The sequence below is a fragment of the Bordetella genomosp. 13 genome (assembly GCF_007679965.1).
Taxonomy (GTDB): domain Bacteria; phylum Pseudomonadota; class Gammaproteobacteria; order Burkholderiales; family Burkholderiaceae_B; genus Bordetella.
In genome coordinates this window covers 1,078,295-1,133,587 of record NZ_VEHL01000001.1, presented here as the reverse complement: position 1 = coordinate 1,133,587, position 55,293 = coordinate 1,078,295, and the positions used below count along the sequence as shown (strand labels likewise).

General features: G+C 69.0%; 57 protein-coding genes (2 of these 57 only partly in view). 21 read left to right on the top strand and 36 right to left on the bottom strand.

What is annotated here, in order from left to right:
* From gspD to FS845_RS05175, 11 genes are all read right to left on the bottom strand, one after another.
* Window positions 1-2,744 carry the 5' portion of a type II secretion system secretin GspD gene (gene gspD, locus FS845_RS05225; RefSeq protein WP_260986158.1) on the bottom strand. Its footprint begins 40 nt before the window's first position, so only the first 2,744 of its 2,784 coding nucleotides appear in the window; the start codon lies at window positions 2,742-2,744; its stop codon lies beyond the left edge, outside the window.
* A gap of 92 nt (window positions 2,745-2,836) precedes the next feature.
* A complete protein-coding gene (gene gspM, locus FS845_RS05220) occupies window positions 2,837-3,415 on the bottom strand; it encodes a type II secretion system protein GspM (RefSeq protein WP_144631027.1) in 579 nt (192 codons plus the stop codon).
* Entirely contained in the window at window positions 3,412-4,686 is a 1,275-nt protein-coding gene (gspL, locus tag FS845_RS05215) for a type II secretion system protein GspL (protein ID WP_144631026.1), read from the bottom strand. Before gspL ends, gspM begins: the two co-directional genes overlap by 4 nt.
* A complete protein-coding gene (gene gspK, locus FS845_RS05210; protein WP_260986157.1) occupies window positions 4,683-5,741 on the bottom strand; it encodes a type II secretion system minor pseudopilin GspK in 1,059 nt (352 codons plus the stop codon). Before gspK ends, gspL begins: the two co-directional genes overlap by 4 nt.
* On the bottom strand, window positions 5,707-6,153 hold the full coding sequence (gene gspG, locus FS845_RS05205) for a type II secretion system major pseudopilin GspG (RefSeq protein WP_144631024.1): 447 nt from the start codon (window positions 6,151-6,153) through the stop codon (window positions 5,707-5,709). The genes gspK and gspG overlap by 35 nt, the downstream gene beginning before the upstream one ends.
* A gap of 93 nt (window positions 6,154-6,246) precedes the next feature.
* Window positions 6,247-6,759, bottom strand: coding sequence for a transposase (locus tag FS845_RS05200; RefSeq protein ID WP_144631023.1), 513 nt, complete (start codon window positions 6,757-6,759; stop codon window positions 6,247-6,249).
* A gap of 112 nt (window positions 6,760-6,871) precedes the next feature.
* Window positions 6,872-7,486 carry a transposase gene (locus FS845_RS05195; RefSeq protein WP_144631022.1) on the bottom strand — a complete coding sequence of 205 codons (615 nt, stop codon included), beginning with the start codon at window positions 7,484-7,486 and terminating at the stop codon, window positions 6,872-6,874.
* Window positions 7,487-7,581: 95 nt separating this feature from the next.
* Entirely contained in the window at window positions 7,582-8,574 is a 993-nt protein-coding gene (locus FS845_RS05190; RefSeq protein ID WP_144631021.1) for a FecR family protein, read from the bottom strand.
* A gap of 150 nt (window positions 8,575-8,724) precedes the next feature.
* The gene (locus tag FS845_RS05185; protein WP_144631020.1) at window positions 8,725-9,240 is read right to left on the bottom strand and encodes an RNA polymerase sigma factor; all 516 of its coding nucleotides are present in this window, start codon (window positions 9,238-9,240) and stop codon (window positions 8,725-8,727) included.
* A gap of 30 nt (window positions 9,241-9,270) precedes the next feature.
* Window positions 9,271-9,963 carry a TonB C-terminal domain-containing protein gene (locus tag FS845_RS05180; RefSeq protein WP_260986156.1) on the bottom strand — a complete coding sequence of 231 codons (693 nt, stop codon included), beginning with the start codon at window positions 9,961-9,963 and terminating at the stop codon, window positions 9,271-9,273.
* 244 nt (window positions 9,964-10,207) lie between these two features.
* Complete coding sequence (locus FS845_RS05175; RefSeq protein ID WP_144631019.1) at window positions 10,208-10,999, bottom strand: RNA polymerase sigma factor; 792 nt, start codon at window positions 10,997-10,999, stop codon at window positions 10,208-10,210.
* Between FS845_RS05175 and FS845_RS05170 the strand changes: the two genes are divergently transcribed.
* Window positions 10,990-11,256, top strand: a complete 267-nt coding sequence (locus FS845_RS05170; protein ID WP_144631018.1) for a hypothetical protein — start codon at window positions 10,990-10,992, stop codon at window positions 11,254-11,256. The genes FS845_RS05175 and FS845_RS05170 overlap by 10 nt on opposite strands.
* Here FS845_RS05170 and FS845_RS05165 read toward each other — a convergent pair.
* Complete coding sequence (locus FS845_RS05165) at window positions 11,251-11,955, bottom strand: nitroreductase (protein ID WP_144631017.1); 705 nt, start codon at window positions 11,953-11,955, stop codon at window positions 11,251-11,253. The two genes, FS845_RS05170 and FS845_RS05165, sit on opposite strands and share 6 nt — an antisense overlap.
* 164 nt (window positions 11,956-12,119) lie before the next feature.
* Here FS845_RS05165 and FS845_RS05160 point away from each other — a divergent pair, with 164 nt between their 5' ends.
* The gene (locus FS845_RS05160) at window positions 12,120-12,950 is read left to right on the top strand and encodes a GntR family transcriptional regulator (protein WP_144631016.1); all 831 of its coding nucleotides are present in this window, start codon (window positions 12,120-12,122) and stop codon (window positions 12,948-12,950) included.
* Window positions 12,951-12,994: 44 nt separating this feature from the next.
* On the opposite strand, the gene FS845_RS05155 is transcribed toward FS845_RS05160, so the two are convergent.
* Complete coding sequence (locus tag FS845_RS05155; protein ID WP_144631015.1) at window positions 12,995-13,372, bottom strand: DUF427 domain-containing protein; 378 nt, start codon at window positions 13,370-13,372, stop codon at window positions 12,995-12,997.
* A gap of 201 nt (window positions 13,373-13,573) precedes the next feature.
* Between FS845_RS05155 and FS845_RS05150 the strand changes: the two genes are divergently transcribed.
* From FS845_RS05150 to FS845_RS05125, 5 genes are all read left to right on the top strand, one after another.
* Window positions 13,574-14,164 carry a DUF2946 family protein gene (locus tag FS845_RS05150; RefSeq protein WP_144631333.1) on the top strand — a complete coding sequence of 197 codons (591 nt, stop codon included), beginning with the start codon at window positions 13,574-13,576 and terminating at the stop codon, window positions 14,162-14,164.
* Window positions 14,165-14,415: 251 nt separating this feature from the next.
* A complete protein-coding gene (locus FS845_RS05140; RefSeq protein ID WP_144631013.1) occupies window positions 14,416-14,997 on the top strand; it encodes an NUDIX hydrolase in 582 nt (193 codons plus the stop codon).
* Between the two features lie 4 nt (window positions 14,998-15,001).
* Window positions 15,002-15,763, top strand: a complete 762-nt coding sequence (gene aat, locus FS845_RS05135) for a leucyl/phenylalanyl-tRNA--protein transferase (protein WP_144631012.1) — start codon at window positions 15,002-15,004, stop codon at window positions 15,761-15,763.
* Between the two features lie 115 nt (window positions 15,764-15,878).
* Window positions 15,879-16,604, top strand: a complete 726-nt coding sequence (locus FS845_RS05130) for an arginyltransferase (protein WP_144631011.1) — start codon at window positions 15,879-15,881, stop codon at window positions 16,602-16,604.
* Window positions 16,605-16,712: 108 nt separating this feature from the next.
* Window positions 16,713-17,759, top strand: coding sequence for a quinone-dependent dihydroorotate dehydrogenase (locus tag FS845_RS05125; RefSeq protein ID WP_144631010.1), 1,047 nt, complete (start codon window positions 16,713-16,715; stop codon window positions 17,757-17,759).
* A 178-nt stretch (window positions 17,760-17,937) separates the two neighbouring features.
* Here FS845_RS05125 and phaP read toward each other — a convergent pair whose 3' ends face one another.
* Window positions 17,938-18,525 carry a TIGR01841 family phasin gene (phaP, locus tag FS845_RS05120; RefSeq protein ID WP_144631009.1) on the bottom strand — a complete coding sequence of 196 codons (588 nt, stop codon included), beginning with the start codon at window positions 18,523-18,525 and terminating at the stop codon, window positions 17,938-17,940.
* Window positions 18,526-18,884: 359 nt separating this feature from the next.
* On the opposite strand from phaP, the gene FS845_RS05115 reads away from it, so the two are divergent.
* A complete protein-coding gene (locus FS845_RS05115; protein WP_144631008.1) occupies window positions 18,885-19,862 on the top strand; it encodes a tripartite tricarboxylate transporter substrate-binding protein in 978 nt (325 codons plus the stop codon).
* Between the two features lie 219 nt (window positions 19,863-20,081).
* Here FS845_RS05115 and FS845_RS05110 read toward each other — a convergent pair whose 3' ends face one another.
* From FS845_RS05110 to FS845_RS05095, 4 genes are all read right to left on the bottom strand, one after another.
* Window positions 20,082-21,158 carry an AbrB family transcriptional regulator gene (locus FS845_RS05110; RefSeq protein WP_144631007.1) on the bottom strand — a complete coding sequence of 359 codons (1,077 nt, stop codon included), beginning with the start codon at window positions 21,156-21,158 and terminating at the stop codon, window positions 20,082-20,084.
* Window positions 21,151-22,038 (bottom strand): IclR family transcriptional regulator, encoded by an 888-nt coding sequence (locus tag FS845_RS05105; RefSeq protein ID WP_260986155.1) that lies wholly within the window; start codon window positions 22,036-22,038, stop codon window positions 21,151-21,153. Before FS845_RS05105 ends, FS845_RS05110 begins: the two co-directional genes overlap by 8 nt.
* A 108-nt stretch (window positions 22,039-22,146) precedes the next feature.
* The gene (locus FS845_RS05100; RefSeq protein ID WP_144631006.1) at window positions 22,147-22,959 is read right to left on the bottom strand and encodes a competence/damage-inducible protein A; all 813 of its coding nucleotides are present in this window, start codon (window positions 22,957-22,959) and stop codon (window positions 22,147-22,149) included.
* An 18-nt stretch (window positions 22,960-22,977) separates the two neighbouring features.
* Window positions 22,978-23,790, bottom strand: a complete 813-nt coding sequence (locus tag FS845_RS05095) for an EI24 domain-containing protein (RefSeq protein WP_260986154.1) — start codon at window positions 23,788-23,790, stop codon at window positions 22,978-22,980.
* A 61-nt stretch (window positions 23,791-23,851) separates the two neighbouring features.
* Here FS845_RS05095 and FS845_RS05090 point away from each other — a divergent pair, with 61 nt between their 5' ends.
* On the top strand, window positions 23,852-24,241 hold the full coding sequence (locus FS845_RS05090; RefSeq protein WP_144631004.1) for a thioredoxin family protein: 390 nt from the start codon (window positions 23,852-23,854) through the stop codon (window positions 24,239-24,241).
* 252 nt (window positions 24,242-24,493) lie between these two features.
* On the opposite strand, the gene FS845_RS05085 is transcribed toward FS845_RS05090, so the two are convergent.
* From FS845_RS05085 to FS845_RS05075, 3 genes are all read right to left on the bottom strand, one after another.
* Window positions 24,494-25,981, bottom strand: a complete 1,488-nt coding sequence (locus FS845_RS05085; protein ID WP_144631003.1) for a DEAD/DEAH box helicase — start codon at window positions 25,979-25,981, stop codon at window positions 24,494-24,496.
* Between the two features lie 164 nt (window positions 25,982-26,145).
* Window positions 26,146-26,475 carry an AzlD domain-containing protein gene (locus FS845_RS05080; RefSeq protein ID WP_144631002.1) on the bottom strand — a complete coding sequence of 110 codons (330 nt, stop codon included), beginning with the start codon at window positions 26,473-26,475 and terminating at the stop codon, window positions 26,146-26,148.
* Window positions 26,472-27,155 (bottom strand): AzlC family ABC transporter permease, encoded by a 684-nt coding sequence (locus FS845_RS05075; RefSeq protein WP_144631329.1) that lies wholly within the window; start codon window positions 27,153-27,155, stop codon window positions 26,472-26,474. The genes FS845_RS05080 and FS845_RS05075 overlap by 4 nt, the downstream gene beginning before the upstream one ends.
* Window positions 27,156-27,373: 218 nt before the next feature.
* On the opposite strand from FS845_RS05075, the gene FS845_RS05070 reads away from it, so the two are divergent.
* Genes FS845_RS05070 through FS845_RS05060 form a run of 3 tightly spaced genes read left to right on the top strand, consistent with a single transcriptional unit; the run spans window position 27,374 to window position 29,174 of the window.
* Entirely contained in the window at window positions 27,374-27,589 is a 216-nt protein-coding gene (locus tag FS845_RS05070) for a zinc-finger domain-containing protein (RefSeq protein ID WP_144631001.1), read from the top strand.
* Between the two features lie 40 nt (window positions 27,590-27,629).
* Window positions 27,630-28,052, top strand: a complete 423-nt coding sequence (locus FS845_RS05065) for a YybH family protein (protein WP_144631000.1) — start codon at window positions 27,630-27,632, stop codon at window positions 28,050-28,052.
* A gap of 21 nt (window positions 28,053-28,073) precedes the next feature.
* Window positions 28,074-29,174, top strand: coding sequence for a YheT family hydrolase (locus FS845_RS05060; protein ID WP_144630999.1), 1,101 nt, complete (start codon window positions 28,074-28,076; stop codon window positions 29,172-29,174).
* A 156-nt stretch (window positions 29,175-29,330) separates the two neighbouring features.
* Here the strand turns inward: FS845_RS05060 and FS845_RS05055 are convergent, their stop codons facing one another.
* Window positions 29,331-30,845 carry a M48 family metalloprotease gene (locus FS845_RS05055; protein ID WP_409929253.1) on the bottom strand — a complete coding sequence of 505 codons (1,515 nt, stop codon included), beginning with the start codon at window positions 30,843-30,845 and terminating at the stop codon, window positions 29,331-29,333.
* Between the two features lie 66 nt (window positions 30,846-30,911).
* Between FS845_RS05055 and galU the strand changes: the two genes are divergently transcribed.
* Entirely contained in the window at window positions 30,912-31,751 is an 840-nt protein-coding gene (gene galU, locus FS845_RS05050; RefSeq protein WP_144630998.1) for a UTP--glucose-1-phosphate uridylyltransferase GalU, read from the top strand.
* A 4-nt stretch (window positions 31,752-31,755) separates the two neighbouring features.
* Here galU and FS845_RS05045 read toward each other — a convergent pair whose 3' ends face one another.
* From FS845_RS05045 to FS845_RS05015, 7 genes are all read right to left on the bottom strand, one after another.
* The gene (locus tag FS845_RS05045; protein WP_144630997.1) at window positions 31,756-32,622 is read right to left on the bottom strand and encodes a cytochrome c oxidase assembly protein; all 867 of its coding nucleotides are present in this window, start codon (window positions 32,620-32,622) and stop codon (window positions 31,756-31,758) included.
* Window positions 32,623-32,702: 80 nt separating this feature from the next.
* On the bottom strand, window positions 32,703-33,830 hold the full coding sequence (locus FS845_RS05040) for a porin (RefSeq protein WP_144630996.1): 1,128 nt from the start codon (window positions 33,828-33,830) through the stop codon (window positions 32,703-32,705).
* Window positions 33,827-36,571: a magnesium-translocating P-type ATPase gene (gene mgtA, locus FS845_RS05035; RefSeq protein ID WP_144630995.1), complete on the bottom strand. Its 2,745-nt coding sequence runs from the start codon at window positions 36,569-36,571 to the stop codon at window positions 33,827-33,829. Before mgtA ends, FS845_RS05040 begins: the two co-directional genes overlap by 4 nt.
* A 374-nt stretch (window positions 36,572-36,945) precedes the next feature.
* Window positions 36,946-37,323: a hypothetical protein gene (locus tag FS845_RS05030; protein ID WP_144630994.1), complete on the bottom strand. Its 378-nt coding sequence runs from the start codon at window positions 37,321-37,323 to the stop codon at window positions 36,946-36,948.
* 392 nt (window positions 37,324-37,715) lie between these two features.
* On the bottom strand, window positions 37,716-38,723 hold the full coding sequence (locus FS845_RS05025) for a sodium:calcium antiporter (RefSeq protein WP_144630993.1): 1,008 nt from the start codon (window positions 38,721-38,723) through the stop codon (window positions 37,716-37,718).
* Between the two features lie 301 nt (window positions 38,724-39,024).
* Entirely contained in the window at window positions 39,025-39,927 is a 903-nt protein-coding gene (locus FS845_RS05020) for a LysR family transcriptional regulator (RefSeq protein WP_144630992.1), read from the bottom strand.
* 2 nt (window positions 39,928-39,929) lie between these two features.
* A complete protein-coding gene (locus tag FS845_RS05015; RefSeq protein ID WP_144630991.1) occupies window positions 39,930-40,874 on the bottom strand; it encodes a DMT family transporter in 945 nt (314 codons plus the stop codon).
* Window positions 40,875-41,310: 436 nt separating this feature from the next.
* On the opposite strand from FS845_RS05015, the gene FS845_RS05010 reads away from it, so the two are divergent.
* Window positions 41,311-42,651: an aminopeptidase P N-terminal domain-containing protein gene (locus FS845_RS05010; RefSeq protein ID WP_144630990.1), complete on the top strand. Its 1,341-nt coding sequence runs from the start codon at window positions 41,311-41,313 to the stop codon at window positions 42,649-42,651.
* 69 nt (window positions 42,652-42,720) lie between these two features.
* On the opposite strand, the gene FS845_RS05005 is transcribed toward FS845_RS05010, so the two are convergent.
* On the bottom strand, window positions 42,721-43,182 hold the full coding sequence (locus FS845_RS05005) for a TM2 domain-containing protein (protein WP_144630989.1): 462 nt from the start codon (window positions 43,180-43,182) through the stop codon (window positions 42,721-42,723).
* A 122-nt stretch (window positions 43,183-43,304) separates the two neighbouring features.
* Here FS845_RS05005 and FS845_RS05000 point away from each other — a divergent pair, with 122 nt between their 5' ends.
* From FS845_RS05000 to ruvC, 5 genes are all read left to right on the top strand, one after another.
* Window positions 43,305-44,471 (top strand): UbiH/UbiF/VisC/COQ6 family ubiquinone biosynthesis hydroxylase, encoded by a 1,167-nt coding sequence (locus FS845_RS05000; protein ID WP_409929260.1) that lies wholly within the window; start codon window positions 43,305-43,307, stop codon window positions 44,469-44,471.
* 118 nt (window positions 44,472-44,589) lie between these two features.
* Window positions 44,590-45,633 (top strand): tRNA dihydrouridine synthase DusB, encoded by a 1,044-nt coding sequence (dusB, locus tag FS845_RS04995; RefSeq protein WP_144630987.1) that lies wholly within the window; start codon window positions 44,590-44,592, stop codon window positions 45,631-45,633.
* A gap of 54 nt (window positions 45,634-45,687) precedes the next feature.
* Window positions 45,688-45,927 carry a helix-turn-helix domain-containing protein gene (locus tag FS845_RS04990; protein ID WP_066127022.1) on the top strand — a complete coding sequence of 80 codons (240 nt, stop codon included), beginning with the start codon at window positions 45,688-45,690 and terminating at the stop codon, window positions 45,925-45,927.
* A 15-nt stretch (window positions 45,928-45,942) separates the two neighbouring features.
* Window positions 45,943-47,532: a bifunctional phosphoribosylaminoimidazolecarboxamide formyltransferase/IMP cyclohydrolase gene (gene purH, locus FS845_RS04985; protein ID WP_144630986.1), complete on the top strand. Its 1,590-nt coding sequence runs from the start codon at window positions 45,943-45,945 to the stop codon at window positions 47,530-47,532.
* Window positions 47,533-47,536: 4 nt separating this feature from the next.
* Window positions 47,537-48,088 (top strand): crossover junction endodeoxyribonuclease RuvC, encoded by a 552-nt coding sequence (ruvC, locus tag FS845_RS04980; protein WP_144630985.1) that lies wholly within the window; start codon window positions 47,537-47,539, stop codon window positions 48,086-48,088.
* 23 nt (window positions 48,089-48,111) lie between these two features.
* Here the strand turns inward: ruvC and FS845_RS04975 are convergent, their stop codons facing one another.
* Together FS845_RS04975 and FS845_RS04970 are read right to left on the bottom strand one after the other, a co-directional pair.
* Window positions 48,112-49,161, bottom strand: coding sequence for a hypothetical protein (locus tag FS845_RS04975; RefSeq protein ID WP_144630984.1), 1,050 nt, complete (start codon window positions 49,159-49,161; stop codon window positions 48,112-48,114).
* A gap of 152 nt (window positions 49,162-49,313) precedes the next feature.
* Complete coding sequence (locus FS845_RS04970; RefSeq protein WP_144630983.1) at window positions 49,314-50,915, bottom strand: inorganic phosphate transporter; 1,602 nt, start codon at window positions 50,913-50,915, stop codon at window positions 49,314-49,316.
* A 300-nt stretch (window positions 50,916-51,215) separates the two neighbouring features.
* On the opposite strand from FS845_RS04970, the gene ruvA reads away from it, so the two are divergent.
* Window positions 51,216-51,788: a Holliday junction branch migration protein RuvA gene (gene ruvA, locus FS845_RS04965; protein ID WP_144630982.1), complete on the top strand. Its 573-nt coding sequence runs from the start codon at window positions 51,216-51,218 to the stop codon at window positions 51,786-51,788.
* Between the two features lie 97 nt (window positions 51,789-51,885).
* On the opposite strand, the gene FS845_RS04960 is transcribed toward ruvA, so the two are convergent.
* From FS845_RS04960 to FS845_RS04945, 4 genes are all read right to left on the bottom strand, one after another.
* Window positions 51,886-52,827 carry a complex I NDUFA9 subunit family protein gene (locus tag FS845_RS04960; protein ID WP_144630981.1) on the bottom strand — a complete coding sequence of 314 codons (942 nt, stop codon included), beginning with the start codon at window positions 52,825-52,827 and terminating at the stop codon, window positions 51,886-51,888.
* Window positions 52,828-52,984: 157 nt separating this feature from the next.
* On the bottom strand, window positions 52,985-53,587 hold the full coding sequence (locus tag FS845_RS04955) for a Fic/DOC family protein (protein ID WP_144630980.1): 603 nt from the start codon (window positions 53,585-53,587) through the stop codon (window positions 52,985-52,987).
* A complete protein-coding gene (locus FS845_RS04950) occupies window positions 53,584-53,772 on the bottom strand; it encodes an antitoxin VbhA family protein (RefSeq protein ID WP_144630979.1) in 189 nt (62 codons plus the stop codon). The genes FS845_RS04955 and FS845_RS04950 overlap by 4 nt, the downstream gene beginning before the upstream one ends.
* A 126-nt stretch (window positions 53,773-53,898) precedes the next feature.
* Window positions 53,899-54,867: a threo-3-hydroxy-L-aspartate ammonia-lyase gene (locus tag FS845_RS04945; protein WP_144630978.1), complete on the bottom strand. Its 969-nt coding sequence runs from the start codon at window positions 54,865-54,867 to the stop codon at window positions 53,899-53,901.
* Window positions 54,868-55,065: 198 nt separating this feature from the next.
* On the opposite strand from FS845_RS04945, the gene ruvB reads away from it, so the two are divergent.
* Window positions 55,066-55,293 carry the start of a Holliday junction branch migration DNA helicase RuvB gene (gene ruvB / locus FS845_RS04940; RefSeq protein WP_144631325.1) on the top strand. Its footprint extends 846 nt past the window's final position, so the window shows 228 of its 1,074 coding nt (coding positions 1-228); it begins with the start codon at window positions 55,066-55,068; its stop codon lies off the right edge, out of view.

Here is a 55,293-nt window from a genome sequence, read left to right as displayed (position 1 = left end):
CGCAGCACGGCGACCGCGTTGTCGACGGCGCGGGGATCGCGCGGCACGTCCGCGCGCACCACGTAGCCCATGCCGCCCGGGCCCGTCATCGCGTAGCTTTTCAGGCCGCTGATGCGGGCGCGCTGCATGATGCGCTGCGCCTCCTGGTCGGTGGGTACGTCGGCGAACTGAAGCACGCTGCGCGTCTCCTCGGTCTGGCCGTACATGGCGCCGGGGTCGGTGGAGATGGTCAGGCCGGCGGGCAGGTTGGCGTGCACGCGGGCGGGACGGTCCGACTGTTCGGGATCGGACGGACGCTGGCGTACTTCAGTGGACGACTCGACCGGGGGACCTTCGCGCTTGAGCGTATCGGCCTGGGCCTGGGGACGCAGGTCGTAGGTGTTCTCGCCGGCGGTGGGCACGCCGGACGGCGGCAGGATGGGCGCGCCCATGTCGGGCAGCACCAGGTGGTTGCCGGGCTGCGACACGCCCTGCGCGCGCCGCATGAAGTCGTAGCGGGTCTGCGTCAGGCCGCGGCTGTCGCTGGCGTCGCGCACCACGTAGGGCCGCAGGAACACCATCAGGTTGGTCTTGGCGCGCTGGCGGGTGTCGTAGCGGAACAGCGCCCCCAGCACGGGGATGTTGCCCAGCACCGGCACGGATTCGCGGCCGGTGGTGACGGTGTCTTCCAGCAGTCCGCCCAGCACCATGATCTGGCCGTCTTCCAGCAGCACGCTGGTATCCAGCGCGCGCTTGTTGGTGACGATGCCGGCGGTCGAGGACAGCGTTTCGTCGATGCTGGAGACTTCCTGGTAGATGTCCAGCTTGACCGTGCCGCCCTCGGAAATCTGCGGCCGCACGTTCAGCTTCAGGCCGACGTCCTCGCGTTCGACGGTCTGGAAGGGATTGTCGCTGCCGCTGCCCGAGGTGACGTACTGGCCGCTGACGAAGGGCACGGTCTTGCCCACCATGATGGACGCGGGCTCGTTGTCCAGCGTCAGCAGATTGGGCGTGGACAGGATGTTGGTGCCGCCCTGCGTCTGCAGCGCGGTGGCCAGCAGCTTCAGGTTGATGATCTCGCCGATGCCCGGCAGCGACACGTTGCCGTTGATGACGCCGATGTTCAGCCCGCCCGGCAGCGCGTCGATGGTGGTGCCGGCGTTGGCGTTCAGGCCGCCCGCGCTGGGGAATCGCGTGCCGCCGAACCCGCGCGTGGGATTGCCGGCCATCCACTGGATGCCCAGCTGCGCGGCGTTGGTCTCGGTGACCTCGACGATGAGGCTTTCGATCAATACCTGCGCGCGGCGCTGGTCCAGCAGGTCGATGACCTTGCGCAGGCTGCGGTACATGGGCTCGGCCGCGGAGATGATCAGCGTGTTGGTGGACGCGTCGGCCTGCACGGTGGTGCCGTTGGCCGAGAACGCCATCGACTGCTGGCTGTCCATGGCGCCGCCCTGCCCCATGCCCGCCCCGCCGGTCGCGGCGCCCATGCCGCCATTGAGCGAGCCGCGCATCGAGCCCGACGCGCCCAGGCCCGACGTGCCGCTGGTGGACTGGCCTTGCGAGCCGTAGGCGCCGCTGCCCGAGGTGCGCGTGCCGCCGGCCAGCCCGCCCCCGCCGCTGGAACTCGCCGTGCCCAGCGAGGCGCGCACCGGATCCAGCGCGCCATTGGCGGCGTCGGTCTCGCCGGTGAGCAGCCCGCGCAGCACGCGGGCCAGGTGCAGGGCCTGGGCGTTGCGCAGGTACACCACGTGCAGGTTGCCCGCTTCTTCCTGCGACTCGTCCAGCTTGGTGATCAGCTCGCGCGCCAGGCGGGTGCGCGCGGGGCTGCTGGCGCGCACCACGATGCTGTTGGCGCGCGGGTCGGCCACCACCACGATGCGCTGGGCCGGGTCCTTGCTTTGCGTGTCCAGCAGTTGCTGGGCCATGGCGGCGACGTCCACGGCGATGCCGTTGCGCATCTTGACGACGTCGGTGTCCAGCGAGGTGGGCGTGTCGACGTTGGCGATGATCTTGGCGATGCGGTCCAGGTTGTCGGCGTAGTCGGTGATGACCAGCGTGTTGTTGCCCGGGTAGGCGGTGATGGGATTGTTGGGCGCGATCATGGGACGCAGCACGGGCACCAGGTCGGCCGCGGTCTCGTAGTTCAGGCGGAAAGTGCGCGTGACGATGCCGCCGCCAGGCTGGCCGCTGCCGGCCACGGCGCCGCCCTGCAGCTTGGCGTCGGCCTCGGGCACGACACGGCTGACGCCGTTGACGTCGACCACTGTGAAGCCCTGCATGCGCAGCGCGCCCAGCAGCATGCTGTAGGCGGTGTCGGACGGCACGGGCTCTTCGGACACCAGCGTGAGCTTGCCCTTGACGCGCGGGTCGACCAGGAAGTTGCGCTGCGTGAAGCGCGCCAGCACGCGCAGCACGGCGGGGATGTCGGTGTCGACGAAGTTGAGCGAGACGACGTCGTTGCGGTTCGAGGCGGCGGGCCGGGGCGCGGCGGCGGAGGATGCCGTGGTCGACGCGACGGGCACGGCCGGCGCCGCGGCCAGGGGCATGGCGGCGGCGGACTGCGTGGCGGGCGCGCGGCGCTCGCGCGCCGGGGCGGCTTGATAAGCGGCCTGATAAGCGGACTGGGAGACGGGTTGCGGCGCGTCGGCCAGCGGCGTGGCGCGGCGCGCGGTGCGCGAGGACGCGGGCGGCACGGACACGGCCTGCGTGACGGGCGTGCCTCCCACGTCGTCGTCAAAGGAACTTCGCGAGGCAGCGGGCATGCGCGCGGTCGTGGCCGCGGAGGGGTCGGGTCCGGCACAGCCGGCGACCAGACATGCAAGTACCGGCCCCATGAGGTACCGATGGCACTGCTTCATGGCAAATCCTTCGCTTCGGAATCAGGAACGAGGCGTACCGAGCCCGACAACGCCGCGGCGGACGCATCGTGCGCGGCGGTATCGGTACGCCGCAAGGAAACTTCCGCCAGCCGCAGGTGCAGCTGCGCAGGCTGCGTCAGCAGCCACGGGATCAGGGCCGCGGGCGAGGCGTCGTTGAACGCCACGCGCCAGCCAGCCGCGCCATCGGCCGTCAGCTGGTAGGTGCCGCCCAGCTGCGCGCCGTCGAGCTGGCCAGCCAGCGCCGCCTGGTAGCCCTGGGCATCGGCGGGCGCGGGACGCGGCGCCGGCACTTCGCCCAGCACGGCCTCGACCGCGGCGGATTGGGAGCGCAGGCGCGGCAGTTCGGCCCGCCAGCGCTCGATGGACTTCAGGGCCGGCTCGATGGCGGCCAGCCAGCACAGCGCGCCGATGACGACGGCGGCGCACAGCACGACCAGGCGGCGTTCGCGCACGGCCATGCCGGCCCAGGCGGTCTCGGCCCGCTCGATGGACGTGCGCAGGGATCGCTGCAGGGCGGGCGGCAGCGCCACCCGCTTGCGTCGCGGCATCTTCATGACCGGTCTCCGGCGGTGGCGGCGCCGGCGGTGGCCGGGCCGGTGGGCGGCTTGGCCGTGCCGTCCTGAGCGGTGGCGCGCCGGATGCGCCAGGCGCCGGCCGGTTCGCCCGGCTCGACGGCCAGCCCCGCCTTGCGGGCCTCTTGCACCCAGGCGGGCTCGCCCTGTCCTGTGGGCGGGCCGGCGTCGCTGGTGTGCAGCGTGATCTCGCCGGGCACGTAGCGCAGTTCGCGCACCTCGCCCGAATGGAAAGGCAAGGCCTGCCCGGACAGCCGCAGCAGGACCGCGAATTCGCCCGCGGCGCCCTGCTCTTGCGCGGCGGCGCGTGCATCGCGCTGCTGGCGCGCCTGCTGCAGGGGGTTCAACACGGTGGGCAGCTCGGGGAAGACCATGCGCACACGCTGCGCCATGTGCTGCTGCAACGCCGCGCCTTCCGAGGCCAGGCGGCCGGCGTACAGGTTCAGGCCCACCATCCACAGCACGGCGGCCGCGGCCACCCAGGCCAGCGGCTCGCGCCAGCCGCGCGGGCTGTCGGACGGGCCCGCCGCGATGGCCAGCGACCATGCCGGCAAGGCGCCCGCCCAGCGTTGCGACGGCGGCACGAGCATGGCCGGCGCTTCCGACGCCAGCGGCCACCACGCGGGCGAGGAGCCGATCCACGTGACGGCCGGCGGCGCGGCCTGCCGCACCTCGGCCGCGATGAACGCCACCGCCGCGGGCGGCTGGCCATCCTGCATGCCGGCATCGGCGGGCAGCGGGAAGACCAGCGCGCCGTCCGTTCCGGTGCGCACGACCAGGCTGTCGCCGGCCTGCCGGGCCGTCCATCCCTCGGCGGCCACCGGCAGCGAGAACGGCGCGGGATAGAACCCCGCGATGCGCAGCCGGCAGCCCGCCAGGCGCTGCACGGCGCCTTCCAGGGCTTCGCGCTCGACCCAGGCCACGGTGGCCTGGCCATCCGCGCCGCGCGGGCCATGCGCCAGCGCCACGCTGGACAGGTCGCCCAGCACCAGCGGCTCGACGGCGGTGGCGATGGCGGCATCCAGCCGCGCGCCGGACAGCGGCGGCACCGGCACGCTGGCCAGCGCCACGTCGGACGGATGCAGCAGCAGGTGCACCGGCTGGCCGGGCCAGCGCGCCGCCACGTCGCGCAGCGGCAGCTCGCCCTCGAACTGCACGGCGCCATCCCGCCCGACCTGCGCGCAGGACGCCACGGTGTCCGGGCCCACGGCATGCAAGGCCGGCAGGGCCACTCGCAACGACAGCTTCTTCACCCTGCCTCCCGCGACCAGAACACCCGCACCTCGTTGCGATCGCTACGCTGCAGCAGGGCCTGCGTGACGGTGGTGGAACGATCGGTGAACACGGCGCCCGTCAGCAGGAACCAGTTGCTGCCGATGCCGATGCGCACGGTCTGCGCGTCGAGGTCGGGCATGCGCAGCCGGTTGACGAAATCGCCGCGGTTGATGAACCACTGGCCCTGGTCGCGTTCGGCCAGCACGGCCTTGGCCTGCTCGACGGACAGGCCGGGCACCCAGGCCGCGATGACTTCGGGGCGCGCGGTGTTGGCGTTGATCCAGGTGCCCACGGGCAGCACCGTGGCCACGGGCCGCAGGCGCGCCAGCACGTCCTCGGTGACGCCCTGGACCGGGCGCAGGTCATCCAGCGTGCGGATCATCGGCGCACGGGCCATCTGCACCACGGGCGCGGGCGGCGGCGCGCCGGCAGGCGCGTTGGCGGCGCCGCCGGCCTGCGCATCGCCGCCCTGCGTGCCGCTGGCGTCGGCCGAGCGCGGCTGGGCGATCAGCACGCGCTGCACGATGCGGTCGGCGACCTCGGCCGGCACGCCGACCAGGCCGCACAGGCGGCGGAACACCGCGGATTCATTGGGATCGAGGCCGCTGCCGCTGACCACGTTGCGCAGGTTGAACTTGCCCTGCTCGTCGGTGATACGGCCGGAGAAGGACGCGTACAGGCGATCGTCCTCGTCGCCGAAGCGCGTGTTGCGCACGGGCTGCGCCCAGTCGGCGGCCAGTTGCACCACCGGCGTGCGCCGGCCCTCGTCGCGCAGCATGGCCGAGGCCCAGTCGATGCCGGACTGCATCAGCATGCGGACCTGGATGCCCGTCTGGTCGCTTTGCAGCGTGCGGATGAAAGCGCTTTGCCGTGCCATGAGCGACGCCGCGAGGATCGTGACGATGGCCACGATGAGCAGCGCGCCGATGATGGCGGAACCGCGTTGCGACGCTGCGCATCGGCGCCGGCGCCTACCGCCGGCCCGGCCGGCGGCGGCGTCAGAGCTGCCAGGAGCCGATGTCAGCGTCTGCATTTTCGCCGCCCGGCTGGCCGTCCGCCCCGGTAGAGAAGACATCGATCTCGCCATTGGCGCCGGGGTTGAGGTACTGGTAGGGATGGCCCCAGGGATCGTTGGGCAGGCGGTCGAGATAGGCACGCGGGTTCTTGGCCTGCTCGGCCTTGCCCGTGAGTGCGACCAGGCCCTGCTGCGTGCTGGGATAGCGGCCGTTGTCCAGGCGATAGAGCTTCAGTGCCTGCATCAGCGCGCTGATGTCCTGGCGGGCCGCGACCGCGCGGGCCTGGTCGGGACGGTCGAGCACGCGCGGCACGACCAGCGCGGCCAGGATGCCCATGATGACCACGACCACCATGATCTCGATGAGGGTGAAGCCACGCTGTCGGCGCCGCAGGGCGGCTGAACGATGCTGAGGCCGGACGAATGGCATGGCTGCGACTCCTCGCTCATTGACGATCGGGGCGCCCATCTTTTCAGGCGCAGATGTCACGGTTTCGGATGATGTTGTGGACTTCGTTTACATCTAATGGCGGATGGCGCCGAACGGGATGCCCACCAGCAATCCTTCAACGGTGCGGACCAGCCCGGGATGCCGCGCCACGCGGCAGGCGGCCTGGACCGCCTCGTCGGCGCGCTCGCCTTCGTGGGGCAGGCCCACGAACCAGCGGCACAGCATGTCGTAGGTGAGCAGCTCGCGCAGGTAGTTGTCGCTGTCCACCCCATAGGCCTGGCGCAGCACGATGACGCGCAGCAGGACATCGGCGGCCAGGCTGCAGTCGCAGGCATCGGCCACGCGGGGCATCAGGCCGGACAGCTGGCGCAGTTGCGCATCGACGCGCTCGCGCAGCACGTGCAGCGGATGTTCCTCGGGGACCAGGTTGGCCCAGGGATTGGGGTGTTCCCAGATGAGGTCTGGAATGATCCACACCCACGGCGCGCCGCGCCGCGATACGGCGATGGGCTGGCGCTGTGCGTGCGCCATGACCTTGCCCAAATGCCGGTCCAGTTCCTTCATGCCCACTTTGGCTACTTGCATCGCTCACGCTCCTTGGTTGGGGGCTTGTCGACGTGCCGGGCGGTCGTCCGCTCATGGCCTGAGCTTTATGACGAGATTCGTTAGCGAAAACCGCACATTGAAATGCGGATTTTCAGCTTGGTTCTTTTGGATTGTCGTTTTCCGCTGCCGCGATGGAACCAGGTTGCTCGCGCCACGTGCGCAGCAGCGCGAGGTCGACCGAAATGCCGGCATGCTTGGCGATCTCGGCCAGCGGCCCGTGGACCAGCGCGTGCTCGAGCAGGGTGATGACGCCCTCGGCCCGGCGCAGCGCGGCCAGGTCGTGCAGGAAGGGATCGAGGTCGGGATAGTCGGCCTCCAGGCCGACGAAGCGCCGGAACAGCAGGTTGTAGCCGATGCGTTCGTGCAGCATGGCGGCGTCTTCGATGCCGTAGACGGCCTGCAGCGCCATGGCGCGCATCAGGTAGTTGGGCAGCAGGCCTACCCCGCCCGCCGCCGCGGTGCGCTTGAGGAACGCGGCGTGCCGGTACAGGACTTCGTCGACGTGGTCGCGCAGCTTGAGCAGCGGATGATGATCGGGAACCGTGCCCGACAGGCCGATGCGCTTCATCCACATGCCGTGCGAGACGATCCACACCCAGGGCGCACCGTAGCGGGAAATCGATACGGGATACTGCCACGCCGACTTGGCCAGCTCGCCCAGGCGCTTCTTCAGACTGGTGGATCCCAGATTGGTCTTGCGCGTCACGAATCCGCCTTCACGAAACCAGGCCGCCGCACCCTTGCGAGCGGTAACGCTCTAAGACGAGATTCGGAATGAAAATCCGTACAGGAAAATGAAGGTCAGGTAAAAATTAATATGTTGCCGGGCAGCGTCCGGGCCTTCACCTGGAATGCCTGGCGGATCTGCGTCAGCACCAGGTCGAGATTGTCGAGACTGAAGCGCCCGCTGAGCGGCAACCGGGCCTTCTCGTCATTCATCAGGATGACCCGGCCGGGACGATAGCGGTTGATTTCATCCACGACCTCGCTCAGGGGCGTCTGGCGGAACACCAGCGCGCCGTCCCGCCACGCCGAGGCGGTGGCCGAATCGACCGCCACCGCCACGCCGATGTGGCGGCTGTCGTACACCACCTGCTGGTTGGCCCGCAGCATCAGGTTGCCCGCCGCGGATTCGACCTGGACCTGCCCCGCCAGGCAGGTGACGCAGACGGAACCCCCGGTATTGCGGACCTCGAAGCGCACGTCCGCCGCCTGCGCCAGCGTGCGGCCGCTGCCGGCCACCACCGTGAAGCTGCGATCGGTGCGCGCGACGTCGAACGCCGCCTCGCCGCCCACCAGGTCGATGCCGCTGGCCGCGCCGGTGTCGGTTCGCACGGCGATTCGGGTCTGCGTGTTGAGCGTGACCCGTACGTTGTCGGCGAGCATGACCGCGCGGCGTTCGCCGGTGCCCGTGTGGTAGTCGGCGCGCAGGTCGTCCAGCGAAGGCCACAGCCCCAGGGGCGGATGCACGACCGCCACGCCGGCCGCCACGACGGCGGTGGCGAACGCGCCGCCGAGCATGGCGCGGCGTTGCGGATTGGGCGTCCCCGCCCTGGCGCGGCGCGCGGGCAGGGGCTGGCGATGGGCGACCAGCAGGCCGGCGCGGCCGACCTTGTGCCACACTTCTTGCGCGTGGCGGAATGCCGCGGCATGCGCATCGCTCTGGCTGCGCCACTGCTGCAGCGCCTGTGCATCGGCCTGCGTCGCATTGCCCGATGTCAGCCGCCGGACCCAGGCGTGCGCCTCGCGTTCGAGGGGCTCGAGCGCGGGCGAGCGATTGCCGAATAACCTCATGATTCTTGTGCTCTATCGTAGGCAAGCCCCCGCTTGCCGGGATTGTGAAAGGGGATTCTCCGATACCCCCCGACATCACTCGGAATTGCGAGTCAATGTAGGCGGCTTAGTGTAGGACGAGTCTCGAACAGGAAAGCCGCACGGCCGTTACTATTTTTTTAGGTTTTCGGCACAGTACTCGTGGGCTTTCTTCAGCTCGCGCTCGACCAGGCGCAACGAGATGCCCAGGCGCTCGGCGATCTCGTATTGCGGCGTGCCGTCCAGGCGGGCGGCCAGCAGGATCTGCCGGCGGCGCTGCGGCATGCCGTCCATGACCCGGGCCAGGTCCTCGCACTCGGACCGGAACTGGGCGATCTCCTCGGGGCCGGGCGCGGGTTCGGGGATTTCGAGCAAGGCGTCGATCTCGCCCAGGCTCATCACCCGGCTGTTGGCGCGCTGGTGGTCGATGGCCAGGTTCGAGGCCATGCGCAGCAGGTAGGCGCCAGGGCTTTGCACCGGACCGATACTGGCCTCGGCGTCGTCGCGGCAATGCAGCCGCATCCAGGTGTCCTGCAGCGCATCCCCCGCCAGGTCGGAATTGCCCAGGCGGCGGGTCAACTGCCCCTTGAGCTCGTCGTACCGGCTGAGCAGGAAGCTCTTCAGCGTGTTGAGGCTGCTGGCGCTCATGGAAGGCTCCTGGCGCGCGGGCCGCGGCCATCACTGCGCATGGCAATCCACCGTGGTGGCGGCCGAACGCGGCAGGATCAGCATGGTGAAGGGCTGCGCCAGCCCCGCCGGCGGACGGTCGACGGCCATGCCGCGCATGGCGCGCAGGATGGCCTGATCGCGCGCGATGTCGCCGGTGGTGTCCAGCAGGCGCACCTGCGAGACCTGCCCCGCAGGACCGACCCAGAACTGCATCGCCGCGCGGAAATCGCCCGGCGCGGTCAGGCTGTCACGGCACAACACGTCGCGCACGTCGGCCTGCACCACGCCATAGTAGGTACGCGTGGCCGGCGAGGCCGGAGCGATGCCAGCGGTGTCCTGGCGGGGAGAAGAACGGGATTCGGCCTGCATGAGAATGAATGCCTCGGCGGTGGTATGACTGACAGCCAGGCCCGTGCCCTCGATCAGCAGCGCCAGCGCGGCTTCGGGGGTATGGCTGCCCTGCACGGACCGGGAAGTGCGCCCCAGGACCAAGGTTCCGAGGTACACCACCGAACGGCCCGTGGCGACGCTGTATTGCTCGATGGCCGACTGCAGAGGCTGGGCGGGAATGTCGAATTCGATGGCAGTGTTGGCCACGGCGACGGCCGGGCCGGCCGAATTCGTTTCCGCCGCCTTTGCAAGCACCGGCAGCATGCCGCACGCCCCGCCCACCACGAATGTCGCCAGTAACGACTGAATCACGCGCAATCCGCTGGTTTCATGGAGGAAGAGATGGCAGGCCGCCGGCAGCCGCGACCATCGATTCACCGCGGCCGGAAAAAGGGCTGCGAAGCATACCGGATCGGCCGCAAAGAAAAGTACTGAAGTTTGTGAGGAGGGAGCCTACTGACGGGTTATGTCGCCCACATGACAGACCGACGACACCCCATTGGGACAGGGGGAAGCCCCTGAGAGATCGCAAAATCGCGCGAGAAAAAATGCAAGATCAAAATGCGGGACATAATTGTTTTGAATCGCGCACGACCTTGGAGACCAACGCCAGCGTGACCCCATGGCGCGCGGCCACTTCGCGGCGCGAGAGATTTTCGACCCGCACGCCGATGAATATGGCCTGGCGCCGCGGCGGCAGCAGTTCGACGGCGCGGATCAACCGCCGTACCTCGGAGCGGGACTCGGCGATTTTCTCGGGGCCGGGCGCGCCGTCCGGCAAGCCGTCCAGCAGCACGTCGTCGAAGCCCATGCCCTGATGCACGCGTTCGGCGCGCGCCAGGTCGATGGCCCGATTACATGCCATGCGATAGATGTAGGCCTCGGTGCTGAGGATGGGCCCCGAAGATGCGCACCCCCGGTCGGCCAGGCGCACCCAGATGTCGTGCAGGCTGTCCGCCGCCAGTTGCGCGCAGCCCGCATATTGCGTGATGCGGCGCAACAGCACCTCGTAGTTGGCAACGATGTAATCGCACAATCCCATCGCGGTATCGGACATGTCCGATACCGGCGGAAATGTCATAGGGCTGTCGTACGATTCGCCATGGCAATCGTGGCCGACCACTTTCTTATATCGCATGACTGATTTCACGGGCATGGCAACCTGGTAACCGCGGGCGTGGCTGTTTGGCTGAAGCCTGGGCGAATTCCACGGACTTGGGAAACAAGTCGAGGCAAGAACGGACGCGCAGTTTTCAGGGCAGCTCGCGGCAAAGCCGCGTCGCGCAAGATGAGAGTTCACCCCTTGACGAGTCTCGCCGGACAAACCCGCACAGCTGATTGAAGACACGTTTGTTACCGAAAGAAACTGACAATGTCATTATCGTGACGGTTGAAATCTATGGATCAGTAACTGAAATCCGCGATATCAAGTCATCGGCGCTTTTCTGTGACGGAAGTACCGAGCCCGGTAGTTTTATCAGTGAAAACCCTGGCAACGGCTTTTTGCCGGGAAATGAAAAAGGACGACCTGGGTCGTCCTTGAAAAAAAACGCCGCACGTTTCATCGCCCGCGCGGCCGCCTCGGCCGGCCGGCGTTCTCTATGAGATAAAACGGGCGAACCCCTCGACCGGCTCGCGTTCGCTGTGCAGCGTATTCTCGATGGCGCCAGGATCGGCATAGCCCAGCGCCATCCCGCACACCAGCATTTCGTCCGGTGGCAGGCCCAGCTCCCGCGCCACGACGGCGTGGTAGGGCACGAAGGCCGCCTGCGGGCACGTGTCCAGGCCGTGCGCCCGGGCGGACAGCATGACGGACTGCAGGAACATGCCGTAGTCCAGCCAGCTGCCCTGCGACATGATGCGGTTGATGGTGAACATCAGGCCCACGGGCGCGTCGAAGAAGTCGTAGTTGCGGGCATGCTGGGCATGCATGCCCGCCTTGTCTTCGCGTGTGATGCCCAGCAGCCCGTAAAGGTCCCAGCCCACTTTGCGGCGGCGGTCCTGGAACGGCGCGATCCATTGCTTGGGGTAGTAGGCGTATTCGCCCTGGTAAGCGCTCTGGTCGGGATCGTCGTAGGCCTGGCGCAGCGCGGCGGCGAAGCGCTGGCGGGCCGCGCCGGTGATCACGTACACCTTCCACGGCTGAGCGTTGTTGCCCGAGGGCGCGCGGCTGGCCAGTTCGAGCACGCGTTCGATCAATGGCTGAGGCACGGGGTCGGGCAGGAAGGCGCGTATCGAGCGCCGTGTGCGCATGGCCTCGGCCAACGACAACGACGGAGGATCGAAACGTGCTGATGAATCCATTGCCTGTCTCCGGAAGCGAGGAGTGCCCTACCCCCCAAGCATGCCGCTCCATGCGGCATAGTGTTGTATGAACGCGCATTGAACCCAGGGAAAACCCGTGCTAAAGCGGGCGTCTGGCCTTAGCGCAGCCTAAGGCAAAAAAGGGATAGGCCCCGCGCTCAATCATGTATACCATCGCGGGCCTGGTTACAATTTTCGATCTTCTTGTTCGGCTGTACTCAATGACTATGAAGAGCGTGGACCCCGCTTTACCCGTGCCGCTGTACCACCAGCTTTTCCTATGCCTGCGTGAGGCGATTTTTCGCGGGGACTTCTTACCGGGCAGCATGCTGCCCAGCGAAGCCGAGCTGGAGAACCAGTTCGGGGTCTCGCGCATCACGGTGCGCCGCGCCATCGACGAACTGACCGCCCGCGCGCTGGTGCGCCGCGAAAAAGGCCGGGGTACGCGAGTGCTGGAACACGCCCCGACGCAGACCGGCATCGTCGGGAGCATCGAAGCCATGGTGGACAGCAGCCTGGTCATGGGCATGCAGACCGATGTGCAACTGCTCGAGTTTGGATACGTGCCCGCGCCCGAGACGGCCGCCCAGGCGCTGAACCTGCAGCGCGGCGCCCGGGTGCAGCATGCCATCCGCGTGCGCAAGCTGGACGCCACGCCGTTCTCGTACCTGGAAACCTACGTGCCCGAAGTCGTCGGACGGCGCTACGAACGGCACGACATCACGGCGCAGCCGCTGGTGGCGCTGCTGGAGGGCGCCGGCATTTCCATAAGCCGGGCCGTGCAAACCATCACGGCCGAAGCGGCCACACCCGAACTGGGCCGCGCCCTGCAGGTGGCGCCCGGCGCGCCGCTGCTGAAAGTGGAACGCACGGTCTATGCGCAGGACGACCAGCCGGTGGAATACATCACGGCTTGGTATCACCCGCAGCGGTACAAATACCGCATGGCGCTGGCGCGCCAGAACACGACACAGGGCGGTTGGAAACCGGCCTAGCTGTCGAGTCTCGATAGGGCATTCACGCCTGGCGCGCCGCCCGGTCAGGCGATTTCCTCGATGGCATCCACGCGGTCGGGATAGAACGCCAGGTGCCCGGCGATCTGCGCCACGGCGGGATGCGGGGTCTCGTACGACCAGGCCGCGTTCTCGGCACGCGACCCGCCCGCCGGCACGCTGTAGTAGGCCGCATCGCCCTTGTACGGGCAGTGGGTGGCGTGGTCGGTACGCCGCAGCTGCGCCATGTCCACGTCCTCGCGCGGAATGTACTGCACGGGCGGATACGCGGCCTCGCGCAGCGTCAGCGCGCGCTGCGAGTCGGCGAGGGTCTTGCCGCCCAGCGTCACCACCACGCGCGCAGTATTGGGCGTGATGCTGATGGGATGATCGGCGCCGGGAATCTTGACGGGCTTGTCGGCCATGTGGGGCTCCTGCATTCGGGATGGCGGGCGTCGCGCGAACCTGCGCGCGGGCGGTGGGCCTTCAGCTTACCGCCGCTCCCTGCCCACCCGCGACGGCCAGATGTGAGCGTCGGTTTCGCGGCGACCCGTGCGCGAACGTGCTTCCTATAATGGGCGGATGCCATGTTCCATCGAGCGTTTCCAAGCGCGTGGGGCGGCCTGATGGACCAGGCCGTGAAGGACGCGATTGCCCGCTGGCCCGACGTGCCGGCGGTGTGCGGGTGGCTGTCGCTGGACGAGCGCGGCCGCTGGCGGCTGCATCCGCAGGGCGACGCTGCCGCGGGCGGGCCGGGCGAAGCCATCACCAACACGCAGATCCTCGCGTTCATGGACCGCAACTATGCGGGCGACGCGCAAGGCCGCTGGTATTTCCAGAACGGCCCGCAGCGCGTGTACGTCCGGCTGGACGCCGCGCCGTACATCCTGCGCCTGGCCGAATCGGGCGCCGGGCTGCAGACGCACACCGGCCTGCACGTGGACACGGTCGACGGCTGGTGGCTGGACCATACGGGCCGGCTGTATGCCGCCACCGAGCGGGGCCCCGGAATGATCGAGGACCGCGACCTGGGCACGCTGCTGGCCGGCTTGCGTACCGACGGCGGCACGCCGCTGCTGGATGCGCTGGAAGACCTGGAGCCGGACGGCGCGCTGCAGGTGTGCCTGCCCGATCAGGCGCCGCGCGTGCCGCTGCGCCAGGCCGCGCGCGCCGAGATCCCCGCACGGCTGGGCTTCGTCGCGATGCCGTCGGCATGACGGCATGACCGAGGCTGGGCGATGAGGCCCCGGCGCACCTCTGTTGCCTTGTTGCCTTGTTGCCTTGTTGCCTTGTTGCCTTGTTGCCTTGTTGCCTTGTTGCCTTGTTGCCTTGTTGCCCTGTTGCCTTGCTTGGCCCTATTGCGGCGGCGACGCGCCGGTCCTGAATATGCCCACGCCACATATCGACATGCCCCTGCCGGCACACCCGTGTTGCCGTCCCGGCCGCCGCTGCCGGTAGAATCGTCCTCATGAGCGTCCCACAGCCCCCCAGCTACTTTCCGGCCCCGCGCCGCGCCCACTTCTGCAGCCAGTGCGGCTCGCCGGTCGCCCGGCGCGTGCCGGACGGCGACAACCGCGAACGCGACCTCTGTGACCACTGCGGCGCGATCCATTACCAGAACCCGCGCATGGTGGTCGGCACCGTCCCGACCTGGCAGGGCCGCATCCTGCTGTGCCGCCGCGCCATCGAACCGCGCTACGACACCTGGACGCTGCCGGCGGGCTTCATGGAGCTGGGCGAAAGCACCGCCCAGGGCGCCGAGCGCGAGACGCTGGAGGAATCCGGCGCGCGCATCGCGCTGGGACAGCTCTATACCGTGATCGACGTGCCGCAGGTCGAACAGGTGCATTTCTTCTATCTGGCCGAAGCCCTGGGTCCCGAACTGGATCCCGGTCCCGAAAGCCTGGAGGCACGCTACTTCGACGAATCGGAGATCCCCTGGGACGACCTGTCGTTCCGCACGGTGGCGACCACGCTGCAGCGCTACCTGGAAGACCGCAAGCGCGGGGCTTTCGCCACTCATCACTACGTGCTGGACTCGCGCCGCTGACGCCTTGAAGCTGCCCTGGCTGGAACCCGACACGCCGCTGCCGCCCGCGGAGCGGGCGCTGAAAGAGCCGCCCGGCCTGCTGGCGGCCGGCGCGGACCTGTCCACCGTCAGGCTGGAAGAGGCCTATCGCAACGGCATCTTCCCCTGGTTCTCCGAGGGCGAACCGGTGCTGTGGTGGAGCCCTGACCCGCGCATGGTGCTGGCCTGCGACGACTTCGCGCCCTCGCACTCGCTGCGCAAGCGCCTGCGCCGCATCGCCGCCGAGGCCCAGCAGCCCTGGCCCTCCGTCGAGGTGCGCGTGGACACCTGCTTCGCGGAGGTTCTGCGGCAATGCGCGGCGCCGCGCGGCGGCCTGGCCGGCACCTGGATCGTCGAACCCATGCAGCAGGTCTACCGCATGTGGCACGCCGAGGGCCGCGCCCACAGCATCGAGACCTGGATCGACGGCGAACTGGCTGGCGGCCTGTACGGCGTCAGCCTGGGCCGCATGTTCTTCGGCGAATCGATGTTCGCGCGCGCCAGCGATGCCTCGAAGATCGCGCTGGCCTACCTGGTGCGGTTCCTGAAGCGCCACGGCGTGGCGTGGATCGACTGCCAGCAGGAGACCCGCCACCTGGCCAGCCTGGGCGCCCGCCCAGTGGACCGCGCCGCCTTCCTGGCGCACGTGCGCCAGGCGGTGGCCGCCCCCGGCCTGCCCTGGCATCCCGGCGTGCTGGACGCCGAAGGCCAGTTGCAGCCCCTGCCGCGCGCCACGCTGCTGCCCTGACCATGGCGGACAAGATCGGTCATAATGGGCTTTACCGTTTCGGACTTGCGAATCCGTTTCACGCCTCGCCCCGCGCGCCCGTAACCCCGATTCGCAGCGACTCGCGCGCGACCCCATGAGCCAGCTCAAAGAACTTCCCTTCTCCACGCTGCAGTTCTACTCGACGGCCCCCTACCCGTGCAGCTACCTGCCCGGCCGGCAGGCGCGGTCGCAGGTCGCGGCGCCGGGCCACCTGATCAACGCAGGCACGTATTCCCAACTGGTCGAACAGGGCTTTCGCCGCAGCGGCCTGTTCACCTATCGCCCCCACTGCGACCACTGCCGCGCCTGCGTGCCGGTGCGCGTGGACACCGCGAACTTCACGCCCAACCGCAGCCAGCGGCGCGCCTGGCGTTTCCACCAGCCGCTGCGGGCCTTCGTCGCCGAGCTGGCCTGGTCGCCCGAGCACTACGAGCTCTACACGCGCTACCAGCAGGGCCGCCACCCCGGCGGCGGCATGGACGACGACAGCCGCACGCAGTACGCGCAGTTCCTGCTGACCACGCGCGTCAACACGCGGCTGGTCGAGTTCCGCACGCCCGACGGCACGCTGGCCATGGTCTCCATCATCGACGTGCTGGACGACGGGCTGTCCTCGGTCTACACCTTCTACGATCCCGAAGCGCCCGGCAGCCTGGGCACCTACAGCATCCTGTGGCAGATCGAGCAGTGCCGCATGCTCGAACTGCCCTTCCTGTACCTGGGCTACTGGATCGGCGACAGCCGCAAGATGGCGTACAAATCCAGCTTCCAGCCGCTGCAGAAGCTGGTCGACGGCACCTGGCAGGACCAGCCGGCCTGACGACCGGCGTGCCGACGCCGCGCGGGCCCGCGTCCGCGCCGTCGTCCGCGACACGACCCGCACGACGCGCACGCCGGCCGCGGCGCGCACTGCACTACAATCCGCCCCATGTCGATCCTGTTCCAAGCCTATCCCCTGGCCCGCGCGGCGCTGTTCGCCCTGGACGCGGAAACCGCCCACGAAGTCACGCTGGCCAACCTGCAGCGCGCCTACGATTGCCAGGCCACGCGCCGGCTGCTGCACACGCAGCCCCAGGCGCCCATCGAGCTGCTGGGCCTGAAGCTGGCCAATCCGGTGGGCCTGGCCGCAGGCCTGGACAAGAACGGCGCGCACATCGATGCCCTGGCCAACCTGGGCTTCGGCTTCATCGAGGTCGGCACGGTCACGCCGCGCGCGCAGCAAGGCAATCCCAAGCCGCGCATCTTCCGCCTGCCGCGCTCGCAGGCGCTGATCAACCGCATGGGCTTCAACAACCTGGGCCTGGAGGCCTTCCTGGCCAACGTGCAGCGCAGCCAGTGGCGCCGCGACGGCGGCGTGCTGGGCCTGAACATCGGCAAGAACGCCGATACGCCTATCGAGCGCGCGGCCGACGACTATCTCATCGGCCTGGCCGGCGTGTATCCCCACGCCGACTACGTCACGGTCAATATCTCGTCGCCCAACACCAAGAACCTGCGCGCCCTGCAGGGCGGCGACGAGCTGATCTCGCTGCTGTCACGCCTGCGCGACAAGCGCCGCGAACTGGCCGACCAGCATGGCCGCCACGTGCCGATGCTGGTGAAGATCGCGCCCGACCTGGAACAGGACCAGATCGACGCCATCGCCGATGCCCTGCCCGCGCTGGGCGTGGACGGCGTCATCGCCACCAACACCACCCTGTCGCGCGCCGCGGTGCAGGGCCAGCCGCACGCGCAGGAAACCGGCGGCCTGTCGGGCCCGCCGGTGCACGAACTGTCGCTGAAGGTGATCGAACGGCTGCGCGCGCGCGCCGGCCGCTCGCTGGCCATCATCGGCGTGGGGGGCATCGTGTCGGGCAAGGAAGCCCGCGAGAAGATGGCCGCCGGCGCCGATGCCGTGCAGCTCTATACGGGCCTGATCTATCGCGGCCCGGCGCTGGTGGAGGAATGCGTGCGGGCGCTGGCCGCGACGCGCTGATCCTGCCTTGTCCGACTACTGCGGGAATGCGGGCACCGTGCCGCGCGGCGTCCTGTCACCGATAATGGGGACAGAATAAAACACCCGGATAAAAAAAAGGCCACCCGAAGGTGGCCCTAGTTCCAGCTCTGCTCTGTCCTTAAACAGTACTACAGAGTGGGGCTACACGACAGCCCTGTTACGCAGCGGCGCGACGCGAGGCGGTGCGGGTAGCCTTGCCGGCGGCTTCAGCGGCATCGGTGGCGGCCTTGAACGTGGCGTTCGCGGCGGCATTCATGTTGGATTCGGCGACTTCGGCGGCTTGCTTGGCGGCCTTGGTCAGCGAGTCGTAGGCGCTGTTGGCGGTGGCCAGCGAGGACTTCAGCATGGCGACGGCGCTTTCCGAACCGGCCGGAGCGTTCTTCGACAGCTGCTCGACGGCTTCGGCCACTTGCTGCTGGCCTTCGGCGATCTGCTCTTCGGCCAGCTTGGCCAGTTCGGTCTGCACGCCGGCGACGATGTCGTACACGTGCTTGCCGTAGGCCAGGGCCTTCTCGGCGCCCGGCTGCACCAGGCTGGTGCCGAAGGCGGCGACGTCTTGCGGGTCGGTCAGGCCGGCGGCTTGCTGCGACTTCAGGGCGACTTCGTCGATGGTTGCCTTGACAACCTTCATGTTCAGGTCGACCAGTTTCTCGAAACCGCTGAACATGGCGGTCTGCGCGGCGATCAGGGTGTTCAGGGAAGCCTTCTGGCGGGCCAGGACTTGCTGCGGAATGGCGTTGTTCATGGTGGTATCTCCTGTTATGGCCGGCTGGGCGGCTCATGAATGAGGGTCTGCGACGAAATTTTCAACGTGCGCGGACTGGTACCTTGAAACTCCCGCCGGCGCGTTTGCTGCACTGCACAAAGCGTATTCTAAACTTAGTATGTTGCAAGTCAAGCAGTTCTTGTGCGACGCAACAAACACTTTCATCTATGCGACGCCTCATGCACCAGGATGTAGCCCTTCGGCACAAAATGGGGGAAATACCGGGGTGACGATGTGTCGATTGTTTTCTAGACTTGCGACACGCTGATTGCACTATCTGTGGCGGCGCAGGCCGACCACGCAGAACCCACAATTTCAGCTTACCCCCTGGAGACTTCATGACCCGCTATACCCGCAAGCTGTCGGCCGCGCTGGCCGTCGGTGCCCTGTTCGCCGCAGGCGCCGTCCATGCCGAGTATCCCGATCACGTCGTGAACATGGTCGTGCCGTTCGCGGCGGGCGGTCCCACCGACAACGTGGCCCGTTCCCTCGCCGAAGCCATGCGCCCCACGCTGGGCCAGACCATCGTGGTGGAGAACAAGGGCGGCGCCGGCGGCACCATCGGCACCACCCAGGTGGCGCGCGCCAAGCCGGACGGCTACCAGATCCTGCTGATGCACATCGGCTTCTCGACCGCCCCGTCGCTGTACAAGAATCCCGGCTACGACCCGTTCGAGGGCTTCGAGCCCATCGGCCTGGTGGTCGACGTGCCGATGACCGTCATCGCCCGCTCCGACTTCGCGCCCAACAACATCAAGGAACTGGCCGACTACGTCAAGAAGAACGCCGACAAGGTATCGCTGGCCAACGCCGGCATCGGCGCCGCCAGCCACCTGTGCGGCACCATGCTGTCCGACGCGCTGGGCGTGAACCTGCTGACGGTTCCGTACAAGGGCACGGCCCCCGCCATGAACGACCTGCTGGGCAAGCAGGTCGACCTGATGTGCGACCAGACCACCAACACCACCCAGCAGATCCAGGCCAAGTCGGTCAAGGCCTACGCGGTCACCAGCCTGGAGCGCGTGCCCACGCTGAAGGACCTGCCCACCATGGACGAGTCCGGCTACAAGGGCTTCCAGGTCGGTATCTGGCACGGCATGTGGGTTCCGAAGAACACGCCCAAGCCCGTGGTCGACAAGCTGGTGAAGTCGCTGCAGGCCGGCCTGGCCGATCCGAAGTTCCAGGAGCGCATGCAGCAGCTGGGCGCCACCGTGCTGACCAAGGAAGCCAACCCCGAGGCCCTGCAGGCCAAGGTGAAGCAGCAGGTGCCCCAGTGGGCCGAGCTGTTCAAGAAGGTCGGCCTCGAGAAGCAATAAGGCCCGCGGGCACACAAGACCGGGAGCCGGCATGGCCGCGCCTCCCGGCACCGGATAACAACGATAGTCGTAACGCTCGTCCCCGCCGGCCTGGCCGCGCGGGGATTTTTTCGTCCGGCGTGGGCCGGTGGACGCGGATTCGGGGCCTCGCCAACGGCGCGCGCGCAGTAGCCGGCCAGGACACGCTGCCACGCAGCGTCCGCCCAGGACAATGCCGCGTCAGCGCAGCGCGCCGCCCCGGGCGTGATGCGCCACCCACTTGGCCAGCCACGGCCCCAGCAGCATCACCATGACGAAGCGCGCCGTCTGCAGGGCCATGACGAACGGCAGGTCGACCGGGCTGGACGCCGCGATGATGGCCACCGAGTCCGCCCCGCCGGGGCTGGTGGCCAGGTAGGCAGTCAGCGGATCGACGCCGCCGAATTCGGTCAGCAGCACGGCCAGCAGGCCGCACAGGGCCATCAGCGCCAGCACCGACAGCAGCACGCGCGGCAGCGCGCGCAAGGCATGCACCAGCACCGCGCGGTCGAACCGCAGGCCGATGTTCCAGCCGATGGCCGCGTAGCACAGCACCATCAGCCAGGGCGGCAGGGTGATGTCCAGATGGCCGGTGTTCTGCAGCGCCACGCCCACGAACATGGGCAGCAGCAGCGAGCCCGCGGGCAGGCGCAGCATGCGGGCCAGCCAGGCGCCGCCGATCGCCACCGCCAGCGTGGCCGCGAACGGCCCAGCCTGCATTGCGGGAAACCAGTCGACGGGCGCGGCATGCGCGCCGGTGGGCAGCCCCCAGATGCGCGACACGGCCGCGGCGACCAGCACCACCAGCACCACGCGCAGATACTGCATGAACGCCACCAGGCGCACGTCGGCGTCGTAGGACTCGGCCATCAGCACCATGGCGTTGGCGGCGCCGGGCGACAGGCCCCACACCGCGGTGCTTCCGGGCAGCACGCCGCGCCGCGCCAGCGTCCAGCCCAGCGCGCCGCTGGCCAGGATGACGCACACCACGGCGGCCAGGCAAATGGCCCAGTCGGCCAGCAGCGCGGTCAGGATGTCGGGCTGCATGCTGCGCGCGATGAGACAGCCGATCAGGCCCTGCGACGCGATGAAGGACCAGCGCGGGGTCTGCACCTTGACGCCGTTGACGGCAGCCACGATGGCCCCGCCGATGGCGCCCAGCAGCACCGCCGCCGGCAGGCCAATGGCCTCGAAGACCAGGATGAAAGGCAGCGAAATGCCGAACAGCGCGGCCCACTGCATGGGCCGGCCATGGCGGGCCAACAGGGGCTCAGGCATGCCGGTTGGCGGCGGATGCCCCCGCGGCAAGCACCGCCGACAAGCCCGTCTCGTCGGCATGGGAGGCGGGCTCGAAGCCCAGCGCCTCGGAGATGCCCGCCGCCGCGTCGACCAGCAGGCGTATCCATTCGTCCTGCAGGCGCTCGGCGGGCGCCGAGATCGACAGGCCGGCCACCAGCTTGCCGGTGTCGTCGTAGATGCCCGCGGCGATGCAGCGCACGCCCAGCTCGAGTTCTTCGTTGTCGCGCGCGTAGCCGTGGCGGCGCACCTGCGCCAGCTCGCGTTCGAGACGGTCGATCTCGGTCAGGCTGTTGCGCGTGTGGCCGGCCAGCCCGGTGCGCAGCGCATACGCGCGCACGCCGCGCGCGTCGGCGGTTGACAGGAACAGCTTGCCGGTGGACGTGAGATGCAGCGGCGCCCGGCCGCCGATGGCGCGCACCACCTGCATGCCCGAGCGTTCGCTCCAGGCCCGGTCGATGTAGACGATCTCGTCACCCTGCTGCACCGACAGGTTGATGGTCTGCCCCGTTTGGCGATGCAGGTTGCGCATGACCGACAGCGCGGCCTCCCGCACGTTCAGGCGTCCCTTGACCAGGGAACCGAGCTCCAGCAGGCGCATGCCCAGCTGGTACAGGCCGTTGTCGACGCGTTCGACGTAGCGGCCCACGACCAGGTCGTTCAGGATGCGGTGGGCGGTGGACGCGTGCAGGCCGGTGGTGGCCGAGAGCTCTTTCAGCGTGACGGGCTCGGGCTGGGCCGCCAGGGCGTCCAGCAGCCGCATGGCCCGGTCGATGACCTGGATGGCCACGGGCGCCTGCCGGACGCCAGGTTTGGCGTCCGGTTCCTCGGCATGCGCGGACTCGGAGAACAGGCGGGACATGAAGGGTGTCCAGGACTGCGCGGGAGCACCGCGACGGCGATGCGGCAGCGCAGCAAATTTTGACTTATCGTATTGTGAAATTATGGCTGCGTTTTGGCAACCGCTTTTTCACTGCGCGGGGGCCGTCAGGCTGCCGCCCAGGCGCTGCACCTCGGCCTGGAAGAAAGCCAGGGCTTCGGCGGCGGGCTCCGGTTCGCCCTTCACGCCCAGTTCCAGATGCGGCGGACCGCCCTTGTCGCCCATGTAGGGCAGGCTGAACGCGCGCACGCCGGGCCAGCGCTGCTCGATGGCCTCCATCGAGGGCGTGATGCGCGACTCGGGCATCTGGTAGGCCAGGAAGGAATGCTCGGCCAGCACGACCGCGTGGTGCAGGTCGCGATAGCGCGTGTCCAGCGTCCACTCCAGCATGGGCCACGCCATGACCGGAAAGCCCGGCACGAAAGTGTGGTCCCGGATGTAGAAGCCGGGAATGCGGTTGTACGGATTGGGCACCACTTCGCAGCCCTGCGGGAACATGCCCATCTGCAGGCGCTGGCGGTTTTCCGGCGCCTCCATGTCGGGCGGCGGCAGGCCCTTCTCCCTGGCCGTCTCGGCGGTGCGCAGCGCGATGGCCTCGGCGGCCTCGGGATGCAGGGCCAGCGGCAGATCGAGCGCGGCCGCAGCGGCCTGGCGGGTATGGTCGTCCGGCGTGCCGCCGATGCCGCCGCACGACAGCACCACGTCGCCCGAAGCGAAGGTGCGGCGCAGCGCGCGGGTCAGTGCCTCGCGGTCGTCGCCCAGGAACTCGGCCCATGCCAGTTGCAGCCCGCGGGCGCCCAGCAGTTCGATGACCTTGGAAAAATGCTTGTCCTGGCGGCGGCCGGACAGGATTTCGTCGCCGACGATGATCAGGCCGATGCGGCGGGCGGATTGAGCGGACATGGATGCGATTTCCGTTGATTATTCTGGACGGACGGTGGCCCGGACTTCGATGACGCGCTCGCCGCGCAGGCGAGCCAGCGCGTCCAGCCCGAAATGGGCGTAGACCAGGCTGGAATACACCGGCAGGATGACCCAGGCCGGCGGCAGCAGGTTGATCAGCGAGCAGATCAGCCCGATGATCCAGAACGACCGGTTGTGGCGCTTGAGCAGCAGGCGGCGCTCTTCGGGGCTGGCGTGCTCGGCGATGGCGTCCACGCGCATCATGTGCGAGAACGCGTAGGCCCACCAGAAGATGGACAGCACCAGCGCCATGGGCGGCACCAGCCACAGCGGCAAGGTCAGCACCCAGCCCACCGCGAAGATCACGCTGACCGACAGGGCGTTCCAGACGCCCACGGCAGTGGCATTGCGGCCCTGCACCTTCACCCCCGCATACTCGCGCTGGCCCACGTGGCGCAGCACCAGCGGCATGACGAAGATGGCGGCGATGGTCAGCCCCAGGATGCCCGACACCGGCAGCAGCACGGCCGCGGCGATCACGGGAATCAGGTACAGCTTGAGCGAGAACAGCCCGATGCCCACCAGCCAGGCGTCGACCTGGTTGACGACCTCCCATTGCGCGGCCTCGACGCGCAGCCAGTCGGTCAGCGGCGCCCAGAACAGCCACAGCAGCAGGATGGCGCCCAGCAGCGCGATGACGAAGGGCATGAGCACCGCGAACAGCATGTTCGGGTGGCATTGCGACACGGCGGCGCGGCGGAAGGCGCGCGCTACGCTGGCGGCCCCGGCGACGGCCGTGCCGGAAGTGATGTCGGAACGGGGATCGGTCATGGTGCGGGGCGGGGAGTCGGCATGCCGGGTATCATAGTCAAACACGCCGCCATTTGCCCACATGCCCCTGCTCGTACCCGGAACCGACGACGCCGCCCTGCGCGCCGCCCTGGCCAGCCCAGACACCTGGCTGGTCGCCTGTTTCTGCGCCGCCTGGTGCGATACCTGCAACCAGTACCGCCCCAAGCTCGAGGCGCTGGCCGTCGATCGGCCGCGCCACGCCTACGCCTGGATCGACATCGAGGACCAGCCCGAGCTGCTGGGCGACGTCGACGTCGAGAACTTCCCCACCCTGCTGGTGCAGGCGGGCGACCGCGTGCTGTTCTTCGGCCCCATGCTGCCGCACATCGGCCACCTGGAACGGCTGCTGGACAATCTGGGCCACGACAGCCCGGCCATCGCCACGGACCTGCCCGACGTGAAGGCGCTGCTGGCGGGCGCGACGGTCTAGCTCTAGCGTCGTCGGCGGCCGGCAGCCGACCCGGCGACAGGCGCCACCGTCGTAGCGTGTCCGCCGCCAGGGAACGCCCTACGCATCGCCCTGCCTTCCGGATGTCGGACGAGCCCCGATTTTCGAGGGTCAGATGCGCGGCGTTTCGCTACCGCGAGCGAGGGCTCCAATCGCAAAAAAGCCCTTCAACGAAGGGCTTTTCCATTTCAGGCCGACTCAGGCCGACAATCGCGCTGCGCAAGGCAGCACCGCTCAGTTCTTGCGGTGGCCGCCCAACAGCACCGCCAGCTGACGCTTGGGCGTGGTCGAGCGGCTTTCTTCCTTGGGCGCGTCCGTTTCGGCGGGGGCCGGCGCGGAAGGCTCGTAGGGCTTCAGGAAGAAGTCGTCCACGGGACGGCGGTCGCGCGAGCGGTGCTCGCCGCGGGCACCGCGATCACGGCCGACGGCGTCGCGGCCGGGACTGCGGTCGCCCCGCTCGCCACGGCTGCCGCGTTCGCCACGTTCGCGCTCGGGGCGCTCTTCGCCGCCGCGGCCGTGGCTGCGGGCCAGCAGTTCACTGGGCAGGTCGAGCGTGCCGCGCGGCACTTCGCGCTTGATCAGCTTCTCGATGTCCTGCAGATAGCGCTCTTCCTCGGGCGTGAACAGCGCGATGGCTTCACCGCTGGCGCCCGCGCGACCGGTACGGCCGATGCGGTGCACGTAGTCTTCGGAGTTGTGCGGCAGGTCGTAGTTGATGACGCAAGGCACGCCCGCCACGTCCAGGCCGCGCGCGGCGACGTCGGTGGCCACCAGCACTTCCAGGTCGCCTGCCTTGAAGGCTTCCAGCGCCTTCATGCGGTCGGCCTGCGTCTTGTCGCCGTGGATGGACTCGGCCTTGACGCCGTCGCGCTCGAGCTGGCGCGCCAGGCGCGCGGTGCCGATCTTGGTGTTGGAGAACACGATGACCTGCTTCAGGCCGCGCGACTTGACCAGGTGCACGACGGCGGCGCGCTTGGCTTCGCCGGACATCTTGTAGGCGATCTGCGTGACCGTGTCGGCCGTGGCGTTGCGCGCGGCAACCTCGATCTCGACCGGCTGGTTCAGGAACGTGCGGCCCAGCTTGCGGATCTCGTTGCTGAAGGTGGCCGAGAACAGCAGGCCCTGGCGCTGAGCCGGCAGCAACCGGATGATGCGGTCCAGGTCGGGCAAAAAGCCCATGTCCAGCATGCGGTCGGCTTCGTCCAGCACCAGGATGCCGACCTGGCCCAGGTTCACGTTCTTCTGCTCGACGTGGTCCAGCAGGCGGCCGGGCGTGGCGACCAGCACTTCGCAGCCCTGGCGCAGCTCTTCCTTCTGCGGACGGATGTCGACGCCGCCGAAGACCACGGCCGAACGCAGCGGCGTGCGCTTGCTGTAGCGCTTGACGCTTTCGTAGACCTGGTCGGCCAGCTCTCGCGTGGGCGTAAGGATCAGCGCGCGCACCGGATGGCGCGCGGGCGAGGCGCTGGGATTGGCCAGCGGCATCAGGCGATGCAGGATGGGCACCGTGAACGCGGCGGTCTTGCCGGTGCCCGTCTGGGCGGCGCCCATGACGTCGCGCCCCTCCACCACGACCGGGATGGCCTGCGCCTGGATGGGCGTAGGCGTGGTGTAGCCGGTTTCGACGATGGACTGGAGCAGGAGCGGGTGCAGCGCGAAATCGGCGAAAGTGCGCGAAGGGGCGTCTGCGGCGGGCGCTGCGGTAGAAGTAGGTTGCGTCATCAAGTGTGGCAGAAGCCGGGGCGGTGAAAGAACAAAACGGAAATACAACGCGTCCCGGATTGCTGTGGATAACTTATTTTAGCAGCCGTGCGGCGTCGATCCCAGCCCGCCGCGGTAACGGCGGAACGAACCCCGCGCCGCGCCGTGCGCGCGGCTGGCCGCGGTTACCCGGCCAGCCAGCGCAGCGCCCACAGCGTGCACATGCCTGAAACGATGACCAGCACGGCGTTGCGGGTGCGCAAAAAGACCAGGATGCCGACGATGCCGGCCACGAGCTTGTAGTCGAAGACGGGGCCGATGCCGGTACGCCACGGCAGCATGTCCGGCACCAGGATGGCCGTGAGCGCGGCGGCCGGCGCATAGCGCAGCGCGCGCCGCACGCCGTCGGGCAGCGGCAGGTAGTCGCCGAACAGCATGAAGCCCGCGCGCGTGAGCACGCTGCACACGGTCAGCAGCAGGATGGCGGAATAGACGTAGATCTCGAAGGCGCTCATTGGGATTCCGCGCGGTGCGGCGGCTTCAGGTAGCGTTCGGCCGCGATGCCGGCGACGATGCCGACCACCACCGCGGCGGCCAGGCCCAGGCGCAGGGGCAGCGTCTGGCCGATCCACGCGGTGATGCCCGCGGCCAGCATGGACACCAGCACCGGCCGGGAACTGGCCAGCGGCACCGTGATGGCCAGCAGCGCCAGCACCGCCGCGAAGTCCAGCGACCAGGACAGGGGCACCTGGGAGGCCAGCACGATGCCCACGATGGACGCCACCTGCCAGGTGATCCAGCCCGGCGTGATGGCGCCCACGAAGAACCATGACTGTTCGCGCGTGCCGCGCTGCGAGGCGTCGCCGAAGCGCGACATGAACAGCACGAAACCCATGTCGGTGGTGAAATAGCCCATGGCCAGCCGGCGCGGCCAGCTGAGGTGGCGGAAGTAGGGATGGAGTGCCGCGCCGAAGATGATGAAGCGCAGGTTGACCACGAAACCCGCCGCGAAGATGAGCCACAGCGGCGCGCCGGCCGCGATCAGCGGCAGCGAGGTCAGCTGGGCCGAGCCCGCGTACATCAGCAGGGTCATGGCCAGCGCCATGGATTCCGTCAGTCCCGACTTGACCATGGCCACGCCGGTGACCAGCCCCCAGGTGGACGTGGCCACCAGCGCGGGCGTCACCGCGTGCACGCCGGCCCGGAAGGCCGCCTTGCGTTCGCGCCGTGTCTCTTCGGCGTCGGATGCTGCGAGATCGTTGGAATCAGGGGCCAAGGACGAGCCCCTGGCGGTTATGGCGGGACGGCATGGAACTCGGACGGCAAAAATGGATCATTATTGTAACCTCGACGCTTGATACAATACGCGCGATGATTGCCCGCCGTATCCCGGCTTTTTTCAGGAATTCCCCCATGACCGCTGCTGCCTCGGCTGCCGCTCCCGCCCAGGAAGTCATCGAAGTCGGTGCCGACGACCTGCCCGTCTACTGTCCTGGTCCCAAGGCTCCCCTGTGGAGCATGCATCCCCGCGTGTTCCTCGACGTGACCAACACGGGGTCGGCCCGCTGCGCCTACTGTGGCGCCGAATACCGCCTGAAGCCCGGCACCGTCCTGCACGGCCACCACTAATCCCGCTGCGCGTACGCCCGCCGCTCGCCGACGACTTGCCATGTTCGCCACACCCGACGAAGCAGAACACGCCTTCTACGACGCCCTGGAACAAGGCGACCTCGACCGCTTGATGCAGGTCTGGGCCGACGACGAGGAAATCGTCTGCATCCATCCCGGCGGCCTGCGCGTGGTGGGCCACATGGCGGTCCACGAGTCGTGGCAGCAGATCCTGTCCAACGGCCCGCTGCATCTGCGCCCGCTGCGTCCGCTGGTCATGCAGAGCATGATGTGCGCGGTGCACGTGCTGGTCGAACAGGTGTCGGCCATCACGCGGGAAGGCACGCAATACGCCACCTGCTACGCGACCAACATCTATCACAAAGGCCCCACGGGGTGGCGCATGGTCATGCACCATGCCTCCGCCGCGCCGGCCGAGGCCGGGGTGCTCGACCTGCACGACATCCCCGACCGGCTGCACTAGGCCCAGCCCCGGATGGCTTCGTTGGCTGCGTCCCGACTCGACACCACGCCCTGCCCCGTTCCGCCCTGGCTGCCCGACCGGCATAGCCAGACGGTGTATGCCGCGCTGCTCGCGCAGTATCACCGCATCGCATTCGTGCGCGACCGCGTGGACACGCCCGACGGCGATTTCCTCGACTTCGACTGGACCGGGCCCGGGCTGTTTCCGCACAAGGCGGCCGACGGCAGCCCCATCAGCGGCCAGCCGCCGATAGCGGCCGGCAAAGTCGCGGCCGCGCGCTGGATCGCACCGGCCGACTGGGCCTCGCTGCCCCAGGTGGCCGACACGCCCGCGCTGATCCTGTTCCATGGCCTTGAAGGCGGCAGCGCCAGCCGCTACGCCCAGTCCATCGCGCACCATTTCCGGGCGCGCGGCTGGATCGTGACCATCGCGCACTTCCGCGGCTGCTCGGGTTCGCCCAACCGCCTTGCACGCGCCTATTATTCAGGCGACTCGGCCGAGGTCGGCTTCATGCTGGACACGGTGCGCAGCCGCGTGCCGCACGCCCGCTGGCACGCCGTGGGCGTCTCGCTGGGCGGCAACGCCATGCTGAAGTTCATCGGCGAACAGGGCGATGCCCTGCCCTGGCTGGCGGCCGCGGCCGCCGTGTCGGTGCCGCTGGACCTGGCGGCCGGCGGCCGCGCCCTGTGCCATGGCTTCATCGCCCGCCAGCTTTACACGCGCTATTTCCTGAAGACCATGAAACGCAAGGTGCTCGAGAAGGCCAAGCGCTTTCCGGGCGCCATCGACGTGATGCGCATCGCCCACGCGCGCGACCTGCGCGACTTCGACGATGCGTACACCGCGCCCATGCACGGTTTCCGCAACGCGCTGGATTACTGGACGCGCGCATCGAGCAAACCTTGGCTGGCGCACATCAAGGTGCCCACGCTGGTGCTGAATGCGCGCAACGACCCCTTCCTGCCCGAGACCGCCCTGCCCGGCCCGGCCGACTGCTCGGCCAGCGTGCTGCTGCACCAGCCGGCGCAAGGCGGCCACGCGGGCTTTCCCACGGGCGCTTTTCCCGGCCATCTGAACTGGCTGCCGCAGCGCCTGGGGCGGTTCTTCGAAACGGGGCTGTAGGAAAGGCCCGGGACGGTTGCGGCTGGACATATGCGGTTCCGGCCGCAAAGGTTCCCGCCGGGAATACCCGGTGCCGGCCGCAGCAGCATCCGGACGGCATCCGGCACATCGGGACGGCTTTCTCCGAGGACACCCGGGGGCCGCGCCCCCGCCCACTTATGACTTGAACCGCTGCAGCAGCTCGCGCTCGTCGGCCAGTTTCTGCCGGACTTCCTTGATCTGCACGTCGATCTGCGACTGCTCGTAGAAATCGCGCGAGATGCTGAGCGCCTGTTGCAGCTGCGACTCGGCTGCCGCATAGGCGCCGGTCTGCACGTAGAAACGCGCCATGTTGCGCCGGGCGGCCACCGTGCGGCCGTTGCTGTCCTCGCTTTGCGCCAGCAACTGGTACAGGCCCGGCTCGTCGCCGCCCCACTGCTTGATGCGGTCGCGCAGGTAGTCCTGGGCCTCGTCGTTGCGGCCGGCGTCCTGCAGCACGGTCGCATAGGCGATGCCCAACGCCCGCCTGTCGGGCCAGCGCTTGACTGCGTCCTGGGCCTGGCGCAGGGCGGCGCCGCCGTCCTTGCGCGCCAGGGCGATGTCGATGCCCAGCTTGGCCAGTTGCGGCGAGGCCTGCCCGCTCTCGTGGGCCATTTCCCAGAAGGTGGTGGCCTGCTTGGTTTCGTTGCGCTGCAGGTGATAGAGCGCCAGGCCATAGAACGCGGCCGAGCGGCGCACGCCCGACAGCGCGCGCGATTCGTCCTGCAGCTGCTGCTGGGCCGTGCGCAGGCTGACGGCGTCGCGTCCCTGCACCACCCGCATCTTGGCGCGGATGAACCAATAGTCGTCGCTGTCGACGTAGCGCACCGCGGACAGGTCGCGGATGCGGTTCTGCACGTCGGACATGCGGTCGATGGACAGCGGGTGGGTGCTGGCCCACGAGCCGCCCCCCATGCCTTCGTTCAGGCGGGCGGCGTTCATCAGGCGCCCGAACATGCGCGACATGCCGGCCGGATCGTAGCCCGCCTTGGACAGCATCTGCAGGCCCGTGCGGTCCGCCTCGCGTTCGGCGTCGCGCGAGAAGCCCAGTTGGCGGTTGATGGCGGCCGCCTGGCCGAAGGCGGCCACGCCCATCGCCAGGTTGCCCCCGCCGCCGGCCAGCGCGGCCAGCAACGCACCGGCCAGGCTGGCCAGCATGACGGTGCTGTTCTGGTTCTGCTGGGTCATGCCGCGCGCGATGTGGCGCTGCACCACGTGGCCGATTTCGTGGGCCAGCACCGCCGCCAGTTCCGACTCGCTGTCCGAGGACACGACCAGGCCGGAATTGACGCCGATGAATCCGCCGGGCATGGCGAAGGCGTTGATCTCGGGATCGCGGACCGGGAAGACCTCGACGTCGGGCGCGCCACCGGGGGCGTTCATCGCCAGCTTGCGCGCCATCGTGGTCAGGTACTGGCTGATCTCGCTGTCGTTGATATAGGTGGGATCGCGCCGGCCCTGCGCCATGATGGCCTCGCCCAGCTGCCGCTCGATGGCGGGCGAAAGGTCGTCGGCCGAGGCCGCGCCCATGGACGGCAGCCCTACCGGCTGCGCCCCGGCAGGGGCCACGGGCACGATAATTGCTGCACAGAGCCCGATGGCCATGGTGCGGCGCAGAAATACCGAGAGATATGTCATGTTGCGACTCTGCATGGCACTATGATAGCCATCCCTTCCGTAAGTTCTCCAACAAATAATTCTTCTCTTTCTGGAACCTCGATGCAACGAATCCGCAAAGCCGTTTTCCCCGTCGCCGGGATGGGTACGCGCTTCCTGCCCGCCACCAAGGCCATGCCGAAGGAAATGCTGCCTGTCGTGGACAAGCCGCTGATCCAATATGCGGTGGAAGAAGCCGTGGCGGCCGGAATCACTGACCTCATCTTCGTCACGGGACGCAACAAGCGCGCCATCGAGGACCACTTCGACTCCAACCCCGAACTGGAAGCCGACCTGGAAGGCAAGAACAAGCAGGAACTGCTGACCATCGTGCGCGAGGTGCTGCCCGCGCACGTGAACTGCATCTACATCCGCCAGCGCCACCCGCTGGGCCTGGGCCACGCCGTGCTGACGGCCGCGCCGGCCGTGGGCAACGAGCCGTTCGCCGTGCTGCTGGCCGACGACCTGATCGATGCCGACCGGCCCGTTATCGGCCAGCTGGTGGACGCCGCGATGTCGCGCAGCGCCAGCGTGCTGGGCGTGCAGGAAGTGCCCCACGAAGAGACGAACAAGTACGGCATCGTCGCCAGCCAGAAAGTGGACGAGCGCACCGAGCGTGTCACCCACATGGTCGAGAAGCCCAAGCCCGAGGACGCGCCCTCGAACCTGGCCGTGGTGGGCCGCTACGTGCTCGAAGCCGAGATCTTCGAATACCTGCGCAACACCAAGTCGGGCGCCGGCAACGAGATCCAGCTGACCGACGGCATCGCCGCGCTGATGCGCGACCGCCCCGTGTACGCCTACCGCTACGAAGGCACCCGCTACGACTGCGGCAACAAGGCCGGCATGTTCCAGGCCACTGTGGCCTACGGCCGCAAGTACCACGGCCTGATCCCCGAGTAAGTCCTCAGGTTGCCGGGCGCTGCGCCTGCGGCGCCCGCCCGCGCCGCGCCTGCCTGTCGGCGCGGCGCAACCGGCCCCGGCCGGACAGGCGCATCAGCGTGCCCAGCGCCACCAGCAGGCCGATCACCTCGACCAGCGCCGCTGGGATCCACATCGTCAGGCCGCCGATGGTCTGGTCCATCTGGGCCGTCATCGCCACGGCACGGCCGCACAGTTCGAACAAGGGATAGATGTCGGTCTCGGTGAACGCGATGACGGCGCCCGCCACCATCTGCGGCGCCATCGTCAGCACCGGCGACAGCACGCGCCCGCCCGGACTCATGGCGGCGGGCGGACTGGGACGGCGGTCCAGGATCAGGTTCCAGTACATGAATCCGCTGATCACCACGGACCAATTCATCAGGCGGTACAACCGCCAGTCGAGCATGCTGTAGAACTGCACCGACGGTATCAGCCACACCAGCACCAGGAACACGAACAGCGCCGGCACGAGGATGCGGTGCGTCAGCACGGCGCGCAGCGCGCGCCCCGTTCCAGTGCGCAGGAAGTCGCGCAGCCGCAAGCGCCAGCCCATGGGCAGGCCTGCCCGCATCACGGAGCCCGGAAACGCGGCCATGACCAGCAGCGGTCCCAGGTGATGCAACACCAGGTGCTGGGCGCGATGGATGAAGAACATGCGTTCGGCGTAATAGTCCAGCCGGGTGTGCATCGACAGGTACAGCAGCACCAGGCCGGACCAGAAGAACACCTGCCGCGCCGCGGTGACGCGATGCACGCGCCGGCCACGCACGAACAGCCCGATGGCCACCACGAAGGCGGCGATCAGGGTGGGCGAGAATTCCCAGGGAACGAGCCAGCCGAGCAGATCCATGAGCAGGGGATCCAGGACGGACGAAAGGCGCGCAGGCATCGCGCGGGTGTCGTCCGATTGTAGCCTCGCGCCGCCCGCACCTAGAACCGCTGCGCGATGCCCAGCCCCAGCCGCGCGGTGCGCCCGGCGTCCTGCGCGATGGGCTCGTCCAGGGTGCCGCCCGACAGGCGGCCGGCATAGGCATACAGACTGGTGCGCGGCGACAGGTCGAACCGGTAGCCCAGCGTGTACAGGTGCGTCGCGCCCGCCCGGCCGCCGTCCGCCCAGCGCCAGTCGGGGGTTGCCAGGGACCACTGCAGCAACAAGGCCCCCGAGCGGCCCACGCCGAGCTCCGCGCCCAGCAGCCAGGTGTCGACCGCGCCGCCGCGCAGGAAAGGCGCGGGGCCCAGCCCGTCCAGCCCGCCGGCGTTCTGGCCGACGTAGCCATTGCGCTGGCGCGACCAAGCCATCGACAGGCGCAGGCCCTCCTGCTTGTAGGACAGCCCCGCCTGCCAGGCCGTGGGCGCGTGTCCGTCCAGCGCGCGGGCGGCCGGGCCCGCGCCATCCAGGCGATCCCAGGTCAGCACGGCCAGCCAGGCGTCGGTCTCGTACTTCAGGCCAGCGCTCAGTGCATGGCCGCGGCGGCCCGGCGACGACGCGTCCGCGGCGGCCCCGTCCGTGCGGCGCGTGTCGAAGGCGTAGCCCACGCCGGCCTGCCATCCGCCCACCGCGGGCGTATGCAGGTTCAGCAGGCGATCGCGGCGGTAGTTGTCGGCCGCCTTGAACAACGCCCCCAGCCCCATGTCGCGCCACGAGGCCACCTCGAGGGCGCTGGCGTATTCCATCGCGATGGTCTGCTGACGGCCCAGCCGCAGCGACCCCACGCGGGCATGCGACAGCCCGGTCCAGGCCCCGTAGTCGAACAGGCGGCCCGTTTCTTCGGCGCGGCCGGTCGCGGCATCGAACCCGATCTCCAGGCCGAACTCGGCGCGCCAGCCATCGGCCAGCGCCTCGCTGCCGGACAGGCCCCACAGGCTGTCGGTCAGGCCGCCAGACAGGGGCCGCAGCGACGCAGCCGCCCCGCTGGCGCGCGTGGTGGACAAGCCCGCATCGACCACGCCATACAGGCTCAGGCCCGGATCGGCGGCGCGAGCCGCTCCCGCCCCAAGCAGGACGGACGCGGCGCCGAGCGCCACGCGGGACGTGAAGCGACACCGTGAGGACGTCATTGCCAACCGTAGCGGCGCACCCACGCGCCCTTGACCGCCTGCACCAGGCACGCATATCCCAACAGGATCAGCAGCAGCCAGGGAAAATATCCCGGGGGCAGCGCCTGCATGCCGAATGCGGGCGCCAGCGGCGACATCGGCAACGCCACGCCCAGCGCCATTACCAGCCCGGTGGAAACCATCAAGGGCGTGCTGGCGCGGCTCTGCAGGAACGGCACGCGCCGCGTGCGGATCAGGTGCACCACCAGCGTCTGCGACAGCAAGCCCTCGACGAACCAGCCGGACTGGAACAGCGACTGCCCGGCCGGCGTGCCGGCATGGAAGACGAGACCCATCACGGCGAAAGTCGCCACGTCGAATATCGAACTGATCGGACCGAAGCACACCATGAAGCGGCCCAGGCCCGCGGGATCCCATTGCTGCGGCCGGCGCAGCGATTCGGGATCGGCGCGGTCGAACGGAATGGCGATCTGCGAGAAGTCGTACATCAGGTTCTGGATCAGCAATTGCGCCGGCAACATCGGCAGGAAAGGCAGGAAGGCGCTGGCGATCAATACCGAGAATACGTTGCCGAAGTTCGAGCTGGCCGTCATCTTCAGGTACTTGAGCATGTTGCTGAAGATCCGGCGCCCTTCCAGCACGCCTTCATGCAGCACCATCAGGCTCTTTTCCAGCAGGATGATGTCGGCCGCCTCCTTCGAGATGTCCACGGCTGTATCCACGGAAATACCCACGTCCGCGGCGCGCAAGGCGGGCGCGTCGTTGATGCCGTCGCCCATGAATCCCACCGTGGCGCCCTGCTCGCGCAGCGCGCGCACGATGCGCGCTTTGTGCGCCGGCGTCAAGCGCGCGAAGAGCGTGCCGCGCCGCACGGCCACGCCCAGGGCGGCGTCGTCCATCGCATCCAGGTCCGCGCCGACGTAGGCGTGGTCGACCGCCAACCCCACGTCGTGGCACACCTTGCGCGCGACGCGATCCATGTCGCCCGTCAGCACCTTGATGCTCACCCCCGCGTCCCGCAGCGCACGCAGCGCGGGCGCCGTCGACGCCTTGGGCGGATCCAGGAACGCGATGTAGCCGATCAGCGTCAGGCCGGCCTCGTCGGCGACGGCATACGGGCCATGATCCGCGGACAGCCGGCGAACCGCCACGGCGATGACGCGCAGGCCCTGAGCGTTCATCTCGCCGGTCTCCTGCCGGATCCGTTCCTTGCGGGCGGCGTCCAGCGGCTGGTCGCCATCCGCACCGCGCACCTGGTCGCAGGCGGCCAGCATCTCTTCCAGCGCGCCCTTGCAGATCAGGACGTGGCCGCCTGCGGACGCGCCGCGCGGACTCACCACCACCGACATGCGGCGGCGCGCGAAGTCGAAGGGAATCTCGTCGACCTTCACGTAGTTGGACGCCGGGTCCAGGCTGCGGGCCAGCCCGGTGTGCTCCAAGACCGCCACATCCAGCAGATTCCTCAATCCGGTCTGATAATGGCTGTTGAGGTAGGCGTAGCCCAGCACCTCGTCGCTGGCCACGCCCGCCACGTCGACGTGGCGCTCGAGCACGATGCGGTCCTGCGTCAGCGTGCCGGTCTTGTCGGTGCACAGCACGGTCATGGCGCCGAGGTCCTGGATGGCATCCAGCCGCTTGACCACGACCCTGCGGCGGGACATGGCCAGCGCGCCCTTGGCCAGCGTGGACGTGACGATCATCGGCAGCATTTCAGGCGTCAGGCCCACGGCCACCGCCAGCGCGAACAGCAACGCCTGCAGCCAGTCGTGGCGGGCTGCGCCACTGATCAGGAACACCACCGGCACCATCACCAGCATGAAGCGGATCAGCACCCCGCTGACGCGGTTGATGCCCTGCTGGAACTGCGTGGGTGCACGCGACAGGGCTGACACACTGCCGGCCAGCTGACCGAAGCAGGTGCGCGAGCCCGTGCCCAACACCAACGCCAGGCCGGCCCCGCTGACCACGTTGGTGCCCATGAAGACGATGTTCTCCAGCTCGAGCGGGTTGCCACGGCCGCGCTGTGCATGCATGAATTTTTCCACCGGCAGCGCCTCGCCCGTCAGCGCGGCCTGCGCCACGAACAGGTCCTTGGCCGCCACCACCCGGCAGTCGGCCGGCACCATGTCGCCGGCCGACAGGGCCACTACGTCGCCGGGCACCAGTTCGCGCAGCGGCACCTCGACCTTGCGGCCCGCGCCCGGACGCAGCACGGTCGCCGTGTTCTGCACCATGGCGCGCAACGCGTCGGCGGCGGCGTGCGAGCGGCGCTCCTGCACATAGCGCAGCAGGGTCGCCACCATCACCATGCCGCCGATGACGATCACCGAGGACCAGTCGCGGTCATCGGGAGCGGCCAGCCTCACGTCCGTGACCCACGACACGGCCGCCAGCAGCGTCAGCAGCAGGTTGAACGGATTGCGGTAGGCCCGCCACAGGTGCGTGTGCCAGGCCAGCGGGCGCTCTTTTCCGACTTCATTCGGGCCGAGCGCCAGGCGCAGCAATCCCGCGCGCTCGACCGGCAGTCCGTGCGCAGTGGATTCGAGCCGGGCGTACAGCAGGTCCAGCGGAACGAAGGCGTCCTCCTGCAGCGTGCTGCCCGCGCGGCGCACGGCGTCGGCCGTGGCGGCGGGATCGGAGCCGGGGCCCAGCGGTTCGAGGATGGGCGTGCGGCGGAAGTGCCGCCCGACATGGCGGACCCGTGCCGCCGATGAGAACAGGGATTCGAGAAAGTGCAGCATCGGAACACTCCAATTATTCTTGGTGGTGGAGTTGGTCCGGTTCGGGGGACACGCACGGGCCCGCCGCCCGCGGCCAAGGCGGGGCAAGCAGGAACGTGCGGAATCACGAAGCGACCGGCGTTCTGGGAACGGCGATGCGCCGGGCGTGAGGGAGCGTGTGGCGGCGGGGTTGGGGTGACCGGAGGCCGGGCACCGTCAGCGGCGGGCGCTGCACATTCCGTACGGCGGGACGCGCGGGCCCCGATCCGCCGGCAATGCGTGGACGCGGATCAGGGCAGGCGTCGGGCCGCGCACGGCCGGCGCAATCGAGGCTCGGAATCTATGCCTGGCATGGCGGCCTCCCTGTCGATGCGTGTGTGATGAAGCCGCGCGGCTTACGCGGCGGCCGACGCGGCGGCACGGGCAGACGCGCCCGCGGCGCCCGCAGCGGCGCCCGCACCGAAATGCACGTGGCGCACGGCCGGATTGGCGCTCAGGCGCTTGGCCTGGGACATCAGTTCGGCGCGCAATTCGGGCGGACAGTCGACCGTGATGCAGGCCTGGGCCATGCCGGCTTGCGCGGCGGCGGCATCGACCTGGAACTGCGACACGCTGAGACCGGCGGCCGAGAAATCCAGGCAGATCTGCTTGCGCAGCGAGTCGAGCGAATCGCTGGGGCACACCACCGTGAGACGCGACGTACCACGACGGCGGCTGCCCGCCTCGTTACGTTCGACGCCGGCACGGCGCAGGAACAAGTCAAAGAAACGCATGCTGACCTCCTTGCTGCTGGGAGGGGCATCCTTGCGCGAACGCGCGCGCGCAGACCCATGGCGCACGGCCTGCGTCTGAAAAGAACGCAAGAAGGCGCACGGCGCTGCGACGACGCAACGGTTCAGGCGGTATGAGTAGCGGGGGAATTTACCGGCCGCGGGCGTGGCGCCCGCCAACCGGTGATGTCCGCATCCTGCTCTGGCAGGACGCGGCAGAAGGATTCTGCGTGGGACCTGTCAGGCAGCGACGTCGATGCAAGATCGACTACTACTGTCGCCGGAATCGGTATTCACGGAAAGAACCCCTGGAATGATGACTTTTCGATCTTACTCGGGTTTGCCCTGATAAACAAGACGCGTAGCACGTTCGCCACAGAACCCGGGCAAGCGAGTCAGCCCTGGAAATGCCAGGCCAGGTACCCCGCGAACAGCACGTACAGCCCGCCGACCGAGGCCAGCGCGGGCACGGTCATCGTGCCGCGCCGCAGGCGCAGCCACAGCAGCGCGATCGAGGCCAGCGTGAACAGGCCGGCGGCGCGCAGGGGCCCGTCCAGCAGCCAGGGCGTCAGGAAAATGCCGAGGGCGCTGGGAATCGTCGCCTGGATCATCATCGCGCCCGAGATGTTGGCCAGCGCCAGGCGCTCCTTGCCCTGCCGCACCCAGATCAGCGCGTTCAGGATCTCGGGCAGTTCGGTGGCCACCGGGGCCAGCAGCAGCGCCGCAAGGTGAGCCGAGACGCCCATCTCCACGCCCAGGACCTCGATCTGCTGCACGAACACGCGCGACGCGGCGGCGATGACCACCAGCGCCAGCGCGGTCTGCGTACAGGCCCAGAACATCGAGGGATTCGGGTCGCGCGGGCGCAGCTTCAGCGGCTCCAGGTCGTCCTCTTCGATGCCCTCGTCCTCGTGCGACAGCTCTCGCTTCACGTACAGCCCATACACCGCCAGGAACAGGATGCCCAGCCACGGCTTCCAGGCGAAGGCCAGCAGGCCCAGCGCCACCTTGAAGACGAAGATGCCCATGAACCAGCTCTGGTCGCGGGCCAGCCGGCGCTGGTCCGCCTTGATGGGGATGGACACGCCGACGTGGGCGTCGCGCCGGTTGCGCCACAGCGCCAGGCCCACCACCGCATACGCCACCGTGGCGAGCACCAGCGGGCCGCCCATGGCGGCGCCGACGCCGATGTCCTTCTGCTCGGGGGTGCTGCCGAAGACCACGGCCATGAAGGTCACCGCGCTTTCGGGCAAGGCGGTGCCGAAGGCGGCCAGCACGGTACCGGTGGCGGTGGCGCCCAGCGCCATGCGATGGCCGACCCACTCGACGCCGTTGACGAAGTATTCGCAGGCCAGATAGATGATGGCCGCGGACAGGAAGAACAGGAACAGGGTGAGCAACATGACGCGCAGCCGGACGAGCGGGAACAATGGCGCAACGCGCGGCTCGCCCGGCTGGGGTGAACGCGACGTGGCCAAAGGTCTCGCCTGGCTGGCCGGCAACCCGCGCGATGCGGTGCCCGACAGCTGCCGGCGCCATGGGGTGCAGGACCACCAAGTTTGTTGACGCGGGCTTTCGCAAGGGCTGCGAAATGGCTACTCCCCGATGGGGTGCGCGGATTGTAGCAGCACCGATCTTGCCGGCGCCCGGATTCGGGCGGGTGTGGGGACCGCGCGACAGCGGACCGGCGCCGCGCCTGCCCACTCAGCCGGCCAGGGACGCCCCCGATGCGATCCGTTTGGCCTGCTCGATGAAATAGGACAGCTCGGGGCCCGGCATGGCATCGCGGCGGAGGATGTACGTGTGCAGCGTCGGCGCGGGGGTGTCCAGCGGGCGAGCCGCCACGGCGTATTTCCGGTTGCCCTGGACGTGCGACGCGGCGACCACGCCCACGCACCTGCCCGCGGACACCTGGGCCAGCATGAATTCGGCCGTCGCGACCTTGCCTGCCACGAACGGCCGGTGCGGCGTACGCGTCAGCACCTGCTCCACCTGCCTGGAGAATCCCGCGCACCAGTCGGGATCGCCCACCACCAGCGGATAGCTCTTGAGCCGGTCCAGCGGGATGGCTTCGTATTCGACCAGGGGATGGGATAGGGGCAGCACGGCCACCAGCGGCTCGCTCAGGACGGGCTCGGCCATCAACGACCGGTCCGAACTGGGCGTATGCGTGAACCCGGCGTCGTAGATCCCTTCGTGCAGGCCGGACACGAGCTGCGCCTCGGACACCTCGAACAGGCGGATGTCCAGGCCGGGATACGCCTCGTGGCATCGGTTGAGCAGAAGCGGAAAGCGCGTCGACGTGCCGAAGTCGGCCTGGGCCACGCGCAGCTGTCCACGATGGCCCTGCCGCCACGACCGGACGGCGTCCCTGCCCTGCTCCAGCGCGGCGAAGACCCGCGGCACGTGCTCCAGGAAGATCCGGCCCGCGGGCGTCAACTGGGTGCTGCGCGTATTCCTGACGAACAGGTCCTCGCCCAGCTCCTTCTCGAGCTCCTTGATGGTGCGCGACAGCGGCGACTGGTCGATGTTCAGCCGCTCGGCGGCCCGCGAGAAATGGAGCTCTTGCGCGACGGCAAGAAAGCAGCGCAGGTGACGGAGTTCCACGGCTAACGGTTGATTCCCTGTTCGATGTCGGCCGCGGCGCGGCGCCCGGCGGCGGATGGGGACTCGCGCCCGGGCCCGAGGGCGGGCGCGGGGGCCTTCAGGATCAGCGCCACGGCCATGACGATCATGCCGCCGCCGATCACGATGGCCGAGGTCAGGACTTCATCCAAGAAAAGGATACCCCAGGCGATGCCGAACAACGGCGTGAGGAACGCCACCATCATGGCCCTTGCCGGACCGACGTCGCTCAGCAGTCGGAAATACAGCACGAAGCCCAGGGCGCTGCCCAACAGGCCCAATCCCAGCAGGTTCAGCACGACGCCGCCGTCCAGCGCCCCCCGGACCGGCGCGAGCAGCCAGAGCGGCGACAGCATGGCCGCGGCCAGCAACTGTGCGCAGCCCGCCGCGCCCAGGGGGTGCACGTGCGAGGCATACCGCTTGATATACACGCCCGCGCCGGCGTAGGACGCGGCCGCCAGCAGGCACGCAAGCATGGCGTAGAAGAACCGCGCGTCCGCCATGGCCGGCCGGCTGGCGCCCGTGATGACGGCCACGCCCGCGATGCCCAGCGCCAGCCCGATCGTCCTGGCGCGCGTGCAGGGCTGCCCCAGCCACACTGCGGCGAACACGGTGCCGAACAAGGGCGTGGTCGCATTGACGACCGCGGAATACGACGCCGGCAGGTATTGCGCGGCATAGGAGAACAGCAGGAACGGCAGGCCGATATTGAACACGCCTATCACGACGTAGTGCCGGCCCTGCGCGCGCCATGCCGGCCGAAAGCCGATGAGCGCGAAATACAGCGACAGCGCGCCGCCGCCGATGGCCACGCGCAGGTCCGCGGTCGCCACCGGGCCCAATACCGGCGCCAGCACTCTCATGAAAGTGAACGAGGCGCCCCATACCGCGCCGAGCAGGGCCAGGCGGAGCCAGTCGGCCGTGCTCATCCGCGCCCTCCTCCGGCCAGCCGGGAAGCCGCCCGGTCGCGGTGATTGCATCCGTCTGGATGGCTCATGGTCGATGTCCCGAAATGCAGGCGGATGCCCGTTGCCGCGATGCTATGGCGTCCGATGGCCCGATCAAGGCCGTTCAGGCCTGGAGCATGGCCGTTTCCGCCTGAGCCCGCCGGGCCGCCCCAAGGGCGAACACCGGAGTGCGCAGCACGGAGGTACCCCGGTGAATCCGCCGGGCCGCCCCAAGGGCGAATACCGGAGTGCGCAGCACGGAGGTACCCGGTGAATCCGCTGGCGGCCTTCCGCGGATCGGCGACGGGGGATGGCGGCCTGCCGGCGGTCCTGGCCGCTGCCAGGGACGGAATTGCCACGCCCGATCCGCCGCGCTCGCGGTACAGTCGCCGAATCCCCACCTTGCGCGCGATCCATCATGCCCCTGCCTCCCACCGACATCGCCCCTTTCCAGCAGCGCCGCGCCCGCCTGCTGGCGCGGATGCGCGCCCAGGGCGGCGGCATCGCCGTGCTGCCCACTGCGCCCGCCGCGATACGCAACCGCGATGCCGAGCATCCCTATCGCCACGACAGCGACTTCTATTACCTGAGCGGCTTCATCGAGCCCGAGGCCTGGCTGGTGCTGATCGCCGGCGCGGATGACCGTGCGCTGCTGTTCTGCCGTCCACGCAACCCCGATCACGAGGTATGGGAAGGCCTGCGCTGGGGGCCCGAGGCGGCCGCCGAACGATTCGGCTTCGACGACGCGCACAGCATCGAGACGCTGGACCAGGTGCTGCCCGACCTGCTGCTGGACCAGCCCGCGCTGTATGCGCCCCAGGGGCTGGACGATGTCCGCGGCACGCGCCTGCGCGGCTGGCTGGCGGCCGCCCAGGGCCGCGCGCGTGGCGGCCGCCGCGCGCCCGAGCTGTGGCGCGACCTGAGCGTCCCGCTTGCCGACATGCGGCTGATCAAGGACCCCGACGAGATCGCGGCCCTGCGCCGCGCGGCGCGCATCTCGGCGGGCGCGCACGCGCGCGCCATGCGCGCGGCCCGGCCCGGCATGCGCGAATACGAACTCGAGGCAGAGCTGCTGTACGAATTCCGCCGCCATGGCGCCCAGGCGCCCGCCTACACCACCATCGTCGCGGCCGGCGCCAATGCCTGCGTGCTGCACTACCCGGCAGGCGACGCGGTGCTCAAGGATGGCGACCTGGTGCTGATCGACGCGGGCTGCGAGTTCGACAGCTATGCCGCCGACATCACCCGCACGTTTCCCGTGAACGGCCGCTACAGCGGACCGCAGCGCGCCCTGTACGACCTGACGGTCGCCGCCCAGGACGCGGCCGCCCAGGCGACGCGGCCCGGCTGCTCGTTCAACGACGGCCACCTGGCGGCGCTGCGCGTGCTGGCGCAGGGACTGATCGACGAGAAGCTGCTGGAAGGGTCGCTGGACGGCGTGCTGGAATCGGGCGCATATACCCGCTTCTACATGCACCGCACCGGCCACTGGCTGGGCCTGGACGTGCACGACGCGGGCGACTATCGCGAGCCCGGCCCCGCCGGGGCGGAACGCCCGTGGCGCACGCTGCAGCCCGGCATGGTGCTGACCATCGAGCCGGGCCTATACGTGCGGCCCGCCGACGACGTGCCGGCGCGCTTCTGGGACATCGGCATCCGCACCGAGGACGACGCGCTGGTCACCGAGACCGGCTGCGAGCTGCTGACGCGCGGCGTGCCGGTGGACGCGCGCGAGATCGAGGCGTTGATGCGCGAGTGAACCGCCGCACCGGAGGCTGCGGCGGCCCAGGCTGCGGATATGCCGCGCAGGCCAGCGGCGGGCGGCAGGCTACAGCACGTACCCGTCCAGCCAGCCCATCGCGCTCCAGGTGTAGACCACCACCATGGCGATGGCGAACATGCCCACGATGGCACCCACCATGCAGCCGAAGATCGCGACCAGCACCGGCCCCCAGCCGGTATGCGTGACGCGGCCCAGGCCGGGATTGCACAGCCGGTCGAATTTCTCGTCGGGCATCAGGCTGTAGACCACGCCTTCGATGAAGCCCGCCACGGCCGGAATGAACAGCAGGAAGAAGACGGGGTTGTCGTACCAGGGCGTGTACGCCTGCGCGCCGGCCAGGCACAGTACGCAGGCCAGCGTCACCAGCCAGGCGCGGCGCCGCCCCAGGTACCACCAATGGGCGCCCAGCCACCCCAGGCAGCAGGCCAGCAGGCCCACGGCCACCTTGCCGCGCGGGCGGCGCGCAACGGCCGCGGAATGCGCGGGCGTCAACGGCGTGTCGGTCATCGTCACTGGCTCCACCTGAAAATAGTCGTGCCGGGCACCGGCCCGTACGCATCGGGCTGTCTGCGACAACGGGAGAGGCCCGCATGCCGGCGTCCGACCGCCGGATTGTAGCGGGCAGTAAAATCGCCGGCATGAATGCTCCCGCCTACGATATCGCGGTGCTGGGCGCCGGTCCCGTCGGACAGGTGCTGGCGCTGCTGCTGGCACGCCTGGCGCCCGAACCGGCGCGCGTCGCGCTGCTGCAGGGCGACGCCGCCCAGTCCCCGCGCGACCCCGCCGCCGATCCGCGCGTGCTGGCGCTGAACCACGGCAGCCGCGTGCTGCTGGACGCGCTGCGGGCCTGGCCCGCGCGCGCGGCGGACATCCGCCACATCCACGTCTCGCAATGCGGCCGCCTGGGCCGCACGCTGATCGACCACCGAGATTTCGGCGTGTCCGAGCTGGGCAGCACCGTAGGCTATGCGGGCCTGCACGCCCGCCTGCAGGAGCGCGTGGCGGCCAGCGGCGTGACCGTGCTGAACGGCCCGCCGGCCCGCGTGCTGTCGCAGGCAGGGGGCGTCACCCACATCGAACAGGGCGACCAGGCCTGTACCAGCGCCGTGGCCGTGCTGTGCGACGGCGCGGGCGGCCAGGACGTGCGGCGCGACTACGGCCAGCATGCGGTGCTGACCAGCGCCCGCGCCACGCTGCCGCGCAGCGGCTGGGCCTACGAGCGCTTCACGCGAGAAGGCCCGCTGGCCATGCTGCCGCATCCGCAACTGCCCGACACGTACTCGGTGGTGTGGTGCTGCACGCCCGGCCATGCCGCCGAACTGTCGGGAATGGACGACGCGGCCTTCTCGGCGGCGCTGACGCAGGCGTTCGGCACGCGGCTCGGCCGCCTGCACAGCCAGGCGCCCCGCCATGTATTCCCGCTGGAACTGAAGGCGCGCCAATCGCAGGCGCAAGGGCGCGTGGCCATCATCGGCAACGCCGCGCAGACGCTGCATCCCGTGGCCGGCCAGGGACTGAACCTGGGCCTGCGCGACGCCGCGCGGCTGGCGCATACGCTGGGCGGCTGGCTGGCCGCGCCGCAGGCCGATCCCACCGCCCTGCTGGCGGAGTTCGCGCAGGCGCGCCGCGCCGACCGCTGGGTCACGGCCGGCCTGACCGACCTGATGCCGCGCCTGTTCGCCACCGGCCTGGCGCCGGTCGAGCACGCCTGCGGCCTGGCGCTGCTGGCGCTGGACGTTGCGGCGCCGCTACGCGCGCCGCTGGCGCGCCATCTGCTGCAGGGCCTGCGGGCCTGAACGCGCCGCCCGGGGCCGCCTCCAGTGATCCGCCTTCCCGCTGCGGAATCAACTGGTAACCCGGGGATTGACCCACGGCCTAAATAAGGGCCGAAACAAGCGGGGCTAAAATCCTGCGATGCGCATCGGCCCCTGGACCCTTCCCAACAACGTATTGGTCGCCCCCATGGCGGGCGTGACCGACCGTCCCTATCGCCAACTATGCAAGCGGCTGGGCGCGGGCTATGCCGTGTCCGAGATGGCCGCCAGCAATCCGCGCCTGTGGGAAAGCGTCAAGACCTCGCGCCGCCTGAACCACGACGGCGAGATCGATCCGGTATCGGTGCAGATCGCCGGCGCCGACCCGGCCATGATGGCCGAGGCCGCCGCGTTCAACGTGTCGCGCGGCGCCCGCATCATCGACATCAACATGGGCTGCCCGGTCAAGAAGGTCTGCAACCTGGCCAGCGGCTCGGCGCTGCTGCGCCACGAAGACCTGATCGTGCGCATCCTGGACGCCGTGGTCGGGGCCTGCGCGCCGCAGGGCATCCCGGTCACACTGAAGACCCGCACGGGCTGGGACCGCAACAGCCGCAACGCCGTGCGCGTGGCGTTGCTGGCGCAGGAAGCCGGCATCGCCGCCCTGACGCTGCACGGCCGCACGCGGGCCGACCTGTACACCGGGCAGGCCGAATACGACACCATCCGCGAAGTCAAGGCCGCGTTGCGCATTCCCGTCGTGGCCAACGGCGATATCGACTCGCCCGAGAAGGCCCGGGCCGTCCTGGATTACACTGGGGCCGATGCGGTGATGGTCGGCCGCGCGGCGCAGGGGCGGCCCTGGATCTTCCGCGAGATCGACCATTACCTTCGAACCGGCGCCAAACTGCCGCCTCCCACGACGGCCGAAATGCGCGACCTTTTGCTGGAACACCTCGACGATCACTACCGCTTCTATGGCGAGCGCACCGGCGTACGCACGGCGCGCAAGCACATAGGCTGGTATCTCGAAGGCCTGCCCGACGCCGAGGAATTCCGGGCCCGGATGAATCAGATCGACAACACCGCCGAGCAATCGCGCGCGGTGGCGGCGTGGTTCGACGGCCTGGTCCGCGCGCAGCCCGCCGTTCTTCCCGCGGGCGCCGCACCGGCGGGTGCCGCACCGACTTTGCTGGCGGCCTGAGCCGACCGCCGCATCTCCATCCATACATACAACAAACAAACAATCGATCTGTATATGAGCAAGCAAGATGTTCTCCAGGAATGCGTACGTGCCAGCCTGGAACGCTATTTCGAGGACCTGGGCGACTCCGAACCGCATGACATGTGGGACATGGTGATGCGCTGCGTCGAGCGCCCGGTACTCGAAGTGGCCCTGGAACGCGCAGGCGGCAACCAGTCGCGCGCCTCGGAGATGCTTGGCATCACCCGCAATACCCTGCGCAAGAAGCTGCTTGCGCACAATATCCAGCTCTGATCCGTTCTACTGCCCATGAAAATCGAAACTGCCCTGCTTTCGGTCTCCGACAAGACCGGCATCGTCGAATTCGCACGCGCGCTGCACACGCGCGGCGTGCGCCTGCTGTCCACCGGCGGCACCGCCCGCCTGCTGGCCGAGTCCGGCTTGCCCGTGACCGAGGTGGCTGAGCACACCGGCTCGCCCGAGATCCTGGACGGACGCGTCAAGACGCTGCATCCCAAGATCCACGGCGGCCTGCTGGCGCGCCGCGACAGCGCCGAGCATCTCGAGACGCTGGGCAAGCACGGCATCGACCGCATCGACATGCTGGTGGTGAACCTGTATCCCTTCCGCGAGACCATCGCCAAGGACGGCTGCACGTTCGCCGACGCGATCGAGAACATCGACATCGGCGGCCCGGCCATGCTGCGCGCGGCAGCCAAGAACCACGGCACCGAAGCCGGCGGCGTCACCGTCGTCATCGACCCGGTGGACTACAGCCGCGTGCTGACCGAGATCGACCAGGCGGGCAAGACCTCGTACGCCCTGCGCCTGGAGCTGGCCGGCAAGGTCTACGCGCACACCGCCGCGTACGACGGCGCCATCGCCGCCTACCTCAGCAGCCTGTCCGAGCCCGCGCCCGCGCAGGACGCCGCGCCGGCCCGCGGCGAATGGCCGCGCGTGCTGACGCTGCAGGTGCGCCAGGAGCAGGCGCTGCGCTACGGCGAGAACCCGCACCAGAGCGCCGCGTTCTACGTCGACGCGCAGCGTCCGGCCGGCCTGCTGGGCAACTACCAGCAGCTGCAGGGCAAGGAGCTGTCTTACAACAACATCGCCGACGCCGATGCCGCCTGGGAGTGCGTGCGCGGCTTCGACACGCCGGCCTGCGTCATCGTCAAGCACGCCAACCCGTGCGGCGTGGCGGTGGCGGCGGATCCGCTGGCGGCCTACCAGAAGGCCTTCAAGACCGATCCCACCTCGGCGTTCGGCGGCATCATCGCCTTCAACCGTCCGGTTGACGCGGCCACGGCGGAAGCGGTCAGCGGCCAGTTCATGGAAGTGCTGCTGGCGCCCGCCTATGACGGCGCCGCGCTGGCCATCCTGGCCGCCAAGAAGAACGTGCGCGTGCTGCAGGTGCCGATGGGCCCTGGCCAGAACGCGCTGGACGTCAAGCGCGTGGGCGGCGGCTGGCTGGTGCAGAGTCCGGATGCCTATGCCGTGCCGCGCGACGCATTGAAGGTGGTCAGCAAGCGCGCGCCCACCGATGCCGAGATGGACGACCTGGCGTTCGCCTGGAAGGTGGCCAAGTACGTGAAGTCGAACGCCATCGTGTTCTGCGCCGGCGGCATGACGCTGGGCGTGGGCGCGGGCCAAATGAGCCGTATCGACTCGGCCCGCATCGCTTCGATCAAGGCCGAGAACGCCGGCCTGACGCTGCGCGGCTCGGCCGTGGCCTCGGATGCCTTCTTCCCGTTCCGCGACGGCCTGGACGTGGTGGTGGCCGCGGGCGCCACCTGCGTGATCCAACCCGGCGGCAGCGTGCGTGACGATGAAGTCATCGCCGCGGCCGACGAGCATGGCATCGCCATGGTGCTGACGGGCACCCGCCACTTCCGCCACTGACCGAATGCGCGTCCTCGGCATCGATCCCGGCCTGCGCCGTACCGGTTTCGGCGTGATCGACGCCGAGGGCATGCGCCTGCGTTACGTGGCCAGCGGCACCATCGTCGTGCCGCCGGCGCTGTCGCTGCCCGAGCGGCTGAAGGTCATCCTGGACAACATCCGACAGGTGGCAAGCGAGACGCGGCCCGACGTGGCCGCGCTCGAGATCGTCTTTCTCAACGCCAATCCCGCTTCCACCCTGCTGCTGGGCCAGGCCCGCGGCGCGGCGCTGTGCGCGCTGGCCGACAGCGGGCTGGACGTGCATGAGTACACCGCGCTGCAGATCAAGAAGGCCGTCGTCGGCACCGGCCGGGCGGCCAAGGAACAGGTGCAGATGATGGTGCAGCGCCTGCTGTCGCTGGACGGCACGCCCGCGCCGGACTCGGCCGATGCCTTGGCCTGCGCCATCTGCCATGCGCACGTGGGGCCGTTGCAGCAGCGGCTGGGCGGCGTGCTGGAGCGCGCCGGGGGACGTGGCACGCGGCCCGGGCTGCGCAACGGGCGGTTGGTGGGCTGAGGCTGAGGCCAGGCCACGCGTTGTCAATCGTTGAACAACGCCTGCGGCGAATCGGCCGCGAGGATGCGACGCAGCCATCCGCGCAACTCCGCGGGCTCCGCCTGCTGGAGGCGGTGCGGCACCCATTCGGGCACGCTGCCGAATTTCTGTTCGAGCTGATCCTGCAGCGCGGTCAGCCAGGCGCGGCGTTCGCCGACGGCTTCACCTTGCTTCAGGCCGATCTCCTCGCCCTGCTTCAGGCCGATCTCGATACCACGCTTGGTGTAGTACCTTTCCCAGGACGGGACGTAACCCATGGCGAACTCCTTTTCAATGTCTTCGAGCGCTTGCACGTAGGTGCTCTCGTGCTCGTGGGGCAACCGCAAGATCCAGTCGATCAGCTTCATCAAGCTTATCGATTCGGCGATTGAATAGCGCGAAACGCGCAAAAGCCGGACCAGTCCGATCTTGGGAGCCAGCCGGGCAGGTCCGCGATGCCGGTGGGCCAGCAACTGGGCCATGACGATCAGCCCGAAAGCGTTGCCCCGCGCCAGGTCCTGCAGCGCTTCCCAGCGTGCAAGCCACCGCCCCAGATACACGGCGCGATAGCGCAATGGCTGGGCATTCTGCAGCGCCTGATGGTCGGCCGTCAGCCAATCCGGCCCCGACCCTCGCGTAAAGACCACGATGGTGTATACGGTTGCAGGTCGCATGTCGGCACGATGGGCGAGCGCCGGCCGCAGGATGTGACGATCGTGGATGCGGTAATCGTATTGCCGCACGCGCAAGGTGGTTCGACGCAACCCGGCGCAGGAGGGCCGGCGGCTTTCCACTTCGACGTGCAGCAGCAGCCACCGATAGCGGCCGGATGCCAGATCCAGCCGGATCAGCTTGTCGACGTGGCGGCGGCCGCGGCCATTGCCCGACGCCAGGTCCTGCAGTTCCTTGTCCAGGAACACCGGCGGCTGGCGCCAATCGACCCGCGCATGCAGGTCTGGCGCGAACATCTCGATGGCCTGCGGCAGGAAGCGCTCCAGCGCCTCTTTCCAGGCGGAATCGTAGTCTTGGCGGACGGGCGGTTTTGCATGGGACATGCTGCGGCTTCCAACACGGACAGGGAAGCCGGCACTCTAGGCTCGGGCGCCGCACGCCGCCAGATCGGCTTCTACGTAGAGCCGAAAATGTCCCGCCTGATCGGACTGGCCATCACGATGGCCCGTTCGACCGGCCGCCCGCCCGGCGCGCCCTAGAACACCTGCCGCAACACCACGAACAATCCGAACGCCAGCGTGATCGACGCGGGCAGCGTCAGCACCCATGCCAACAGCATGTTGCGCACGGTGCTCCACTGCAGGCCCGAACCGTTGGCGGCCATCGTGCCCGCGACGCCGGACGACAGCACATGCGTGGTCGATACCGGCAGGCCCATGAAGTCGGCGGCGCCGATGGTGCCCATCGCCACCAGTTCTGCAGAGGCGCCCTGCCCGTACGTAAGATGCGTCTTGCCGATCTTCTCGCCCACCGTGACCACGATGCGCTTCCAGCCCACCATCGTGCCCAGCCCAAGTGCCAGCGCCACGGCCACCTTGACCCACAGCGGGATGAACTTGGTCGCGTTGTCGACCGCGTCGTGATAGCGCTTGATCACCGCCATGTCCGCGTCGGACACGTCCAGCTGATGCTTCTTGTCCACCAGCTTCAGCACCTCGCCGATCATGTAGATGTCGTTGCGGGTATTGCTGATGGCGGAGCGCGGCAGGGTGTCGGCCGAGTACGGCGAGACGCGTTCGCGCGTGTCGTGGATGAAGGCCGCCAGCGCGGGCGTGGTCTGGTCCGTCCACTCGCGCGTCTTCACGGTATTGCTGACCACGGCGCGCGGGTCGGGCACGGTGATGCCGGGCTTGGCGTACTTGCCCAGCACGGCCTCGACCTGCGCGGCCGTTTCCTTGTAGTTCTCCAGCGCGTGCGCGCCGGGCGTGCGGTTCAATGCGAACGCGGTGGGCACCACGCCGATCAGGATCAGCATGATCAGGCCCATGCCCTTCTGTCCATCGTTGGAGCCGTGCGCGAAGCTGACGCCGGTACACGTGAAGATCAGCAGGCCGCGGATCCACGCGGGCGGGGGATTGGCGCCCGGCGCCTCGTACAGCGCGCGGTTGCGCACCAGCGATTTCATCGCCAGCAGCAGCAGCGCGGCCAGGCCGAAGCCCACCACGGGCGACACCAGCAGCGACATGCCCACGCTGCTGGCCTGCGACCAGTCGACGCCGCTGGTGGCGCTGCCGGCCGGCGCCATGAACTGGTTGGCCAGGCCCACGCCGATGATCGATCCCACCAGCGTGTGCGAGCTGGACGACGGCAGGCCGAAATACCAGGTGCCCAGGTTCCACACGATGGCGGCCAGCAGCAGCGCGAAGACCATCGCCATGCCCGCGCCCGAGCCCACCTGCAGGATCAGTTCCACGGGCAAGAGCGAGATGATGCCGAACGCCACCGCGCCGCTGGAGGTGAGCACGCCCAGGAAGTTGAAGAAGCCGGACCACAGCACCGCGGCCTGCGCGGGCATGGACCGCGTGTAGATGACGGTGGCCACGGCGTTGGCCGTGTCGTGGAAACCGTTGACGAACTCGAAGCCCAGCGCGATCAGCAGGGCCAGGCCCAGCAGGATCCACGGCACCGCCTGCGAGGCGTTGTCCAGGTCGCGCGACAGCGCCTGGCCCACGTAGGCCAGGCCCAGCACCACCACCAGCATGAATGCCGAAGTGAACAGTCTGTCGTTGCCCCGCTTGTCCAGCGGGTGCGGTGCAGCCGCGGCGGAATCGATCTGTCCGTACGTCGTGTCGCCCATGAACCTCGTCCTCGTCGAATGTCGGGTGCGGGATAAGGTAGGGGCGGGCGATGACAGTCGAGTTTCAACCCAGGGCCAAACGGCCCGTAGGACGCCACCCTTACCAACGCTTACGGGCAGTGTCCCGAGAGCATTTTGTGGTTGCTGACCAAGGACTGAATCCATCGATGATCGGCGGAGCCACGACAGCGACGCGACCGGGTGGCCCGACCTCCCGCCGGTCCTGCGCGGGCCGTGCCGAGACGATAGAATCCGCCATTGGCCGCCGCTTTCGCGCGGCCTCCTCTTGCCTGCGAACCCATGATCGGCCGCCTGACCGGAACCCTGCTGGAAAAGACCCCGCCCACCGTCCTGGTGGACGTCAATGGCGTCGGCTATGAAGTCGACGTGCCCATGAGCACGCTATATGCGCTGCCGGAAAACGGCGCGCGCGTCACGCTGCATACCCACGTGATCGTGCGCGAGGACGCGCACCTGCTGTTCGGCTTCGCCTCGCAATCCGAGCGCGCCGCGTTCCGCCAGTTGATCAAGATCACCGGCGTGGGCGCGCGCATGGCGCTGGCGCTGCTGTCGGGCTTGTCGGTGACCGAACTGGCGCAGGCCGTCACGCTGCAGGAATCAGGGCGCCTGACGCGAGTACCCGGTATCGGCAAGAAGACCGCCGAACGCCTGCTGCTGGAGCTGCGCGGCAAGCTGGGCGCCGACATCGGCGCCACGCCGCACGCCGTGCCCGACAGCCAGTCGGACATCCTGAACGCATTGCTGGCGCTGGGCTATTCGGACAAGGAATCGCAGGCGGCGCTGAAGCAGTTGCCGGAAGGCGTCAGCGTGTCGGACGGCATTCGCCTGGCGTTGAAGGCGCTGGTGCGCTGAGCGGCTGGCTCGCGGCCCGGGTATTCCAGGCCGCGGCTCTCCGCGGCTTAAACCCGTCCTGCGACCTGGACCCCATCGCGGCCGAAGCCGCCGGACCTCAAGGCAAGCCCGTCCCGGCGGCCTGGCCGCCTCGCCGCAGATACCCCGGCGCCACGGCCTCCAGCGGCGTGGCCACCACGCCCAGCTCGGGCGCCATGCCCTCCCGGCACACGTTGTCCACGGTCAGCGAATCCAGGTTGTCGCGCGACATCAACGGCGTGCCGGGCAGCATCTCGAAGAACCCGGCCTGCAGCTTGCCCAATGCCATGGGCAGGTCGATGACGGGCCGCCGATGGCCGCTCCACATCGCACACAGCCGCGCCACGTCGCCCATCGTGTGCACCTGCGGGCCGCACAGCTCGTAGGCGCGCCCCCAGGCCTCGCTCTTGCCCAGCACGTTGGCCATGGCCGAGGCCACGTCGCTGACGTAGACCGGCTGGATGCGCGCGCCGGCGCCCGCCATCGGCAGCACGGGAAACCGCCGCGCCAGCCGCGCGAACAGATTGGTGAAGTTGTCGTCGGGCCCGAAAACGATGGAGGGCCGGAAGATCGTCCAGCCGCCGTCCCAGCCTTCCAGTTCGCCTTTCAGCGCGATTTCGCCGTCGCCCTTGGAGCGCGCATACATGCTGGGGCCGTGCGGATCCGCGCCCATGGCGCTCATGTGCAGCAGGCGCCCCACCCCGTTGCGGCGGCACGCCCGCGCGATGCGCGTCGGCAATTGCACGTGCGCCCGCGAGAACGCATCGCCGTACGGCTTGCCGTGGCCGCCGTGCAGCACGCCCACTAGGTTGATGACGGCCGCGCATTGCTCCATCAGGCGATCGAGCGTGGCATCGTCATGCACGTCCGCCTGGATCAGCGTGAGGGCCGGCAACACCTGCAGGTCGCGTCCATTGGCATAGCGGCGCGTGGGCACCAGCAGGCGATGGCCGTCGGCCGACAGCCGCGCCGCGAGATGACGGCCGATAAAGCCGGTGCCGCCGATGACTAGGATACGCATCGATGAATCGCTCCTGGTTCGTCAGTAGACCGGGCAGTTCCGCCCCGGCGGGTATGCATGCCGCAACCGGCGTGCCCGCGCGCAGACGGGATTTGACCCCTCGCGCGGACGGCGGCTGGCGGCTCGAACCGACGCCGTGCCCTGCATCGGGTGCGGATCAGCCCTGGACCGGTCCGTCCAAGCAGGCGCGGACCAGGCGTGCCAGACCGTCGGAATCACCGTTATACGCCTCGATGGAGGCGCGCACCATCTCGGCCTGCCCCACCGCGCTCCAATCGATACGGTGGCCAGCCTGGCGCGCCATCTGCCCGATGAACTCGCGCTGGGTGCGCCCGTTGCCTTCGCGGAACGGGTGCAGCACGTTGATCTCGCCCAGGTAGTGCCCGGCGCGCTCGCTGAAGCGGGCGGCGTCCAGGCCCCGCAGGTACTTTTCGTCGGCCAGTTGCTCGAACAGCTGGCCGGCGGCGCTTTCGATCATCAGCCGCCGCGCGAACATGGTCTGTCCCTTGGTGATCTCGACGTTGCGCACCTGGCCCGCCCAGTCATAGACGTCGCCGAACAGGCGTTCGTGGATCTTCAGCAGGTGGGTCAGGTCGAAACGACCTGCCACGGGGCGTTCGCGCAATTCGGCGGCACGAAGGAAAGACAGCGTGGATTCGACCTTGTCGAGCGCGCCCTGGTTCTTGATGCCCAGCAGATTGCGCAGCACGTCGGTACCCGCATACAGGTACGGATCGCCGCGGTCGCCGGCGTACTTCATGCCATGTCGAGCCGCACCCGCATCTTGAAATCCGCCACGGCGGCGCCGATGGTGATTTCGCCGCGCGCCCAGCGCTCGGCGTCGGCCACGGCGCGGGGGTCGGGCTCGAGGCCTTCGATTCGCTGGCTGGCCAGCGCGCTGCGTATGGCCGCCATGCGTTCGACCCGTTCTTGCTCGGCGACCATGGATAAGGCTGCGCCCGATGCCCGGGAGGGCGTGGCGGCAGGGGTTTTCGGCGTTCGGAACATCTTGTTATTCTACCGCAAAACCCCTGATTTTTCAGACATTTAAACCCGGCAGGGACAGTTGGCTCAGCCCGCCAGCAGGCGGCCGTAGCTGGCCAGGTCGACGTTGCCGCCGCTGAGGATCACCCCGACCCGCGCGCCGGCCGGAATCGCCACCTTCTTGTGCAGCACGGCGGCCGCGGCCAGGCAGCCGGTGGGTTCGACCACGATCTTCAGGCGTTCGGCGAACAGCCGCATGGTCTGCGCCAGCTGGTCGTCGCTGACGGTGAGGATGTCGGTGACGTTGTCGCGGATGATGGGGAAGGTCAGGTCGCCCAGGTGCGTGGTGGCCGCGCCGTCGGCCAGGGTCTTGGGCGTGGGGATGCCCACCACTTCGCCCTTGCGCAGCGACTGCTGGCCGTCGTTGCCGGCCTCGGGCTCGACGCCGTAGACCTCGCACAACGGCGACAGCGCCTTGGCCGACAGCAGCGAACCCGACAAGAGGCCGCCCCCGCCCAGGCAGACGAACAGGTAGTCCAGCTCGCCCACTTCCTCGAACAGTTCCTTGGCGGCCGTGCCCTGGCCGGCGATCACGTCCTGGTGGTCGTAGGGCGGGATCAGCGAGGCGCCGGTCTTTTCCTGGAGGGCGCGGGCCACGGCCTCGCGGTCGTCCTTGTAGCGGTCGTAGGTGACCACGTTGCCGCCGTAGCCCTGCGTGGCGGCCTTCTTGGCGGCCGGGGCGTCCTCGGGCATGACGATGGTGGCCTGCACGCCCTGCAGGCGCGCGCTCAGCGCGATGGCCTGGGCGTGGTTGCCCGACGAGAACGTGATGACGCCGGCCGCGCGCTGCTCGGCCGTGAGCTGCGAGATGGCGAAATAGCCGCCGCGGAATTTGAACGCGCCCATGCGCTGCAGGTTTTCGCACTTGAAGTACAGCCTGGCGCCGGCCAGCGCGTCGGCGGTGGCCGAGGTAAGGACCGGGGTACGGTGCGCGACGCCCGCCAGCACTTCGCTGGCGCGGACGACGTCGGAATACGTGGGCAGGGCAGTCGGCATGGGGATCCTGGCGTAACGAAATGAGAGCAAAACGGCATCATACGCCTGGGGCCCAGGTGTCGTGAGGGCCCGCCGCAGCGTCGCCCTGCCGCGCCGAACCGGCCGCCGCGGGGCATGCCGCGCGTGCGCCCCGAGACGCACCGCCCACGCGGCGGCGTGGTGTACCATGGCCTCGCGCATCCGCCCGCGCTACGAACCATGGCCATCCAGAACGACTCGCTTTCCTCCCTGCCCGACGCGCCCCGACTGGTCGCGCCGCAGCCCACCTCGCCCAACGAAGAATCCATCGAACGCGCCTTGCGGCCGAAAGCGCTGCAGGAGTACGTGGGGCAGGCACGCGCGCGCGAACAGCTGGAGATCTTCATCGCGGCGGCCCGCGGGCGCAACGAGGCGCTCGACCACGTGCTGCTGTTCGGTCCGCCGGGC

Coding starts and splice junctions, on each gene's coding strand:
- gspM (WP_144631027.1), bottom strand. CDS start 3,415: ATGAAGATGCCGCGACGCAAGCGGGTGGCGCTGCCGCCCGCCCTGCAG.
- gspK (WP_260986157.1), bottom strand. CDS start 5,741: ATGCAGACGCTGACATCGGCTCCTGGCAGCTCTGACGCCGCCGCCGGC.
- gspG (WP_144631024.1), bottom strand. CDS start 6,153: ATGCCATTCGTCCGGCCTCAGCATCGTTCAGCCGCCCTGCGGCGCCGA.
- FS845_RS05200 (WP_144631023.1), bottom strand. CDS start 6,759: ATGCAAGTAGCCAAAGTGGGCATGAAGGAACTGGACCGGCATTTGGGC.
- FS845_RS05190 (WP_144631021.1), bottom strand. CDS start 8,574: ATGAGGTTATTCGGCAATCGCTCGCCCGCGCTCGAGCCCCTCGAACGC.
- FS845_RS05185 (WP_144631020.1), bottom strand. CDS start 9,240: ATGAGCGCCAGCAGCCTCAACACGCTGAAGAGCTTCCTGCTCAGCCGG.
- FS845_RS05165 (WP_144631017.1), bottom strand. CDS start 11,955: ATGGATTCATCAGCACGTTTCGATCCTCCGTCGTTGTCGTTGGCCGAG.
- FS845_RS05160 (WP_144631016.1), top strand. CDS start 12,120: ATGTATACCATCGCGGGCCTGGTTACAATTTTCGATCTTCTTGTTCGG.
- FS845_RS05155 (WP_144631015.1), bottom strand. CDS start 13,372: ATGGCCGACAAGCCCGTCAAGATTCCCGGCGCCGATCATCCCATCAGC.
- FS845_RS05150 (WP_144631333.1), top strand. CDS start 13,574: ATGGACCAGGCCGTGAAGGACGCGATTGCCCGCTGGCCCGACGTGCCG.
- FS845_RS05140 (WP_144631013.1), top strand. CDS start 14,416: ATGAGCGTCCCACAGCCCCCCAGCTACTTTCCGGCCCCGCGCCGCGCC.
- FS845_RS05130 (WP_144631011.1), top strand. CDS start 15,879: ATGAGCCAGCTCAAAGAACTTCCCTTCTCCACGCTGCAGTTCTACTCG.
- FS845_RS05125 (WP_144631010.1), top strand. CDS start 16,713: ATGTCGATCCTGTTCCAAGCCTATCCCCTGGCCCGCGCGGCGCTGTTC.
- phaP (WP_144631009.1), bottom strand. CDS start 18,525: ATGAACAACGCCATTCCGCAGCAAGTCCTGGCCCGCCAGAAGGCTTCC.
- FS845_RS05115 (WP_144631008.1), top strand. CDS start 18,885: ATGACCCGCTATACCCGCAAGCTGTCGGCCGCGCTGGCCGTCGGTGCC.
- FS845_RS05110 (WP_144631007.1), bottom strand. CDS start 21,158: ATGCCTGAGCCCCTGTTGGCCCGCCATGGCCGGCCCATGCAGTGGGCC.
- FS845_RS05105 (WP_260986155.1), bottom strand. CDS start 22,038: ATGTCCCGCCTGTTCTCCGAGTCCGCGCATGCCGAGGAACCGGACGCC.
- FS845_RS05100 (WP_144631006.1), bottom strand. CDS start 22,959: ATGTCCGCTCAATCCGCCCGCCGCATCGGCCTGATCATCGTCGGCGAC.
- FS845_RS05095 (WP_260986154.1), bottom strand. CDS start 23,790: ATGACCGATCCCCGTTCCGACATCACTTCCGGCACGGCCGTCGCCGGG.
- FS845_RS05090 (WP_144631004.1), top strand. CDS start 23,852: ATGCCCCTGCTCGTACCCGGAACCGACGACGCCGCCCTGCGCGCCGCC.
- FS845_RS05085 (WP_144631003.1), bottom strand. CDS start 25,981: ATGACGCAACCTACTTCTACCGCAGCGCCCGCCGCAGACGCCCCTTCG.
- FS845_RS05080 (WP_144631002.1), bottom strand. CDS start 26,475: ATGAGCGCCTTCGAGATCTACGTCTATTCCGCCATCCTGCTGCTGACC.
- FS845_RS05070 (WP_144631001.1), top strand. CDS start 27,374: ATGACCGCTGCTGCCTCGGCTGCCGCTCCCGCCCAGGAAGTCATCGAA.
- FS845_RS05065 (WP_144631000.1), top strand. CDS start 27,630: ATGTTCGCCACACCCGACGAAGCAGAACACGCCTTCTACGACGCCCTG.
- FS845_RS05055 (WP_409929253.1), bottom strand. CDS start 30,845: ATGCAGAGTCGCAACATGACATATCTCTCGGTATTTCTGCGCCGCACC.
- galU (WP_144630998.1), top strand. CDS start 30,912: ATGCAACGAATCCGCAAAGCCGTTTTCCCCGTCGCCGGGATGGGTACG.
- FS845_RS05045 (WP_144630997.1), bottom strand. CDS start 32,622: ATGGATCTGCTCGGCTGGCTCGTTCCCTGGGAATTCTCGCCCACCCTG.
- FS845_RS05040 (WP_144630996.1), bottom strand. CDS start 33,830: ATGACGTCCTCACGGTGTCGCTTCACGTCCCGCGTGGCGCTCGGCGCC.
- mgtA (WP_144630995.1), bottom strand. CDS start 36,571: ATGCTGCACTTTCTCGAATCCCTGTTCTCATCGGCGGCACGGGTCCGC.
- FS845_RS05030 (WP_144630994.1), bottom strand. CDS start 37,323: ATGCGTTTCTTTGACTTGTTCCTGCGCCGTGCCGGCGTCGAACGTAAC.
- FS845_RS05025 (WP_144630993.1), bottom strand. CDS start 38,723: ATGTTGCTCACCCTGTTCCTGTTCTTCCTGTCCGCGGCCATCATCTAT.
- FS845_RS05015 (WP_144630991.1), bottom strand. CDS start 40,874: ATGAGCACGGCCGACTGGCTCCGCCTGGCCCTGCTCGGCGCGGTATGG.
- FS845_RS05010 (WP_144630990.1), top strand. CDS start 41,311: ATGCCCCTGCCTCCCACCGACATCGCCCCTTTCCAGCAGCGCCGCGCC.
- FS845_RS05005 (WP_144630989.1), bottom strand. CDS start 43,182: ATGACCGACACGCCGTTGACGCCCGCGCATTCCGCGGCCGTTGCGCGC.
- dusB (WP_144630987.1), top strand. CDS start 44,590: ATGCGCATCGGCCCCTGGACCCTTCCCAACAACGTATTGGTCGCCCCC.
- FS845_RS04990 (WP_066127022.1), top strand. CDS start 45,688: ATGAGCAAGCAAGATGTTCTCCAGGAATGCGTACGTGCCAGCCTGGAA.
- purH (WP_144630986.1), top strand. CDS start 45,943: ATGAAAATCGAAACTGCCCTGCTTTCGGTCTCCGACAAGACCGGCATC.
- ruvC (WP_144630985.1), top strand. CDS start 47,537: ATGCGCGTCCTCGGCATCGATCCCGGCCTGCGCCGTACCGGTTTCGGC.
- FS845_RS04975 (WP_144630984.1), bottom strand. CDS start 49,161: ATGTCCCATGCAAAACCGCCCGTCCGCCAAGACTACGATTCCGCCTGG.
- FS845_RS04970 (WP_144630983.1), bottom strand. CDS start 50,915: ATGGGCGACACGACGTACGGACAGATCGATTCCGCCGCGGCTGCACCG.
- ruvA (WP_144630982.1), top strand. CDS start 51,216: ATGATCGGCCGCCTGACCGGAACCCTGCTGGAAAAGACCCCGCCCACC.
- FS845_RS04960 (WP_144630981.1), bottom strand. CDS start 52,827: ATGCGTATCCTAGTCATCGGCGGCACCGGCTTTATCGGCCGTCATCTC.
- FS845_RS04955 (WP_144630980.1), bottom strand. CDS start 53,587: ATGAAGTACGCCGGCGACCGCGGCGATCCGTACCTGTATGCGGGTACC.
- FS845_RS04950 (WP_144630979.1), bottom strand. CDS start 53,772: ATGGTCGCCGAGCAAGAACGGGTCGAACGCATGGCGGCCATACGCAGC.
- FS845_RS04945 (WP_144630978.1), bottom strand. CDS start 54,867: ATGCCGACTGCCCTGCCCACGTATTCCGACGTCGTCCGCGCCAGCGAA.